The organism is Meridianimaribacter sp. CL38 (genome assembly GCF_004328055.1).
Lineage (GTDB): Bacteria > Bacteroidota > Bacteroidia > Flavobacteriales > Flavobacteriaceae > Gaetbulibacter_B > Gaetbulibacter_B jejuensis.
The window spans coordinates 173,015-230,685 of sequence record NZ_QKWS01000004.1 but is presented as its reverse complement, the minus strand read 5'-3'; the positions used below and the strand labels follow the sequence as shown (position 1 = coordinate 230,685).

55 protein-coding genes (2 of these 55 running past the window's edge) are annotated in these 57,671 nt (G+C 35.0%); 12 read left to right on the top strand and 43 right to left on the bottom strand.

Features of this window, described 5'->3' with window-relative positions; all coding sequences use genetic code 11:
* From DMZ43_RS11345 to DMZ43_RS15100, 3 genes are all read right to left on the bottom strand, one after another.
* Positions 1-613 carry the start of a cell surface protein gene (locus tag DMZ43_RS11345; RefSeq protein ID WP_131508336.1) on the bottom strand. It extends 677 nt beyond the left edge of the window, so 613 of the gene's 1,290 nt are visible here — the first part of the coding sequence; the start codon lies at positions 611-613; its stop codon lies off the left edge, out of view.
* Between the two features lie 81 nt (positions 614-694).
* A complete protein-coding gene (locus DMZ43_RS15105) occupies positions 695-1,255 on the bottom strand; it encodes a DUF4331 family protein (RefSeq protein ID WP_131508334.1) in 561 nt (186 codons plus the stop codon).
* Positions 1,256-1,275: 20 nt separating this feature from the next.
* Positions 1,276-1,926 carry a DUF4331 family protein gene (locus tag DMZ43_RS15100; RefSeq protein ID WP_131508332.1) on the bottom strand — a complete coding sequence of 217 codons (651 nt, stop codon included), beginning with the start codon at positions 1,924-1,926 and terminating at the stop codon, positions 1,276-1,278.
* Positions 1,927-2,072: 146 nt separating this feature from the next.
* Between DMZ43_RS15100 and DMZ43_RS11330 the strand changes: the two genes are divergently transcribed.
* Genes DMZ43_RS11330 through DMZ43_RS11320 form a run of 3 tightly spaced genes read left to right on the top strand, consistent with a single transcriptional unit; the run spans position 2,073 to position 4,753 of the window.
* Positions 2,073-3,248, top strand: a complete 1,176-nt coding sequence (locus tag DMZ43_RS11330; protein ID WP_131508330.1) for an LETM1-related biofilm-associated protein — start codon at positions 2,073-2,075, stop codon at positions 3,246-3,248.
* Positions 3,249-3,287: 39 nt separating this feature from the next.
* Positions 3,288-3,917, top strand: coding sequence for an HNH endonuclease (locus DMZ43_RS11325; RefSeq protein WP_131508328.1), 630 nt, complete (start codon positions 3,288-3,290; stop codon positions 3,915-3,917).
* Between the two features lie 20 nt (positions 3,918-3,937).
* On the top strand, positions 3,938-4,753 hold the full coding sequence (locus DMZ43_RS11320) for a hypothetical protein (RefSeq protein WP_131508326.1): 816 nt from the start codon (positions 3,938-3,940) through the stop codon (positions 4,751-4,753).
* 27 nt (positions 4,754-4,780) lie between these two features.
* On the opposite strand, the gene DMZ43_RS11315 is transcribed toward DMZ43_RS11320, so the two are convergent.
* The 5 genes from DMZ43_RS11315 to DMZ43_RS11295 form a co-directional block, all read right to left on the bottom strand.
* Positions 4,781-5,536, bottom strand: a complete 756-nt coding sequence (locus DMZ43_RS11315; protein WP_131508324.1) for a LytTR family DNA-binding domain-containing protein — start codon at positions 5,534-5,536, stop codon at positions 4,781-4,783.
* Positions 5,533-5,886: a 2TM domain-containing protein gene (locus DMZ43_RS11310; RefSeq protein WP_238155816.1), complete on the bottom strand. Its 354-nt coding sequence runs from the start codon at positions 5,884-5,886 to the stop codon at positions 5,533-5,535. The genes DMZ43_RS11315 and DMZ43_RS11310 overlap by 4 nt, the downstream gene beginning before the upstream one ends.
* Positions 5,877-7,223 (bottom strand): 2TM domain-containing protein, encoded by a 1,347-nt coding sequence (locus DMZ43_RS11305; RefSeq protein ID WP_131508322.1) that lies wholly within the window; start codon positions 7,221-7,223, stop codon positions 5,877-5,879. The genes DMZ43_RS11310 and DMZ43_RS11305 overlap by 10 nt, the downstream gene beginning before the upstream one ends.
* Before the next feature lie 27 nt (positions 7,224-7,250).
* Positions 7,251-7,874, bottom strand: coding sequence for a M48 family metallopeptidase (locus tag DMZ43_RS11300; protein WP_129761249.1), 624 nt, complete (start codon positions 7,872-7,874; stop codon positions 7,251-7,253).
* A 270-nt stretch (positions 7,875-8,144) separates the two neighbouring features.
* Positions 8,145-10,295 (bottom strand): TonB-dependent receptor, encoded by a 2,151-nt coding sequence (locus DMZ43_RS11295; protein WP_131508320.1) that lies wholly within the window; start codon positions 10,293-10,295, stop codon positions 8,145-8,147.
* A 193-nt stretch (positions 10,296-10,488) separates the two neighbouring features.
* On the opposite strand from DMZ43_RS11295, the gene DMZ43_RS11290 reads away from it, so the two are divergent.
* On the top strand, positions 10,489-12,285 hold the full coding sequence (locus tag DMZ43_RS11290) for a serine hydrolase (RefSeq protein ID WP_131508318.1): 1,797 nt from the start codon (positions 10,489-10,491) through the stop codon (positions 12,283-12,285).
* A 47-nt stretch (positions 12,286-12,332) separates the two neighbouring features.
* Here the strand turns inward: DMZ43_RS11290 and DMZ43_RS11285 are convergent, their stop codons facing one another.
* The 5 genes from DMZ43_RS11285 to DMZ43_RS11265 form a co-directional block, all read right to left on the bottom strand.
* Positions 12,333-12,761 carry a hypothetical protein gene (locus DMZ43_RS11285; protein WP_131508316.1) on the bottom strand — a complete coding sequence of 143 codons (429 nt, stop codon included), beginning with the start codon at positions 12,759-12,761 and terminating at the stop codon, positions 12,333-12,335.
* A gap of 142 nt (positions 12,762-12,903) precedes the next feature.
* The gene (locus DMZ43_RS11280) at positions 12,904-13,620 is read right to left on the bottom strand and encodes a tetratricopeptide repeat protein (protein WP_131508314.1); all 717 of its coding nucleotides are present in this window, start codon (positions 13,618-13,620) and stop codon (positions 12,904-12,906) included.
* Positions 13,621-13,734: 114 nt separating this feature from the next.
* A complete protein-coding gene (locus DMZ43_RS11275; RefSeq protein ID WP_131508312.1) occupies positions 13,735-14,667 on the bottom strand; it encodes a peptidylprolyl isomerase in 933 nt (310 codons plus the stop codon).
* Between the two features lie 116 nt (positions 14,668-14,783).
* Positions 14,784-15,725: a hypothetical protein gene (locus DMZ43_RS11270; protein ID WP_131508310.1), complete on the bottom strand. Its 942-nt coding sequence runs from the start codon at positions 15,723-15,725 to the stop codon at positions 14,784-14,786.
* A gap of 51 nt (positions 15,726-15,776) precedes the next feature.
* Entirely contained in the window at positions 15,777-17,978 is a 2,202-nt protein-coding gene (locus tag DMZ43_RS11265) for an ATP-dependent DNA helicase RecQ (protein WP_131508308.1), read from the bottom strand.
* An 87-nt stretch (positions 17,979-18,065) separates the two neighbouring features.
* Between DMZ43_RS11265 and DMZ43_RS11260 the strand changes: the two genes are divergently transcribed.
* From DMZ43_RS11260 to lptB, 5 genes are read left to right on the top strand one after another with little or no spacing between them, the layout of a single operon-like run.
* The gene (locus DMZ43_RS11260) at positions 18,066-19,031 is read left to right on the top strand and encodes an SIS domain-containing protein (protein WP_129761242.1); all 966 of its coding nucleotides are present in this window, start codon (positions 18,066-18,068) and stop codon (positions 19,029-19,031) included.
* Complete coding sequence (gene tatC, locus DMZ43_RS11255; RefSeq protein ID WP_131508306.1) at positions 19,031-19,852, top strand: twin-arginine translocase subunit TatC; 822 nt, start codon at positions 19,031-19,033, stop codon at positions 19,850-19,852. The genes DMZ43_RS11260 and tatC overlap by 1 nt, the downstream gene beginning before the upstream one ends.
* The gene (locus DMZ43_RS11250; protein WP_129761240.1) at positions 19,845-20,192 is read left to right on the top strand and encodes a carboxymuconolactone decarboxylase family protein; all 348 of its coding nucleotides are present in this window, start codon (positions 19,845-19,847) and stop codon (positions 20,190-20,192) included. Before tatC ends, DMZ43_RS11250 begins: the two co-directional genes overlap by 8 nt.
* 10 nt (positions 20,193-20,202) lie before the next feature.
* Positions 20,203-21,021, top strand: coding sequence for a glycosyltransferase (locus tag DMZ43_RS11245; protein WP_131508304.1), 819 nt, complete (start codon positions 20,203-20,205; stop codon positions 21,019-21,021).
* Between the two features lie 26 nt (positions 21,022-21,047).
* Complete coding sequence (gene lptB / locus DMZ43_RS11240) at positions 21,048-21,788, top strand: LPS export ABC transporter ATP-binding protein (protein ID WP_129761238.1); 741 nt, start codon at positions 21,048-21,050, stop codon at positions 21,786-21,788.
* A 292-nt stretch (positions 21,789-22,080) separates the two neighbouring features.
* On the opposite strand, the gene DMZ43_RS11235 is transcribed toward lptB, so the two are convergent.
* On the bottom strand, positions 22,081-22,911 hold the full coding sequence (locus DMZ43_RS11235; protein WP_131508302.1) for a TerC family protein: 831 nt from the start codon (positions 22,909-22,911) through the stop codon (positions 22,081-22,083).
* A gap of 11 nt (positions 22,912-22,922) precedes the next feature.
* Complete coding sequence (locus DMZ43_RS11230; protein ID WP_131508300.1) at positions 22,923-23,663, bottom strand: phosphatidylcholine/phosphatidylserine synthase; 741 nt, start codon at positions 23,661-23,663, stop codon at positions 22,923-22,925.
* Positions 23,664-23,803: 140 nt separating this feature from the next.
* Here DMZ43_RS11230 and DMZ43_RS11225 point away from each other — a divergent pair, with 140 nt between their 5' ends.
* Together DMZ43_RS11225 and DMZ43_RS11220 are read left to right on the top strand one after the other, a co-directional pair.
* The gene (locus DMZ43_RS11225) at positions 23,804-24,874 is read left to right on the top strand and encodes a PorV/PorQ family protein (protein WP_165353710.1); all 1,071 of its coding nucleotides are present in this window, start codon (positions 23,804-23,806) and stop codon (positions 24,872-24,874) included.
* Positions 24,875-24,887: 13 nt separating this feature from the next.
* Entirely contained in the window at positions 24,888-26,063 is a 1,176-nt protein-coding gene (locus tag DMZ43_RS11220) for a DUF4105 domain-containing protein (RefSeq protein ID WP_131508298.1), read from the top strand.
* A 9-nt stretch (positions 26,064-26,072) separates the two neighbouring features.
* Here the strand turns inward: DMZ43_RS11220 and DMZ43_RS11215 are convergent, their stop codons facing one another.
* From DMZ43_RS11215 to DMZ43_RS11110, 22 genes are all read right to left on the bottom strand, one after another.
* Positions 26,073-27,473: a sugar transferase gene (locus DMZ43_RS11215; protein WP_131508296.1), complete on the bottom strand. Its 1,401-nt coding sequence runs from the start codon at positions 27,471-27,473 to the stop codon at positions 26,073-26,075.
* Positions 27,474-27,543: 70 nt separating this feature from the next.
* On the bottom strand, positions 27,544-28,551 hold the full coding sequence (locus DMZ43_RS11210; RefSeq protein WP_131508294.1) for a glycosyltransferase family 4 protein: 1,008 nt from the start codon (positions 28,549-28,551) through the stop codon (positions 27,544-27,546).
* A complete protein-coding gene (locus tag DMZ43_RS11205) occupies positions 28,502-29,887 on the bottom strand; it encodes an O-antigen ligase (RefSeq protein ID WP_131508293.1) in 1,386 nt (461 codons plus the stop codon). Before DMZ43_RS11205 ends, DMZ43_RS11210 begins: the two co-directional genes overlap by 50 nt.
* Before the next feature lie 7 nt (positions 29,888-29,894).
* Positions 29,895-30,983 (bottom strand): glycosyltransferase, encoded by a 1,089-nt coding sequence (locus DMZ43_RS11200; protein ID WP_131508291.1) that lies wholly within the window; start codon positions 30,981-30,983, stop codon positions 29,895-29,897.
* A 105-nt stretch (positions 30,984-31,088) separates the two neighbouring features.
* Positions 31,089-32,213, bottom strand: coding sequence for a glycosyltransferase family 4 protein (locus tag DMZ43_RS11195; RefSeq protein WP_131508289.1), 1,125 nt, complete (start codon positions 32,211-32,213; stop codon positions 31,089-31,091).
* Between the two features lie 71 nt (positions 32,214-32,284).
* A complete protein-coding gene (locus DMZ43_RS11190) occupies positions 32,285-33,280 on the bottom strand; it encodes a glycosyltransferase family 2 protein (protein ID WP_131508287.1) in 996 nt (331 codons plus the stop codon).
* Between the two features lie 5 nt (positions 33,281-33,285).
* Positions 33,286-34,818: a glycosyltransferase family 2 protein gene (locus DMZ43_RS11185; protein WP_131508285.1), complete on the bottom strand. Its 1,533-nt coding sequence runs from the start codon at positions 34,816-34,818 to the stop codon at positions 33,286-33,288.
* A 17-nt stretch (positions 34,819-34,835) separates the two neighbouring features.
* The gene (locus tag DMZ43_RS11180; protein ID WP_131508283.1) at positions 34,836-35,636 is read right to left on the bottom strand and encodes a sulfotransferase; all 801 of its coding nucleotides are present in this window, start codon (positions 35,634-35,636) and stop codon (positions 34,836-34,838) included.
* On the bottom strand, positions 35,636-36,775 hold the full coding sequence (locus DMZ43_RS11175) for a glycosyltransferase family 4 protein (protein ID WP_131508281.1): 1,140 nt from the start codon (positions 36,773-36,775) through the stop codon (positions 35,636-35,638). Before DMZ43_RS11175 ends, DMZ43_RS11180 begins: the two co-directional genes overlap by 1 nt.
* Positions 36,776-36,777: 2 nt before the next feature.
* On the bottom strand, positions 36,778-38,121 hold the full coding sequence (locus DMZ43_RS11170; RefSeq protein WP_161566752.1) for an alpha-1,2-fucosyltransferase: 1,344 nt from the start codon (positions 38,119-38,121) through the stop codon (positions 36,778-36,780).
* A 6-nt stretch (positions 38,122-38,127) separates the two neighbouring features.
* Positions 38,128-39,225 carry a glycosyltransferase family 4 protein gene (locus DMZ43_RS11165; RefSeq protein WP_238155815.1) on the bottom strand — a complete coding sequence of 366 codons (1,098 nt, stop codon included), beginning with the start codon at positions 39,223-39,225 and terminating at the stop codon, positions 38,128-38,130.
* Positions 39,222-40,616, bottom strand: coding sequence for a hypothetical protein (locus DMZ43_RS11160; protein WP_131508277.1), 1,395 nt, complete (start codon positions 40,614-40,616; stop codon positions 39,222-39,224). Before DMZ43_RS11160 ends, DMZ43_RS11165 begins: the two co-directional genes overlap by 4 nt.
* The gene (gene neuC / locus DMZ43_RS11155; RefSeq protein WP_238155814.1) at positions 40,613-41,743 is read right to left on the bottom strand and encodes a UDP-N-acetylglucosamine 2-epimerase; all 1,131 of its coding nucleotides are present in this window, start codon (positions 41,741-41,743) and stop codon (positions 40,613-40,615) included. Before neuC ends, DMZ43_RS11160 begins: the two co-directional genes overlap by 4 nt.
* A complete protein-coding gene (locus DMZ43_RS11150) occupies positions 41,736-42,779 on the bottom strand; it encodes an N-acetylneuraminate synthase family protein (RefSeq protein ID WP_131508273.1) in 1,044 nt (347 codons plus the stop codon). Before DMZ43_RS11150 ends, neuC begins: the two co-directional genes overlap by 8 nt.
* 108 nt (positions 42,780-42,887) lie before the next feature.
* Positions 42,888-43,571 (bottom strand): cytidylyltransferase domain-containing protein, encoded by a 684-nt coding sequence (locus DMZ43_RS11145; RefSeq protein WP_131508271.1) that lies wholly within the window; start codon positions 43,569-43,571, stop codon positions 42,888-42,890.
* 68 nt (positions 43,572-43,639) lie between these two features.
* Positions 43,640-44,446 (bottom strand): hypothetical protein, encoded by an 807-nt coding sequence (locus DMZ43_RS11140; protein WP_131508269.1) that lies wholly within the window; start codon positions 44,444-44,446, stop codon positions 43,640-43,642.
* Positions 44,446-45,372 carry an FkbM family methyltransferase gene (locus DMZ43_RS11135; RefSeq protein ID WP_131508267.1) on the bottom strand — a complete coding sequence of 309 codons (927 nt, stop codon included), beginning with the start codon at positions 45,370-45,372 and terminating at the stop codon, positions 44,446-44,448. Before DMZ43_RS11135 ends, DMZ43_RS11140 begins: the two co-directional genes overlap by 1 nt.
* 10 nt (positions 45,373-45,382) lie before the next feature.
* The gene (locus tag DMZ43_RS11130) at positions 45,383-46,285 is read right to left on the bottom strand and encodes a glycosyltransferase family 2 protein (RefSeq protein ID WP_131508266.1); all 903 of its coding nucleotides are present in this window, start codon (positions 46,283-46,285) and stop codon (positions 45,383-45,385) included.
* A gap of 99 nt (positions 46,286-46,384) precedes the next feature.
* Complete coding sequence (locus tag DMZ43_RS11125; RefSeq protein WP_131508264.1) at positions 46,385-47,383, bottom strand: glycosyltransferase family A protein; 999 nt, start codon at positions 47,381-47,383, stop codon at positions 46,385-46,387.
* Between the two features lie 10 nt (positions 47,384-47,393).
* The gene (locus DMZ43_RS11120) at positions 47,394-48,542 is read right to left on the bottom strand and encodes a glycosyltransferase family 4 protein (RefSeq protein WP_131508262.1); all 1,149 of its coding nucleotides are present in this window, start codon (positions 48,540-48,542) and stop codon (positions 47,394-47,396) included.
* Positions 48,539-49,438, bottom strand: coding sequence for a glycosyltransferase family 2 protein (locus DMZ43_RS11115; RefSeq protein WP_131508260.1), 900 nt, complete (start codon positions 49,436-49,438; stop codon positions 48,539-48,541). Before DMZ43_RS11115 ends, DMZ43_RS11120 begins: the two co-directional genes overlap by 4 nt.
* Positions 49,435-50,289 (bottom strand): bifunctional 2-polyprenyl-6-hydroxyphenol methylase/3-demethylubiquinol 3-O-methyltransferase UbiG, encoded by an 855-nt coding sequence (locus tag DMZ43_RS11110; protein ID WP_131508258.1) that lies wholly within the window; start codon positions 50,287-50,289, stop codon positions 49,435-49,437. Before DMZ43_RS11110 ends, DMZ43_RS11115 begins: the two co-directional genes overlap by 4 nt.
* 1,408 nt (positions 50,290-51,697) lie before the next feature.
* Here DMZ43_RS11110 and DMZ43_RS11105 point away from each other — a divergent pair.
* Entirely contained in the window at positions 51,698-52,444 is a 747-nt protein-coding gene (locus DMZ43_RS11105; protein WP_131508256.1) for a hypothetical protein, read from the top strand.
* Between the two features lie 76 nt (positions 52,445-52,520).
* On the opposite strand, the gene DMZ43_RS11100 is transcribed toward DMZ43_RS11105, so the two are convergent.
* The 6 genes in view from DMZ43_RS11100 to DMZ43_RS11075 are tightly spaced (at most 7 nt apart) and all read right to left on the bottom strand, a layout consistent with a single transcriptional unit that may run on beyond the window.
* Entirely contained in the window at positions 52,521-53,441 is a 921-nt protein-coding gene (locus DMZ43_RS11100; RefSeq protein WP_131508255.1) for a glycosyltransferase family 2 protein, read from the bottom strand.
* Positions 53,438-54,529: a glycosyltransferase gene (locus DMZ43_RS11095; RefSeq protein ID WP_131508253.1), complete on the bottom strand. Its 1,092-nt coding sequence runs from the start codon at positions 54,527-54,529 to the stop codon at positions 53,438-53,440. The genes DMZ43_RS11100 and DMZ43_RS11095 overlap by 4 nt, the downstream gene beginning before the upstream one ends.
* Before the next feature lie 7 nt (positions 54,530-54,536).
* On the bottom strand, positions 54,537-55,316 hold the full coding sequence (locus tag DMZ43_RS11090; protein WP_131508251.1) for a glycosyltransferase family 2 protein: 780 nt from the start codon (positions 55,314-55,316) through the stop codon (positions 54,537-54,539).
* 3 nt (positions 55,317-55,319) lie between these two features.
* On the bottom strand, positions 55,320-56,288 hold the full coding sequence (locus DMZ43_RS11085) for a glycosyltransferase (protein WP_131508249.1): 969 nt from the start codon (positions 56,286-56,288) through the stop codon (positions 55,320-55,322).
* Between the two features lies 1 nt (position 56,289).
* Positions 56,290-56,955 (bottom strand): sulfotransferase family 2 domain-containing protein, encoded by a 666-nt coding sequence (locus tag DMZ43_RS11080; RefSeq protein WP_131508247.1) that lies wholly within the window; start codon positions 56,953-56,955, stop codon positions 56,290-56,292.
* Between the two features lie 6 nt (positions 56,956-56,961).
* On the bottom strand, positions 56,962-57,671 hold the 3' portion of the coding sequence (locus DMZ43_RS11075; RefSeq protein WP_131508245.1) for a sulfotransferase family 2 domain-containing protein. Its footprint extends 61 nt past the window's final position; 710 of the gene's 771 nt are visible here — the last part of the coding sequence; its start codon lies beyond the right edge, outside the window; its stop codon occupies positions 56,962-56,964.

The window sequence follows — 57,671 nt, the reverse complement described above, 5'->3', positions numbered from 1 at the left end:
AAGATTCAGCAATAGATTTTGCTTTTTCCATGTATTTAATGGCAGCATCCAGATTTCCTTTATGATCGCTCCATTTTGATAAACGAATGAGATAATCAAAATCACTAAAATCTTTAAACATCTCTAGATAGCCTTGTGCTAACTTATAGTTACCCAATTCTAAATGTGCATCAAAAAGCATTTTTTGAGTTGCCTCAAGGTTTTCTCCTATTAACTCAGCCTTGGTAAGCTGTTGTAAAGCTTCTTTAAATCTGTGTTGAGAAATATAATTTGAAGCTAGTGCTCTTAAGTAACCTGCATCTTTTTGCTCGGTTGCCTTATTGGCTTGTACCAAGTAGTTTTCAGCTTGTTTTAGGTATGAAATTTTGCCTGTAATTTCAAATAAATTAGAATATGACGTTGCAAGTTTTCCTAAATATGGAAACTGATTAGGTGTAGTTTCTAACTTTTGTTTCCAAAATTCATTATCGTTCTTAGCAGCTTGCAACGCCTTATTCTGGGCTAATTCAAGGTAAATATTATAATCATTAGTATCAGTAATTTTTTTTGGTGGTGTTGTGCAACTAGATACAATAATTGCACAGCACAACACTATTTTATATAGAGAGTTCATGAGTATTGAGAGTTTTTTGTTAGTTGTTAAATAACCCTGAAATACGACTAACTAAATATTTCAAGGTTATTTAAAATTGTATTACCATGGCGAAGCCAAGTATGGAAATGAGGTAAGGAATTCCTTATCATTTGCGTCAACGTTATCATTACTTAATGTTGGGTTTTCAGAAAAATCTTCACCTCCAAAAATCAATAGCAGTTCTACTGTAATAACATCATCAGCTAGTGCTCTACCAGTAAGCACATTGGTACCATCATAAAATGTAGTTGTTCCATCTAATGATACATTCAACACATCAGTAGCTAAAAGACCTGTAAATGTTGCAGAGTCTAAGCCTAGTGCATTAGTATCTCCAGGATTTGCATAAGCAGGACTTAAGGCTTCCAAGTTAGTTTGAAACATACTTTGAAACGCTGCTCCTTGATTTGAAGGTATTGTAGTATTAAAATCATCTTTACTAGATGAAGACACAAACACTGTGTTTACAGCTGGTCTACCCATTTGGTCTTCTTGTATATATGTACCCGAAAAATCAGGTCCAATTGGTTCGGTATTACTATCATCGTCATTATTACAGTTATATGCTGTTAAGGCTATAAGTGCTGCAATAGCATAAAGTTTTATAGTATTTAGTTTCATAATATTAATGTGTTTAAAGTTTATTGTTTTCTTTTAGTTTCAACCCAAGTATTAATTGTTCCTGTTCCTCCAATCATTGATTTTGGAACTTCAACAACAACAGACATTACATTGGTTCCAGCAAAGGTGTCGTCACCTGGATTGTTAAACGCTGTAGCTGTTCCACCAACAATTGCGCTATACTGAGCAAAGTCCATAAAGAAAGGGTCGTCACGTGGTCCTGCAAAAAAGCGCATTCCGCCATTTGTTGAAATAGTAGCAGGAGAACCATAGCTTGTAATGTCTACAACTCCTTGTTGGGAAGTTGTTAAAATAGAACTGCTTAATCCTGTTGAGCTAGGTGCTGCTGGTCCAAAAAAGTACATTTTACCATCTCTTGCAGTAGCTTGAATTACCAAGTCTTCAACATTATCACCTGTAGTGTCAATGTTAAACTCTATGAGTGTATTTTCATCAAACGAAGCACTTCCAGTGGCTGAAGGACTCAAAAGACCTTGCGTATTTGCTACAAATACCAGGTTGTTTGTGTCTTCTCCTTGAAAAGCATAAAAGTCAGTAATATCGCTTGTACCACCTTGAACCGCTGGCGCATCAATGTGGTCTGCTGCAATGGCAATGAAACCTGCAACTGCAACAATTGCGATCCCTAAAAAGATTTTTGATTTTTTCATAATAATGAGATTTTTGTTAATTAATTGTTTTGTCTCTGCTCTACCTACGGAAAAATCTAAAGTGTGGTTTTGTTAAATTTTTGTTAACAAAAAAATTATAGCGCTTTTAAAATTTAAAACTATCTTTACTCTATAATCTTAAGCCCATGAATCCTTCTGCCAATGGCTGGATAAAAAAATTACTCAAGGAGCTCAGTGCCAACACCTCTTTTTGTCAACTAAAATTGGACGACTTTTATGTAGCCTTAAAGCAAAGCGGATTTATCTACGGAAGTAATATTTCTATTGTAGATAATTGCATTGAAAACAGAGAGTTTCTTCATGAAGAGTTGACCAAAGTAAACCTTTTAGCCTCTTTTTATTACATCCACAACAAGGAAGGTGACAAAGCAGATTTTGTTGAAAGCGTTATTAACTTTTACAACACTATTGATGTTTACAAATCTTCTTTTTTTGAAGAGCTTTTAGGTGAAAAAAAATCTTCTGAGCTTTTGGAAGCTATGGTGAATAAACGTGTGCATATTGATGACAATATCCTCACTAAAAACTTTAATTACTTTATCACCAATGCACTGCTTTTTGTTGATGTTATTGCGTATCAAAAGTACCTTAGAACAGATGTAGTTTCTGAGACCTACTTAAAAAATCTCGAAGCAGCTATTGAAACCATTATTATTGAGGTTTTTGAAAACAAATCGGAAAAAACCAAATACGACAAAAGCCTTATTAAACTCATTGAAGCTTCATTGAGATACCAAGATAATAGAACGCATAGCTATAACGAAGTGATCACTTTTATAAACGGACGACTCAGCAAATACTACATTACTGATATTGTGTGTATGGCGTTTTGGAGTGATAAAACCATTGACCTTGAAGAGAAACAGTTTTTACAAAAACTAGGTAAAGACCTTGATGTAAAACAAGATATTATTGAGGCTTCCATTGAGCACATTAATGTGTTTTATGAAACCAATAAAGATAAAATTGCATTGCTGAACTCTAAAAACATGGTTCAGAGTTTTTATGACAACTCCAGTAAAATGGTACGAAAACTCATAAAACGCAATAGCAAACGCTTACTCAAAGAGCTTAAAGAAAGTAAAGAGCTCATGATATTGCTTACCAAATCAACCACAAGACCACTTAATGACGACGAACAAAAAAAAGTACAAGACCAATTACTAGATATTTTTAAATCCATACCTAGTTTAGCCATTTTTATGTTACCAGGTGGTATGCTTTTACTACCTATTTTTATAAAATTTATTCCTAAATTGTTACCATCGGCTTTTGATGACAACCGTATTGAAGAGGATTAAATACATGTTGTAATTATATAGTTATACATAATATAGAAAATGAGTACTTGGAAAGAAGACATAATTGAAGCTTTTAAACTAATTGGCGGTGAAGGACACTATACTGACATTTATGAATCAGTAGAGTCAGTAAGACCAAAAGAAAAAATGACTAAAACGTGGAAAGCTACTGTAAGAGGAACCGTAGAAAGATTTTCTTCAGACTCAGAAGCATTTAATGGAAAGGAAGACATATTCTATTCAGTTGAGGGATTAGGTAAAGGAATTTGGGGATTAAATGACTATAAAGAAGCAGAAGTAAGAATTGACTTGACTGAAGATGATATCGAATTTCCTGAAGGAAAGAAAGCTTTAAGAAAGCATATTGCTAGAGAAAGAAATCCAAAACTAATCAGGCTAGCCAAAGAAAAATTCATCAATGAAAATGGTCGATTGTTATGTGAGGTTTGCGATTTTGATTTTGAGAAAGAATATGGAGAATTAGGAAAAGGATTTATAGAAGGACATCATTCAAAGCCAGTTTCTGAATTAGAAGAAAACGAAAAAACTAAAATTGAGGATATTGTAATGGTTTGTTCTAATTGCCATAAAATGCTACACAGAAGACGTCCTTGGTTGAGCAAAACAGAATTGAAAAAATTAAAAAATACTATACACAACAATACATAACCGCAAGTTGAAAAAACCGGATGAAAAAAACAATCCTACTTATTTTATTGACAACCTCAATTGTTTCTTGTAAAAGTCAAGAAGAGATTGATTTTAAAGTTGGTTACTTACCAAATTACAATTACACGTTGACTCAAAAACAGATTTCTGAAAACAATGTAAAATATATTGCATCAGATAAAACACTTCAAAACTTAAAAAATAATGGAGTTGAAAATCCGACAATAACGAAAGATACAAGTCTTTTAAAAAGTGTTTCTAAAACAGGAAGTCTGAAAGGAAATGAATTTCCAATTGATATAGAATTGTTAGAATCCAATAATCCATCTTTAAAAAGCGGAAGTAAATTTTTCGGAAAATCAGTTGACGGAAAAACAAAAATTGACTCTATTTCTTCTTCAACAATGACTGAAGAAAAAAAGAGAACATTACTTCCTGCAATGGAATCAATGATGAATCAAATCAAATATCCGAACAGAAAAATTAAAGTTGGAGAAAGTTTTGAGCAAAAAAGTCCAATGTCAATCCCAATTGCAGATGTTACAATTGAAATAGAAATTAATTCAATTTACACTTTAAGAAAAGCAGAAAACGGAATTGGATATTTTGACCTTGACCAAGTTTACACTATAAAATCAGCAACTAAAGATTACGAAATGGAATTAGACGGAACTGGAAAAGGACAATTAGACTATGATATAGAAAAAGAATTCTTCACCAAATTCTATCTAGAAATGGAAATGGATTTAAAAACGGAATTGGAAGTATTCAGCATTGAATTGCAAACAAAAAGTATAACTGACCAAGCAACTAAAATAACAGAAACTAGTAGCTAACAATCTATTAATTTCAGTCTCAACCAACTACTCCAACCACAGTTTAAAATCTTTAACACGCTCTCTAGCTACAATAACGTCTTGTTCATTATAGGTGTTTAACTTTACCTGAAGTCTGGAGTTAGTATAGCTAATCATGTCTTTTATTGCATTGATATTGACAAAGAACTTTCGGCTTATTCTAAAAAAGGTTTGCGGTTCTAGTTCGTCTTCCAACTGTTCTAAGGTTAAATCTAACAAGTAGTTTCTACCTTCGACAGTATAGGCATAAGTGCCTTTGTTTTCGCTGTAAAAACATTCAATCTCATCAATATTAATAAGCTTAAGGTGTTGACCAACTTTTACCGAAAATCGTTTTTTATACTCTCGCTCTATTGGGTTTACCAACAGTTTTTTAATATCGTTAAAATCTAACGTTACAGCTTGTTGCTGAGGCAAACGCTCTTTGTATTTGCTTACTGCTTTAGCAAGATCGTCTTCGTCAATAGGCTTTAATAAATAGTCAATACTATTCAATTTAAAGGCTTGCAACGCATACTCATCGTAGGCTGTTGTAAAGATAACAGCAGACTTTATATCAATGTGTTCAAAAATTTCAAACGATAAACCATCGCTTAATTGTATGTCTAAAAAAATTAAATCAGGATGTTGGTTATTTTGAAACCAATCCAAGGCTTCTTCAACCGAGTGTAACATGGTTTCTACAGTAAGGTCTAACCTTTCAATCATTCTATGTAACCTACGTGCTGATGGTTTTTCGTCTTCAATAATGATAATTCTCATTGCCAATCTTGTTTATCTTTATCCATAAATTCTTTTATTTTTTTGGCTTCCCATTGCTTTCCAAATAAAAAGTCTGGTCCAAAAACGCCTAATCCATGAAAAAGCAGTCCTATTCCCCAAAAAAAGGCTGTTGAATAGGTAGCAAAGCTTTTTAAACTGCCACCACTATACACTATAATAAAAATAACAACAATATTTATAATAATGTATGATGCCAAATGCCAGTAGAAGCCTACTATTTTTTCTACTTTTTTCTTAGCTCTTAAATACGCTTCTTCATGACGTATTTTATCTTCGAGTTGATTATTCTCGGGATTGTAATTAAACTGTTCCATAGCTTTTAGTTCCATTTTTTCTGTTCTTCTTCTTTCATAAATTGCTCAATCTTACGCTTTTCCCAGGTTCTACCTAAAACGCCATCGTTAACAAATACTTTGTAAGCATGGAAACCTATTCCCATTCCCCAACCTAACATTGGAAACCAAAACCATTGAAATCCCCAATACGTTTTGTAATTGATGAAAATTAAAAAAGGAATGACTAAACAGTACGAAATTAAACCGTAGTAAAACTCTTTTAGGTTATCTACATGCTTTCTTGCACGTATGTAACTGTCGTCAAATTGCGATGGTAATTCAGACTTTCTCATGATTGATATTTGTTTTGTAAGCATTGGTATTGCAACTGCAAAACGGTTTGCTTGTTGATTGATGTATACTTTTTTAGTGGTAAGGAGCTGATAACGTTGTTTAATGTTTTCGAGACCTACTCCACTACTCTTTTTTACTATTTGTTTGGGTTGCAGATTATTTTCAACAACCAGGTTTTCATTTGCATCTTCATATATTTTAATATGCAGAGGCTTGGTAGATGTAACCATATTATGCTTTACAGCATTTTCTAACAGTAACTGTAACGATAATGGTACCACTTTACTTTCAGGGTTTGATGCCTTTTCAGGAATATCAAACGTTAAGCTATCTTCAAACCTCATCTTTAATAGCAGCATATAGGTTCGAGCAAAATCCAACTCTTCATCAACGGTTACTAAGTCTTTATTTTTTTGCTCAAGTACATATCTATACACTTTTGAAAGTGATGTTGTAAACCGTTGTGCGCTGTCAGGGTTTTCTTCAATTAAACTGGTTAACACATTTAAACTGTTGAACAAAAAATGTGGATCTAACTGATTTTTTAACGCATCAAACCTTGCTGTTGCTGTTCCTGCAATTACTTTTTGCTCCTTTACTTTATTCTGTTGATAGCGATTATAGAAATAGACTAGGTGAAAAATAACAACAATGGTCATTGTAATCCACAATCCAAAACTATATTGGTTCCAGCTTTGTAAGGCTATAAAATCTTCCCATGACACACCACGATAAACGATGTATTGAAAAGCATTCATAATAAACAAGCCTAACATGGTAATAGCAACCGAACCAACAAGACCTATAAGTATTCTTTGAAAACGTTGCTTTTTGGTCCAGTTGAATTTTTCAAGGAACGCAAAATAGTAGTAATTAGAATACCCAAGCAAGAAACTATACATTTGATAGAAGCAAAAGCTTATCAAAAAGTCATTGAAGTTCTCAAAATCAAACCCATCATAAAATAAATTACCTACTATAAAAACTGCACAGCCAATAAAGAACGTAAGCGCTGCATTTTTGAAGGATTTGATCATGATACTTTAGTTTTTTGTTTATTATAATTATTCTTTACAAGCAGCAACTGTTTGTTCTACTCGCTCTTTTCCCCAATTTGGGTGAAAAGGTGATTCTGGTTTAAAGTTAGCAAAAAGTTCTAATGCTCTTTCTAGATCTTTACAAAATGGTGCTGTATCTTGTCCAAAGTATTTAGCACTTCCCATATCCCATTCGGCTTTTCCTGATACTACTCTTGGATTATCTGGAGCAATTTTTAAGGCTTTACTGTACAATTCGCTAATTTTCCCTGAGTATTTCATTCCGTAGGTCATCCCATCAAAAGCAACCCAGTTTGTTAATACATGTGCTTGCATTACCAATAATTCAGGATTGTCTTTACTAATTGACATAGCAGTGTTTAAGTGTTCCTGAGCTTTGTCTAGTTGCGCTTTAAGAACGTTAGCGTCTTTTTCGCTCCAGCTTTTTAAGCTATTCATTTGAGCAATGTAATAATGTGGTAACCATTGGTCTGACTCAGCGTTTGCAATGCGTTCAAACATATTTTCGGCTTCGTCCCATTTGTTAGCTTCCCAAAGGCTAAATGCTTTTTGCATTCCTTTTTCAAAATTGGTTTGCGAATGTATAATTCCTGAAACCATTAGTGTTGCGATGATAATTAAATGTTTCATTTTTGTATTGATTTAGTGTTTGTGTTTTTAATTTGATTCAAATATCTTAAGTATGGTAACCGTTTGAAAATCTATAGTACCGAACTGTAAATTTTGGTTACTGAATTGTGGTTTTTATTGTTTGTAATTTATCATTACTTACGTCACCTCGAGCGCAGTCGAGAGGTCAATAAAACTCAATAAGTTGTTTAATAAGGTCTCGACTGCGCTCGACCTGACAACGAAAATTTATTATTGGTAATTACTATTCATTGTAATCTATTATGGTTTTTATAAATTATCTAACTGATTATCCTTTCCATCGTCGCTAATCGTCCAGAAAAATCCAACAAAGAAGAATTGATCTGCTGCTGGTAAAATGGCTTGTCTGTTAAAATTTCCGTTAGCATTTGCCGTATTAGAATATTGATACCCATTAATGTTATTAAATCCTAAGACGTTATTCACTGAAAAATAAAGTATCTTTTGTTGGCTTAATAAATAGGCCCAGTTAAAACTTAAACTGTTATAGCTTTTAGTGGTTTCATTTAAAAAACCATTTCTGTTTGGGTTAGTATATGGTCGTCCTGAAGCGTAGCTGTAACTTAACCCAAGTTGACTTTTCCAATCATCTACCCAATACTTTACTACTGCTGAAAAATTATGTGTATTCGCAAAACTTGGCTGCGCTTTTTCAGGGTAATTAAGGTATTGTCTTTCGGTATCTAAATAAGAATAACTTAACCAGTAATCTATGTTTTTTAAACTCTTATTATCTCTCCAAAAAACATCTAATCCTTGAGCATATCCAGAGCCTTCATTAGTATAGTCGCTATCAAAACTTGCCATATCAGTATCAAACAACACCAAGTTGTCATACTCTTTTCTATAAGCTTCAGCTCTAAACAATCTGCCATCACTTACATGCTGATAGTTTAAAATATAATGCTGTGTGTTTTGTGTTTTAAGATCATTATCAAACTTTAAATAATCTCCTGAAACAGTTTGAAAAAAGTTACCATAAGCTAATGATACCTGACCGTTTTTTGAAGTCTTGTAAGCTAAAGAAGCTCTAGGTGCAACATCAAAACGCTTAGTAGTGTTGTAATAATCACCTCGTAAACCAGCTTTTAATGCTAGTTTTTTACTGAATACAATATCAGTTTCAGCAAAAACTGCAGAGATATTGTTATTAAAGCCATAGCTAGCACTAATGCTCTCGTCAGTATACGTTTCATTAAAATCGGTTAAAAACTGTTCTGCACCAAAGCTTAGTTTAAAACGACTACTGAATCGTTTTTTAAGTTTTAATTTAAAATGAGCCGAATGTTCTTTATTATCAATATCGCTATCAATAATACCTACATCAGTATTGGCAACTGTATAACTTAAACCTGATTTTATAGACCAGTTATTGTTTAACACACCACTGTAGCTCGCGTTTGTGTAGAAATTGTTGTTTTTTAATTTAAAATCAATTCCCTCTTCATAATTAATATCTTCTTGATTCAATTCTAAATTAGAAGTATCAAAAGCAGCATAAAACTTTAATAAACCTGAGTCGAATTTTTGTCTAAAAACAGCTTCTCCTTGAGCTCCTCTATACGGCTTTTCCCAATCGTTTCTATCAGGAAACAAAGCAATGTAAGGTGCTAAATTTATGTAAGACGCATTAACACTCAATGAGGAATTGTTCCATTTTTCGGTGTGACCTAATCCTCCACCAACAGTCATTATACTAATATCTGTCTTTTCTTGGTCTGGTTCGTCAATAGTGTTCAACAGCAACACACTAGAAAGTGCTTGTCCGTATTCTGCGGAATATCCACCTGTTGAAAATGTAATTCCGTCAAATAAAAATGGAGAGTATCGGCCTCTAGTTGGCATATTGTTAGGTGTTGGGCTATAAGGTGTAAATACTCTAATACCATCAATAAAAATTTGAGTTTCGGCAGCATCACCACCTCTTACAAAAAGTCTACCATCTTCAGCAACTGTTGATGTTCCTGGTAATGTTTGTAAAGCACCAACAAAATCACCTAAAGCACTTGCAGTAGTTACCACATCTAAAGGTTTAAGTACCGAAACTTTACTGTTATCATTAGCTTCAAAAGTTCCTGCTGAAATAACGACAGCATCCAATACACTAACGTCTTCTCTTAACTTAATTTGAACATCAGTAAATGTTGTTACCTCATTGGTAATTGATTTTGTTTCATAAGATAAAAAGGACACTATTAAAGTTTGTTGCCCTGTTTCTTCTGTAGTAAAGCTAAAATTGCCTTGTTCATCAGTAGTAGCACCATCGTAAGTACCATCTAGATACACATTTGCTCCAAAAACTGGCTCACCAGAAGTATTAGTTACCTTACCACTAACTGTTGTTTGAGCTATAGTAAGTGTTGTAAAAAGCAATACTAAATACGTAATAAATTGTTTCATTGTAATAGTTGATTTAAACTGTTCGTTTTTTGATTGATGCCACAAAACTGCAACAGACCTATTAATACTGAAATTCAATGTCACCGAATTGTATGTTTTTTATGACGAATTGTAAAAAATTGAGAAAATGAGTAACTAAAAGCCTACATTTACTACTAATGAAGTAGCTATTACTTATCTAAAAACCAACACAATGAAAAAGTCAGTTTTATTCCTGTTCAGTATCTTGTTTTCAATAACCTTTAATGCCCAAGACAAACGGCTTAGAGGCATAGAAAAGGAACTCAATAAAATACTCGAAGTTACTAATGCACCTGGTTTTGCAGTTGCTGTTGTTGAAGGCGACAAAGTAGTTTATGCCAAAGGATTTGGATACAGAGACTACGAAAACAAAACACCTGTAGACATCAACACGCTTTTTGCAATTGGGTCTTCCTCAAAAGCATTTACTTCTGCTATTTTAGGAGTTTTAAGAGCTGACGAAAAACTCTCTTTTGATGATAACCCTAGACTTCATATACCTGAATTAGAGTTTTATAATAATGATATGAACAACAATATCATTATAAAAGACCTTATGAGACACAGCACAGGTCTTCCAAGGCACGATGGTTCATGGTATTTTTTCCCAACGCATGACAAAGACAGCTTATTGGCAAGAGTAAAATATCAAGAACCTTTTACAGGTATAAGACAACAATGGTATTACAATAATTTTGGCTTTTTAGCTCAAGGTGTAATCGCTGAAAAAATTACAGGTAAAACTTGGGAAGACAATATTAAAGAGTTGTTTTTTGAACCTCTTGGTATGAATCGTTCCAATGCATCTATTTCTGAAATGAAATCAGCCTCAAATGCTGCTTATGGCTATTTGTTAAAAGACGACAACACCATTAGTAAAATGAAATACTATGATATTGCTGGTATGTCTCCTGCAGGAGCTATAAACAGTAGTGTGTATGATATGACTAAATGGCTGATTACATGGATAAACAATGGAAAATTTAATGATAAAGAGATTATACCTGAAAGCTACATCACAGAAGCTATAGGGTCTCAAATGGTTATTAGTAGTAATATTCCTGATAAAGAATTTCCTGATATTTATTTAAACAACTATGGTTACGGTTGGTTCTTACAGTCTTATAAAGGACATTATAGAGTGGAACATGGTGGTAATATTGATGGGTTTTCGGCTAACGTAGCGTTTTTCCCTACTGATAAAATCGGAATTGTAGTACTTGCCAACCAAAATGGTTCAGCGGTTCCATCGTTGGTTAGAAATACAATTGCTGACAGAATGATTGGTGCAGAACAAACTGATTGGGCAGAACGCCATAAAGAAAATCTTGAAAAAAGCAAACAAGCACAAGCCGAAGCAAAAGAAGAGTCTTCAATTTCAAACGTAAAAAACACAAAACCTTCACATATTACTCTTGACTATACAGGAACTTACTCCAACAAAGGCTATGGCGATTTTAAAATTTATGTAGAAAACGACTCGTTATTTTCTGAAGCTAATGGAGAAAAAATTTATTTTAATCATTTTCATTATGATGTTTTTGAAATGGTTGATGTTACTGACAATAAAGTTGACACCACGCAGTATGGTAAAGCGCTTAAGATAAACTTTCAAACTAATGATGCTGGAGACATTTCCGGAGCAAAACTAAAGTTAGATCCAATGGTTAATGCTATTGAATTTAAACGTACTCCAAGTACTATTGACATAGACCTAAAAACGCTTGAGCAATATTCTGGTGAATATGAATTAGCAGGCACCACTTTAAAGGTGTATGTTAAAGAAGAAACACTGTATCTTTTTGTTCCTGGTCAACCAGAATATGAACTCATGGCTACTGATAAGCATAAGTTCTCTTTTAAAACTCTTGAAGGTTTTAAAGTAGAATTTGTTGAAGCAGAAGATGGTAGTATAATTGAACTAAAAGCGATACAACCTAACGGAACCTTTGTGGCAAAACGAAAGTAACTTCTTAATTATAGAGTATTAAAAGCACTTTTACCAAAGTGCTTTTTTTATGAGTCTGCGTTAGTCAATATATCATGAGTAGCCCATTGTACTGCAGCATCTAAATCGTTAAAACGTCTTATTTTTTGTGTGAAGAATAAGCTTTCAATTAAGGTATTAAGAAAGCTTTTACTAGAATAGCCAACTACTCCATAACCTTTTAGCGCATAATTTCCTTTAAAGAATTTCACCCAACCATTAGGTTTTACAGAATAAGAATGTATTCGGTGAGATAGATATACAATATCTGCACCATTGCCTCCAATGAATTTTGAAACGTCTTCTACAATTCGGTTACCATGATCTTCCCAAGTGAAATTAATACCTTCAGAAATTTCAGAAATCAAATACCCTTTAAACACAAAAACATCTCCAAATTCATAATTGAATTCTTTCAATACTTGTTCGTATAAAGGCGTATGTTTTACACTTATCATAGATTGAAATTAGTAATAAAACGAATACTATAAAAAGCATATAATAGTTTTTCGATGTAATGAACCAAAAACAAGTTAATCTATTGTATTTGAAATAGATAAGACCAAAAAAAAGCTTGCAAAACCTTGATAAAAAGTAGTTTTAGTCCTTAGTTTGTAAAGAATCTTGATACTTAATAAGTGTTTCGGCAATGTTTTGTGCTCTCGTGTTGCGAGGATTCATTTCAAACGCAATTTTGTAGTTTTTATAGGCTTGCGCACTATCACCTGCACTTAAATATGCTTCACCTAAACTATCATAGACATTAGAACTTTCAGGAAACATAGTCACATTCATTTTTAAAACTTCTATAGCATCGTCGTATTTTTTATCGTTAATTAAGCGATAACCAAGTTGATTAATTTCACCTTCGTTAACCACATCTATAGTGGAATCTTTTTTCTTTATTGCAAGAAAACCTTCAACCGCTTGCTTGTACTCTTTATCTTTTAAGTGCATACGTGGTGTTTTGTAGTCATCTGCAACTTTTATAAAATCATAAGTAATTAAATCTTCATTGTCCTTTGAAATTTCAGATAGGTAAAACACCTCGGTTTCTGGATGCTTTACAAATCTCAACTTAGCATACAAATCACTTACAAAAAACTCATTGCTATCCATTACGACAGGCTTTATAACACCTTCACGCCAATTAAAATATATGGCATTGTCTTTATAGAACACGTCAATAACATCATTATCATGATACAAATAACGTCCTGTAGTTTGCGCTTTAAATTCTGGAGAAAATTTGACGCTTTTAGAACACGCACTTAGAAAAATTACTGTAAGTAAAAGAAATAGTGTATTACGTTTCATAATAGTTGGTTGGATTGGTTATTAGTTGAGACCAGAGCAAAAAAAAAAGTCTCATTTATAAATGAGACGATTTTTTTAATGTATTGTTACGTGTTTACTGTAAAAAGTGGCAATCTACTTTACATCCATCAATTCTACATCAAACACTAAAGTAGCGTTTGGAGGTATAACTCCACCTGCTCCTCTACTACCATAACCAAGATCGCTAGGTATTACTAAACGTGCTTTATCACCAACGTTTAATAAGCAAATACCTTCATCCCAACCAGGAATAACTTGTCCTACTCCTACTTGAAAATCTAACGGTTGGTTACGCTTGTATGAAGAATCAAACACAGTACCATCGGCTAACTGACCTTTATAATGTACTGATACCATTTTACCAGCTTCAGCAGCTTTTCCGTTTCCTTTTTGAATGATTTGATATCTTAAACCGCTTTTAGTTTCATCAAAACCAGCAGCTAATTTATCTAGCTCAGCTTTTGCAGCTTCACGTTCAGCAGCTAAACGTTTTTCTCTTGCACCTTCAAATGTTCTAAACGCTTCAACAGCATTAAAGTTTTCAGCGTCAGCACCAACTCTTACAATCTCTACAGTATTAATTTCGTCACCTTGTGCAATAGCATCTACTACATCTTGTCCTTCTACCACTTTACCAAACACAGTGTGGTTGTTATCTAACCAAGGTGTTTCAACATGAGTGATAAAAAACTGACTTCCGTTTGTTCCTGGTCCTGCGTTTGCCATAGACAATACTCCTGGTCCATCGTGCTTTAAATCTGGGTGAAACTCGTCGTCAAACTGGTATCCAGGATTTCCTGAACCTGTACCTTGTGGGCAACCACCTTGAATCATAAAATCTGGAATCACTCTATGAAATTTTAATCCGTTATAATAAGGTGTTCCTTGTGGTTTTACTGAGTTTTCTAAGTTTCCTTCAGCTAATGCTACAAAATTACCAACTGTTCCTGGTGTTTTTTGATATTCTAATGCGACTACTATCTCGCCTTTTGAGGTATTAAATTTTGCGTATAAACCGTCTTGCATGCTATTTTATTTTAAATGAGGTGCAAAGATAAAAAAGTATGCGCGAAGTACGAAGCAAGAAGTGAGAAGATTAAAGTACAACTAATAGCGCAGGATTACTTTGATAGTACTGCTATTTATTCAAACTTAGAAATGACTTTATTCTTTTTAGTTAGAAAAATATTAATATTGCTGTAATTCCAAGGGCTTTGAAACAAAATTTTATCTCCAAAGTTCATAACTCTAATAGGAGCAAAAGTTCTCATTTCTAAAGCAACCTGCCTCTTTTCATTGGCTTTTTTCCCATCTAAATAATAAAAGGAATTTTTATCAGCAAAAACAACAATACTGTTTTGATTAACATACAAATGGTAATAATAATCTTCTAACTCAAAGACAAAATCTTTACTATTATCTAAAGTATTATTGTACTCAAAAATAAACTTACCATTTTGCCAATAAATTTCCAGACCATAAGGTTCTTGTCCATTGACTAAAATTCTTTCTTGAATTATTTCATTTACGATTTCTGAAGTAGAAGCAAATATCTTCTTTATTACTTTATCATCAGTAGCTTGAACAAATAAAGGACTTAGTAACGCTTTATCTTCTAAAACATTATATCCAATATTTTTTTGAGTTAAATAGGAATTAGTTTTTTCTTTATTAAGTATTGTAAACTCTACATGTTTCAAAACATCAACAATATTGATATTGTCAGCGTACATTCTAACCGACAACCCTTTACCATTTGATTTAATTGTATAGTTTGACTTTATGGAAGAATCCTCTAGTAATTTATAGTTGGAATTATTATATTCTAACAAATAGAGATCATCTGAATATTTATTGGTATAATCGTGAATGTATTCAATTAATATTGTATCTCTATATTTTAATCGATTGGAAAGTTCTTTCGTTAATTGCCCAATAATTTTTATTTTGTCAATATCTAAGTAATTAAACCCTGTCATTATAACAGTTTTCACATTTCCATAAGTCTCACTTACTAACTTATCTTTGTGGGCGAAAGCATTAATTGAGCTAAAAAACAATAAAACAATTATTATTGATTTCACACTGAGTTGTTTAGGATAACACACTAACATCTAAAAACTAGTAACTAAAAACTAATTAGCCACTTCGCTAATAAACTTAATTCGATAGAGACGTAATTCTTCATCATCATAATCACCATCAAACTCTTCTATAGCATCAGAAATCTTATCGGTTTCAGACTCCATAAAGTATTCATGGATTTCTTCTTGCTGGTCTTCATCTAAAATTTCATCAATCCAATAATTGATATTCAATTTTGTCCCTGAATACACAATAGCTTCCATTTCCTTTATAAAATCTGGCATATCCATACCTTTTGCTGAAGCAATATCATCTAAAGGTAATTTTCTGTCCACGTTTTGAATGATGTATAGTTTTATAGCAGAGTTAGTACCAGTACTTTTAACCACCATATCATCTGGTCTAATGATATCGTGTTCTTCAACATAATTTGAGATTAATTCTATAAAATCCTTTCCGTATTTTTTAGCTTTACCATCTCCAACACCATGCACATTACTCAATTCGTCTAAGGTAATAGGATATTTTAAAGCCATGTCTTCTAACGAAGGGTCTTGAAAAATCACAAAAGGTGGTACTCCAAGTTTTTTAGCATTGCGTTTTCTTAAATCCTTAAGTAAACCCATTAACTGTTCATCGGCTACTGCTCCTCCTCCTTTTGAGGCTGTAATAATACTATCATCGGTAGTTTCATCAAACACATGGTCTTCAGTCATCATAAAAGACACAGGAGAATTTATATAGTCCTTGCCTTCATTTGACAATCTTAAAACACCATAGGTTTCAATATCTTTTTTAAGATAACCAGCCACTAAAACTTGACGTATCAATGCCATCCAATAGCGCTTATCATGATGACTTCCAACACCAAAAAAGTCTTGCGCATCAGTTTTATGCGAAGCAATTAATGCGTTGGATTTTCCTGTAAGTACATGTACCAAATCCTTAGACTTGTACTTCTCGTTAGTTTTTGCAACAGTCTCTAAAAGCACTGCAACATCTTCTTTGGCTTCGTGTTGCTTTTTAGGATTACGCACATTATCATCCATATCACCTCCTTCACCAGTTTCATTGTCAAACTCTTCACCAAAATAATGCAGTATAAATTTTCGTCGAGATACTGAGCTTTCTGCAAAAGCAACAACTTCTTGCAATAAGGCTTGTCCAATTTCTTGTTCAGCAACAGGTTTACCTGACATGAATTTTTCGAGTTTCTCAATATCCTTATAAGCATAAAATGCCAAACAATGTCCTTCACCACCATCACGACCAGCTCTACCAGTTTCTTGATAATAACTCTCAATACTTTTTGGCATATCATGGTGAATAACAAAACGCACATCGGGTTTGTCAATTCCCATACCAAAAGCAATAGTAGCTACAACCACATCAGCATCTTCCATCAAAAACATATCTTGATGTTTAACTCTGGTTTTTGGGTCTAATCCAGCATGATAAGGTACAGCGTTTATGCCATTAACCTGGAGTACTTGTGCTAATTCTTCAACTCGCTTTCTACTTAAACAATATACAATACCCGATTTTCCTTCGTTTTGCTTTATAAATCGAATAATATCGGCATCGACGCTTTTAGTTTTAGGACGTACTTCGTAAAAAAGATTTGGTCTATTAAAGGATGCTTTAAAGGTATTGGCTTTGGTGATATCTAAACTCTTTAAGATGTCTTCTTGTACCTTAGGTGTAGCAGTTGCTGTTAAACCAATAATAGGTATGTTATCACCAATTCGCTTTATAATATGTCTTAAATTTCGGTATTCTGGTCTAAAATCGTGTCCCCATTCACTAATACAATGGGCTTCATCAACAGCCATAAATGATATTTGTACAGACCTTAAAAACTCAACATGTTCTTCTTTAGTTAAAGATTCTGGCGCTACATAAAGTAATTTTGTAACTCCATTTACAATATCTTCTTTTACTTTTCTAACTTCTGTTTTATTGAGAGAAGAATTTAAAACATGTGCAATTCCTTCTTCGTTCGACACACCTCTTATGGCATCTACTTGGTTTTTCATTAAGGCAATTAAAGGCGAAACAATAATTGCTGTTCCGTCTTTAATAAGTGCTGGCAACTGATAACACAGTGATTTTCCGCCACCTGTAGGCATAATCACAAAAGTATCGTTGTCTTGAACTATACTTTTTATTACAGGCTCTTGAAGCCCTTTAAATTTTGAAAAACCAAAGTATTGTTTGAGTGCTGAATGTAAGTCAATTTCTTTTATACTCATTAATCCCTATTAGTATTTTATATACATTTGCATAACAATAAAGATAACAATTTCTTTAGACGCATCAAACCCAAAAATTAATAAATTTTGAACATTAAAGATTCTATCCTTAATACTGCAAAAAAAACAATCGCTATTGAGCAAAATGCTATCGCTAATTTAAGTAATTTACTTGACGATGACTTTGCAAATGCAGTTGAACTTATATATAACTCCAAAGGACGTGTAATTATTACAGGTATTGGTAAAAGTGCCATTATCGCTAATAAAATTGTAGCCACATTAAATTCTACAGGAACTCCTGCAGTTTTTATGCATGCTGCTGATGCTATTCATGGTGATTTAGGTTTAATTCTTGAAGACGATGTAGTAATTTGTATTTCTAAAAGTGGAAACACACCAGAAATTAAGGTATTGGTACCACTTATTAAGAATGCAAAAAATAAAATGATTGCCATTACTGGTAATAACACCTCATTTTTAGCACAACAAGCCGATTATATTTTAAATGCTTATGTAGAGCAAGAAGCTTGCCCAAATAACCTAGCACCTACAACCAGTACCACTGCGCAATTAGTTATTGGTGATGCTTTAGCGATTTGCTTATTGGAATTACGAGGATTCTCAAGTAAAGATTTTGCAAAATACCATCCTGGAGGAGCTCTTGGTAAACGACTGTACTTAAGAGTAAGCGATTTATCTTCGGTTAATCAAAAACCTCAAGTAACACTCAATACTAATGTAAAAGAAGTTATTGTTGAAATTTCTGAAAAAATGCTTGGTGTAACTGCTGTGGTAGAAGACCACAAAATTGTAGGTATTATTACTGATGGTGACTTAAGACGTATGCTTACCAAAACCGATTCGTTTTCTGGGTTAACCGCAAAAGATATTATGAGCAGCAATCCAAAACGTATTGATGAAAACGCAATGGCTGTTGATGCTATGGAAGTTATGGAAGAACACGGTATTTCTCAACTTTTAGTAGAACATAAAGGTAAATATGCTGGAGTTGTACATCTACACGACCTCATCAAAGAAGGAATTATCTAATGGCAAAAAAGAACATCAATGAAATGTCATTTCTTGATCATCTTGAAGATTTAAGATGGCATATAATTAGAGCTATAGTAGCAATATTAATTGCTGGTGTGGTGGCTTTTGTTTTTAAAGGATTCATTTTTGAAACCATCATTTTTGGTCCTAAACAAATGAGCTTTCCTACCTATAGAATACTTTGTGACATTTCAACCTTTGTAGGTGTTGACACCACGTTTTGTGCTGATGAGTTTCCGTTTATTATTCAAAACAGAACCATGGGCGGACAATTCTCTGCTCACATTTGGACGTCTATTTATGCTGGTTTGGTTATTGCATTTCCGTTTGTAATCTATCAATTCTGGAAATTTATAAGTCCTGGACTTCATGAAAACGAACGTAAACATTCTAGAGGGTTTATAATTATTGCATCCTTACTATTCTTTATTGGTGTCCTTTTTGGATATTATATTGTAACACCTTTATCTATTAACTTTTTAGGAACCTATACAGTAAGTCAGCAAATTTCAAATGAGATAGATATTAGTTCTTACATCTCTTTGGTACGCTCATCCTCTTTGGCGTCTGGTTTTATTTTTGAATTACCTATTCTTATTTATTTCCTAACAAAAATAGGGTTGGTTACACCTGAGTTCCTTAAAAAATACCGCAAGTTTGCCTTAGTTATTGTATTAATCCTTTCGGCAATCATAACACCTCCTGATATTACAAGTCAGGTAATTGTGGCTATTCCTATATTAATACTGTACCAAGTAAGTATATACATTTCAAAATTTGTGGTAAAAAAACAAAATAAAAAAGCAAAACATGTCTGATATAATTAAAGAATTTAATGACTATCGTTCTAGGATGAACGATGCCATACTTGCTGACAATAACAAAATCATAAAACGTATTTTTAACCTAGATACCAATGCCTTTTCTGAAGGTGCTTTGGATGTAAAAACCAAAGAGCTTTTGGGCTTGGTAGCCTCTACTGTATTACGTTGTGACGATTGCATCAAATACCATTTACAATCCTGCCACGAAGCTGGTTTAAGCAAAGCTGAAGTAGTTGAAGCTTTAAGCATTTCTACACTTGTTGGTGGCACTATTGTTATTCCTCATTTGCGAAGAGCCTATGAATTTTGGGATGCTTTAGAAGCACAAAACTAATTAACAACCAATGTTTAAGCACTTTATCATCACACGTTTTAATTTAAGACTTAAAGAATGGTCTGTAACAAAACATGGTGATGATGTGCTTTCTGAAACTTGGTTAGCTAATCGATTTCAGCTTTTTGAAACCTATTGCTTACCTTCTGTACAACAGCAAACCAATCAAAACTTTGTTTGGTTACTGTGTTTCGATACAAAAACACCAAAGGCTTACAAGCGAAAGATAGAGGCTATTGCTAATACATATAGTAATATTCAGCTGCTCTACATTGATGGTCAAGAACAATTTTCTGAAACTATTTCTAACGCTATAAATCAGTCGTTACTTGAAACGGACACACACCTTATCACAACACGTTTAGATAATGATGATGCGATCCATAACACCTTTGTAGATACTATTCAATCACATTTTAAACCTCAAGAACAGTTAACTATCGACTGCACTGAGGGTTATCAACTTATCCTAAAGCAAAATAAAAAACCTACTCTTCGAAAGATGCATTATGTAGGTAATGCTTTTATAAGTTTAATTGAAGCTAAAGCTAATTTTAAAACGGTATTAAGCAGGCGTCATAATTTGTGGAGTGAGGTACCATCTGTTCAAATCAATACTAAACGCCTTTGGATTCAACTGGTGCATCAAGAAAACATTTCAAATGCTGAAAAACTACAGTATCCTGAAACCAATACATTTACACGTTCTGATTTTGCAATAGACCCTAAAATTGAGTTAAAATCAAACCTTCAAATACGTTTTGGTAACTTTTGGAGTTTAGTACAACGTGTACTAATCAAATTAAAAATCGTAAGTTTGCCGTCATAGTAAACAGTGTTCAAAATGTTAAGCCTGTGAAATTAAGAGCCGAAAATTTAATGAAGTCCTATAATGGACGTCGCGTGGTAAAAGATGTGTCCCTTGAAGTTAATCAAGGTGAAATCGTAGGTCTTTTAGGTCCTAATGGTGCTGGTAAAACCACATCCTTTTATATGATTGTTGGGTTGATAAAACCTAATGGTGGAACTATTTATTTAGAAAACACTGACATCACCAAATACCCAATGTACAAAAGGGCTCAAAACGGAATTGGATATCTAGCACAAGAAGCTTCAGTATTTAGAAAATTGAGTATTGAAGATAATATTTTAAGCGTGTTACAACTCACCAAGCTTAGCAAAAAAGAGCAACATCTTAAAATGGAATCCTTAATTGAAGAGTTTGGTTTAGGACATATTAGAAAAAACCGAGGCGACTTACTCTCTGGTGGTGAGCGTCGTAGAACCGAAATTGCAAGAGCCTTGGCAACCGACCCAAATTTCATTTTATTAGATGAACCTTTTGCAGGTGTTGACCCTGTTGCGGTTGAGGACATACAACGTATTGTAGCCCAATTAACCAAAAAAAATATTGGTATCCTTATTACCGACCATAACGTACAAGAAACTTTAGCAATTACTGACAGAACCTATTTAATGTTTGAAGGTAGTATTCTTAAAGCTGGTATCCCTGAAGATTTAGCTGCAGACGAAATGGTACGTAAAGTGTATCTAGGGCAAAACTTTGAGCTTCGTAAAAAACGATTGGAGTTTTAATTATTTCCCTTTCTTAAACACTGTCTTTAATAACACGTACAAAAGCGTAGTTTGTAATAGTAGATTGATAAGCACTAGCAATAAAACCTTCCATAAACTTCCCATAGCATAAAACGGGTAGCTTCTATCTATCAAGCTCAATGGCAAACTCGTTATTGTAACAAGATAACCCAAGAGAGTTTCTATAAAACTTCCTGCTAGAGCACTACTATTAGATGTTAATAAGTGAAGGACTTGTATAACAACCACTGTTAAAACTACAATTAAAAATAGCTTAACAAAGTACTTAATGCTAATGCGACCCTTCACCTTGTTTCATTTTAGCATGTTGGCTTTCTGCTAATAACTTCTTTTGATAACGACCTTGAACCACATCTACAATAACCAAAACAGCCAATACAAAATAGAAAGTTGTTTTACTCATTGGCACTATTTCGTTTCCAAACAATTTAATGTGTGCCAAATGACCACCTTCGGTAACTAGCATGATACCAACTATGAATAGTATGAACAATCCAAGTACTTCGTACATTCTGTTTTTTGCCAAAAACGCCGAAATCTTATCCGCTAAAATAAGCATTAGCAATCCGCTTATCACTATAGCAATAGCCATGATAATAAAGGCTGTGGTAGGATTTTCAATATCACTAGTTAAACCAATAGCCGCTAAAATAGAATCAAAAGAAAACACTAAGTTCATTAACACAATACTCACTATGGCAGCATTGGCAGACTTACTCCGTTTGGAATTAGCAGCATCAACATCTTGTGTTAAGTCGTGTTTAGAAATCATATGCCATATTTCTTTAATAGCAGTGTAGATGATAAACCCACCTCCTATTAAGACAATTAAACTATGACCATTAAATGCAAACTCTGCAACATCTTTAAAGTCTCCTGTTAAAAACGAAAATGGTTCTTGAAAATAATCAATAAGCGACACCAACAAAAACAACAGCACAATACGTAACCCTATAGCTATTAAAATCCCTACTTTTCTTACGCGCTTTCGATCTTGTTCTGGTGCTTTTTTAGATTCTAGTGAAATGTATAACAAGTTATCAAATCCAAGAACAGCTTGCAACATCACAAGCATTAAAAGGGTAAAAATATTTTCAAGCATAGTAAATGAGGTTATTTAGTGAACAGAGAAACTAAAATATATAAAGCTATAATTAGTGGTATTGCTGCAAACTGCAAAGCAATTAACAACACAGCGCTTAAAATAATAAAGACATAGCGTACACTATTATTTTTAAAACTCCAATCCTTAAATTTTAGCGCAAAGAGTTTTAGGTTACATACAAGCAAGTAGCTACTTACAACTGTCAGCACCAATAAAAACCAAGGATTAAGAATCACAGCGTTTAAAAACGAATGATTTTGAAACTCCATTATTAATGGCAATGAAATAATCAATAACGCATTGGCAGGTGTTGGTAAACCTTTAAAATAGGTTTGCTGGTCTTCATCCACATTAAATTTCGCCAAGCGATACCCAGAAGCCAAAGTAATCAACAACCCAAAAAACGCAAAAGGCGACACATTTAAGTCATACCAATGCATTGCAGAAGTCCAATCTCTTGTAGGCTCATAAAAACCAGAACCATTCATACTTAAAGCCAATAACTTAAACATGATAATCCCAGGTACCAATCCGCTAGTTACCATATCAGCCAAAGAGTCTAGCTGAAGTCCTATTTCACTTTGCACATTGAGTTTTCGAGCTAAAAGCCCATCAAAAAAGTCAAAGAAAATTCCTAAGAAAACAAATACTGCAGCAGTTACAAAATTGTTATGCACTGCAAAAATTACAGCAACAGCGCCACAAAATAAATTCAGAAGCGTAACAAGGTTAGGAATGTGTCGTTTCAAAAGTTGTCTATTAGTTTTGTGTAAAAATAGAAAACTATTTTGAAAATAGTGAGGCAACTTGCACTTCCTATACAATATCTCCTCTAATTTCTAGTTTAATAGATGAAAAATATTGTGCATATTTGTAAAAATTTTTGCTATTGAAAAAGTACATACTCCTTACGCTTACCTTAGTTTCATTGTTAAGTAACGCGCAAACCACCCGAAAGTACTCTAACGAATTTATGAATATTGGTGTGGATGCTGCTGCATTAGGGATGAGCAACGCAGTGGTGTCGCACACAAGCGATGTCAATTCAGGTTACTGGAATCCTGCTGGTTTAATAGCACTCGAAGACAACCAACTGGCATTAATGCACTCTAGTTATTTTGCTAATATTGCCAACTACAACTATGCAGCTTTTGCAATGCCTTTAGACGACAGAAGCGCAGTAGGTATCTCGTTAATACGTTTTGGAGTCGATGATATTTTAGACACTACTCAGCTTATTGACGACCAAGGAAATATTAATTACGACAGAGTTAAACTCTTTTCAACTGCCGATTATGGCCTTACCTTTTCCTATGCTAGAGACCTACCTGTTCCTGGACTAAGTTATGGTGTTAATGCTAAAGTTATTAGAAGGATTATTGGTGATTTTGCCTCATCTTGGGGATTTGGTTTAGACTTAGGTGTACAATTTCAATCGGAAAACGACTGGAAATTTGGGATTATGGCAAGAGATATTACCACAACGTTTAATGCGTGGTCTATAGACGAAGAAAAGTTTGAACAAATAAGTGGTGCGGTTGAAGGACAAAACCAGGAACTCCCTGAAAGTTCAGAAATCACGATCCCTAAGCTACAAATAGGGATGTCTAAGCAATGGATATTTCACTATGACTATTCACTCTTAGCAGCTTTAGACCTAAATGTGCGTTTTGAACAAAACAACGACATCATCTCTACCTCCTTTGCTAGTGTCAATCCTGCGCTTGGTTTTGAGTTTGGGTATACCGACTTGGTGTTTTTACGTTTAGGCGCTGGGAATTTCCAAAACGAATTACAGTTTGATGATTCTGAAGATTTAACCTTCCAACCTAATTTTGGTGTAGGCTTCAAATACAAAGGCATTCAGCTAGATTATGCGTTTACCGACATAGGAGACCAAAGCGCTGCCTTATACTCTAACGTGTTTTCCCTAAAACTCGATTTTAGTATCTTTAGATAAATAATAGCTACTTATGAGATGTCTTTTTAGCCTTATTGTTTTATTATTAGCAATAAACACAGCAAGCGCACAACAGGTACTATCACCTAATGCCGAAATAAGTGTTCTTACAATAGGACCAGGAGCGTCTTTAAACGATGCTTTTGGACATAGCGGATTTAGAATCAAAGATAGAACACAAGGTCTAGATGTAGTTTACGGCTACGGACAATACGATTTTGATGCGCCTAATTTCTATTTAAAATTCGCACAAGGAAAACTCAACTACCTTATTAGCAAACATAATTTTGAAGACTTTTACAGAGCCTATGTGTACTACAACAGAACCGTAAAAGAACAGGTTTTAAATATCACTACAGAAGAACAACAAGCACTTTTCAATTATTTACAGAACAATTACAAACCTGAAAACAGAGCTTACCTTTACGATTTTTTTTATGACAATTGCGCGACTAGAATAAGAGATGTAGCCAACACTGCTTTAGACCAAAATATTACCTATAACACACCTGAAGATTACCAAGAGCAAACCTTTAGAACGCTCATTCAAAACAACCTCAACAAAAACAGTTGGGGAAGTTTAGGGATTGATATTGCCTTAGGGTCTGTTATAGATAAAACAGCAACACCTAACGAACAACTTTTTCTTCCTGAAAATATCTATAGGTTTTTTAGTACTGCTACATTACAAAACGGACAACCTCTAGTCAAACAATCTCAAGTACTCTATACAAAAAAAGAACAACTAGGGTCTTCTAACTTCTTACTTAGCCCTTTGTTTATACTTAGTATTTTAGCATTACTTATTATACTAATCACTTACAAAGATTATAAGAAAAAGAAACGCAGCAAGTTGCTAGACGGTATTATCTTTTCTGTTACAGGCTGTATTGGAATAGTACTTTTACTGCTTTGGTTTGCTACCGACCATAGTGCCACAGCAAACAACTATAATCTGTTATGGGCATTTGCACTTAACGTATTTGTAATACAACAAGTATTAAAACCAACACCTTCTAAATGGTTTTTAAGATACCTCTTTTTTTTAATAACTATGCTCTGCCTATTGGTATTTCATTGGCTAACAGGAGTACAAGTATTCGCCATCACCTTAACACCTTTACTAATCGCCTTAGCGATAAGGTATATATTCTTGTTACGTTACTTTAAAAACAGCACAACAAACTAAACCCACTACTTACTGCCCTCTATAATACAACACAGCACTCAAGGTTTTCACTAGGATATTAACGTCCATAAAAAAGCTACAATGCTTAATGTAGTAAAGGTCGTATTGTAACTTCGTTAAACTATCATCAACCGAACTTCCATACCTCGACTTTATTTGTGCCCAACCTGTTAGTCCAGGCTTTATCACGTGGCGCATTTCATAAAAAGGAATAATCTGAGACAGCTCGTTAACAAAATAAGGACGCTCTGGTCGAGGTCCTATCACACTCATTTCGCCTTTAAGCACATTAACAAACTGCGGAATTTCATCAATTCTCGAACGTCTTAAAAAACGCCCAAACGGAGTCACTCTACTGTCATTTTTTTGAGCCCATTTGGCCTCTCCTGACGATTCTGCATTAACAATCATACTTCTAAGCTTCACAATGTTAAAAACAGCTCCGTTTTTTCCAACACGTTCTTGAACATAAAACAAAGGGCCTCTGTTCGCGATAAGATTCCCTATAAGAATGATAGGCAGCATAGCTACTCCAAAAAGCAATCCTACAGTAGAAAAAATAAGATCAAATGAACGATGAAAAAGTTGATAGAGTTTATTTTGATGACTTCTACTAAACGGGAAGTATTTATAAAAATCCTTACCTACAAATTGAATTGGCACTCTATGGGTAATCTCTTCATAAACTTGAGTGTATTCACGAATGGTAAAACCGCTTTCTAAAAGCATCATAAGACTACCATATATCTCATTAGTAATAGTCTCAGAGTTATAAGCTGCCACTAGAATCTCCGAAATATTCTGCTCATTAATAACTGACAATAACTCGTGAGGCTGAAACTCTTTAAGCCCTCTAAACTTAATAGGTGCTTCGTGCTCTTGTTCACAGTTAATAAACCCAACTATTTTGTAATTAGGATCGGCTTGTTTTAAAGGTTTAATAATGCTTTCAATATTTGAAATCTCGCCTACCAGTAGTACTTTTTTATAAAACCTAGGCTTAGTAATAAACGTCACATATACCACACGCCATAAAAACACCATAACAATAATTGACGAATAGAAATATACTATTTCAATACGTTTATCAGGTAAAAAAGGCGTAAAGAAAGGAGTTAACATGTATATCAATACAACTGTTGAGGCAGTAAGCACTACATTCCTAAACGTAACATCTAGGGTACTGGACTTTTGTAAATCATAAATTTCAAAAACGGTCCCTAAAATAGTAAGATAAAAGGCTAAAACCAATAAAGCGACTCCATGTTCTTGATGAAGTGTAAGGTAATTAAAATCAAAAAACTGCTCAAGAAGATACAGTCCCAAAAACACCATTACAATATCCAGTATACGCAGCAACACCTTTCGTTCGGAAATCTCAAAATGGATGTCAGTCTTGAGTTTACTCATCTAAGCCTCTGATTTGAGTATAAATATAAAAAGAAGTTTAACATATCAAATAATGAAGCAAGTTTTTTGGTTACAATACATCTTTCCATAGTTGTTTAACACAATTCCAGTCAAAAGACTCGGCAACTGCTCTAGCATTAGCTATCATGTGATCGCGTTCAGTAGCGTGTTCAAACAGATAAAGGATAGCCTCTACCATAGCTTCTACCGATTCAGGAGCTACAAGCAACCCTTCTTGTTGATGTTGTATTAAATAAGGCATTCCACCCACATTGGTAGACACTATAGGCAAACCTAAAGCCATAGCCTCAATCACACTTACTGGCGTGTTGTCAAAATTAGTGGTGTTAATAAAACAATTATAGTCTTGAGACAGTTGGGTCCATGCCGCTTTACTCAACTTTCCAGTAAAGGTCACTTCAACCCCTAAGATAGAAGCCAAGGCTTTTACATTGGCTAAGGTACCATCACTATCAGGTCCCACCATACAAAGGGTGGTTTTATAACCTTTATTCAATAGTGTTTTTAAGACCTTAACTGCTAGTTCTGGGTTATAAAGCACCGAAAATGAACGTACCCATAATAATTTTATAGTGGTATAAGAGCGTTCTTTAAACGGATAATCGTCAATCGAAATAGCATTAGGTATAAACGTCACGTTAGCCATTCCATGAACTTTAAAACGTTCATAGAGATAATGCGATGGAGACACATTTTGTTTAGCATGATTAAAAATCATACCGCTTAGCTTGGGTGTTCTATGGAGTCTTTTGGGTAAATTCCCACCATGCAATATAGGCACGTAGTCTAATTTAAGCAGTCTACACAACTGGCTTACCGCAAAAGCATAATAAAAGTTTAGCGTACTATAGGTATCAATCAACACACAATTCGTAGTTTTTCTATGCTTAATAACAGCGTAAAGCATTTCTAAAAGCCGCAGTACAATGTTAGCTTTTGAAGACGCATACCAAACACTATATCCTTCACGTTCTAGCAAAGGCCCTAATACCGAAATATATGAAGGATTACGATGGTTTCCTCTTAAGTTGTTGCCTATGTACAGGACGTTTTTCATGTGTTATATGTAATAAAGCTAAGGCATATATAAATCCGGGTGCTGCAATACGCATTGCTGAGTGATTAATAGTAGCAAACCAAAAAGCCAAAAAGGCATAGAAAAGTACATTTCCCTTATGCTGAGAACGAAACACCAAGGGTCTAAAAACCAATAACAATAACATGATAATTCCTAAAATCCCATGCTCAGAAAGCAATCTACTTATTTCATTATGAGAGGCTACAATTTTCCCTCCCTCTTCAAGACGCTCCTGTTTCATTCCACTAGCACCTACTCCTAAAAAGGGATGCTCAAGAAACCCTTGTATTTCATGCACAAACAATTCTAAGCGTCCTGTCGAAACGTCTTCTTTCTCTCGTCCCGTTGCATCCTTATTAGTATAGCGATTATCTATTAATCCCTCTGTTTGACTAGAGCTGATCGCCCAAGTAATAACACCACCTAAAACTAAAAGCACAAACATGCCTATAATCTGCTGCTTTCTTTTGAAGCCTGATTGCCAATACAACAACCATAAAAAAGCACCTACAACAATAATAGCAGCAAAAACACCTCCTCTGCTAAAGGTAACTAAAGCCCTAAAACTAACTGCACATAATAGACCCAAGTTAAGAAGTTTTAAAAACAAAGATGGAGATTTTAAAAAAACACGTACCACCAAAGCAACCATTCCCAAACCGAGTAATGTAGACACCTGATTAGGTCCAAAACCTCCGGAAGTAGCAAAACTGGAACCTGTTCCGGTTAAAACCTCTTTTACGCTAGGGTTATAAAGGTACAAATGTGTAGTCATTGTAATAATTGGAAAGCTCATACAAGCAACGACCTGTAAAAGTTGTTCATTGGTAATTCGCTTTTTATAACAATACAATGCCGAGATACCTAAACACACCGGACCACTGAGTACAAAAGCAACACTAGTTCTAAAATTCAAATCATACCCCAAGTTAATGGACGCTACCAATACCGCAGGCACCATTAAAATTAAATACATAAAATAAGGATAAGCGCCTCCTGAAATACCATTATAAAACATCCCCATCAATGTCAAGAGAATGACAAAATATTTAGAAAACTCATAAAAAAGCCCACCTCCAGTCATACGAAACAAGGACTCTGCTGCGGCTATATAAGCACAACCAAAAAGCACCCACATGGTTTTGTCTTTAGGTAAGGCGATAATGATGTTAATTATAAAAAAAGCACAAACTAGTGCAAAGTAAAGTTTTGAAAACCCTGGTATTTGGTTAATAAACACTCCTAAAACAATATGAACAACCACCAAAAACACATAAAGGTCATTGGTAAAACGGTATTTTTTTTTGGTTCTCATTCTTGTCCTACTCATAAGCCACCACTCCTTTCTGATAATCTTCACATACTCGCGCTATAACAGCTGATTTAGAATAGTGTTGCTTTACAAAAGCATGTAATACTCTAGCACTTTCAGCCCTAAACTCAAAGTCATTGATAAATACTTGTATAGCCTCCGATAAAGCCTCAGCATCTTCAGCCTGAACCAACTGTCCATGTTGCGCATCTACAATCACTTTTTTACAATCTCCCACATTAGTAGCTACTACAGCCAATGCCCCCAAACCGTATTCCAGTAAAGCAAGAGGCAACCCTTCAGAGCACGAAGACAAAACGCCTATTGTACACTGCTTTAAAATATAACCTACATCCTTACAGCTCCCATATAAAAACACATGTTCAATCAAGCCTTCTGCTACAATAAACGTACGCAAGTTTTGTGCATAATCATCATCAAAATCTTTACCTACCAAATGTAAGCTCCAATCTGGATGCATGTGTTTAATCTGCTTAAAAGCTCTTAACAAGGTAATGTGGTCTTTTTGAGGCCTTAAATTTGCTAAACACACTATACGTTTACCATCTTGCCCTTTTAATCGTGTCTCTTCATCCTTCACATCTAAAACATCTACAAAGTTTGACAAATAAAATACGTGCTTACATTTTAAATGAGTTTTAACCCAATTTTGTAAATTTTCATTCACGCAATACACCCAGTCAAAATAACCTGAACACCATTGCAGTACTTTATGTGGACGCTTCGAAAGCATTTCACTGTTACCATAATGATCATGCCATACCAGTGTCAACTTAGGAGAAACTAGTTTTGCTAAAGTGCCTAAAAAAAAGGAGGTTGAATGGGCATGCACAATATCTATCTGTTCGGTTTTAATAAACTTAATAAATCTCCTGTAAGCTTTTATATCGTATGTAGAACATTTATTTAAAAACATGTAGCCCACATTAGGAACGATAGCATCCTTAAGCAATCCTTCAGCGCGTGTGGTGCATAAATAGGAACTGTCAATACGTTCTGATAGCGCATTGGCTAAATTCACTGCCATGCGTTCAGCTCCTCCAGCATCCAAACTATCTATTAACTGTAACACCCGCATATCCTTTTTTTGCTAAAATAAAAAAACTATAGTATACACTCTCGTTTTAAGACAGGAACAACACCTATTAAGTTAAAAACAACAAAAGGCAAAGCAAACTACCTACTAAAAACTTTCCTCCAAAACGGCTTTAATATCAGCTTCCAAACGGTCAAAAGTGTACTGCTGCGACCAATCCATTGCTGCTTTAGCCATGGCATCTAAATTGCTATGAGTTAAGGTGTTCATAATTTTCGAAACTGCCTGTTCTAAATCTGGTTCAATTAAGATGCCTCGAGCACCTTCTCTTAACATCCATGACACACAAGACACTGGTGTTGCCACAGGAATACAGCCAAAAAACATACCTTCAGCTACCGCTTTGGGCCACCCTTCACTCTTTGACGGTAAAATATTAAAATGAGACTGTATCAATTGTTTTTTGACTTCTTCCTTATCCCGGTTACCATACAGCACAACCTGCCTCTCTAGTCTACGCTCACTCACATAGGCTTTTAACTCAGACATTAAAGGACCATCTCCAAACATATGCAGTTTAGAGACAATTCCCTTTGCGTTTAAAGCTTCAATAATTTTGATGGTTAATAAAGGGCGTTTACCCACTACCAAAGCACCTGCAAAGACAAACTCTAAAGTGTTAGTATAATCACGTTTTACAAAAGGCATCTTTTCAGCCTCGGTATATGTAGCCGAAATAAAAGGATAAATATTTCGCGTTTCATTGGGCCATTCACCATAAACCAACACTTTCATATGACGTGTTAAAAAAGTATTTCGTAAAATGGCTTGCTGCAAACGGTAGCTCCAAGGTTGCTTACTATTAGGATCCCAATTACCTGCATATTTTGTAGATTTTGATTTAAAAGGAAACAACAACTGCGCAAAACAGGCTATTAAACTAATGTTCCCTGGGCAACGTAAATGAATATGATCTGCCTTAGACATCACATAGCAGCATCTAATAAAAATGAAAGGCACTACAAATACAGCTTTAAGGGCTTGCCAAAGAGTTAAAATATTAAAATTGGGCACACCAAAAAAACGCACAGCATCATGCTGATAAAAGGTATCTATAGCATCTATAGCGTTGTTAGTCTGTCTTGGCCCTAACACCAATAATTCATCAGCATACTTACCCCAAAGGTTCATCTCGCGTACATAAGGCGCATACCCATAATACTTATCATTGTGATAACTATGCCGAACAATAGTAATTATTGCTAATTTCATCTCTTATTCATTTTTACTGTTGCAAATGGTTAAAAATAACCCAATCATTTAGCGCCTTATAGTGTTAAACGTCATAACTGTTCGCTTGGTGGATAAAACAAAACTGTCCACCACCCCACAAAACGTCCTAACCCTTCACTAAGGGCTGCTTTTTTTCGTGAGGACATTACAACTCCCAACACTGTTAACTTCATAAGCAACACTGCTGTAAGATGCCATTTCAATCGTGCTTTAAGGCTTGGATTAGGGTATTTTACGCGCCAGATGTACCAACCATTTCTCAAAACCATTTTACCATATTTATAAGCATTTGGGCGTCCTGCTGCTTCATGATGATGTTCTAGTTGTGCATTTGTATTCACATACAAAGTCCCTAGTTTAGACAACCGTAAACAAAAATCAGCATCCTCATACAACCCATAGCCTTCAAAATAAGAAGAGAAGCGCAAATGCTCAAAAGCGCTATTCTTAAAAGACATCGCACACCCCATAAGTTGTTCTGCTGGATAGGTGTGTCCCGAAGGTGGTAAAAAACCCACCGAACGTCCGTGAGAAAATGAGGGTAATATACAAGGAGGTGTATCAGGCTGTAAACCAAAAGCACGCCTTACCTTAAACCGTAATGGCTCTTTCCGTTGCCAACCATCATAATAAAAATAATGGTGCGTTCTAACACCGTTTTCGGGCTCCCATTGGACTTCATTACTAATATAACCACCTACACCCAATGCATCTGGATAGTCTTTATAAGTAACCAGTAATTGCTGAAAATAATGAGGATCTAAAATGGTATCATCATCTAAAAAACACACAACATCAGTGGTTTTAGACACCTTTGTAATACCAAAGTTACGCTGCTTGGTTAATCCTCTATTCTCTGCTGTCACCTTATAGTACACCAAATTAGCAAACTCATGCGCTTCTAGAGCCACTTGCGTTGCTGTATTCAATGAACCATCTATTATCACTATCTCATTAGGATATAACGTTTGCTGCTCTACAGAGTAAAGGAGATTCAATAACGCTTTTGGGCGCATATAGGTACAAACAACTAAAGAAAAATCCATCTGTTTTAAGAATTTCGTTGACCTAACTTAAGCAGCTTTCTGGCATAAAACAGCGACGTATTAAACTGTATCTGCTTATACAACAGCTTTACCAATTTTAGAGGGATCATTAATTTAGAGCCTCTAGAAACATATAAAAAAAAGTGCTTTATCCGCCATTCCTTTACTTGCTTAGGGTTATAATGCTTTAAAATACCATAAGTAACTGTTGGGCTAGGTACTGGTCTAATCCACTTTACAGGCGTATCTAGCTCCCAAGGTTGCGCTTTGCGCTGCTTACCTAATATCCTAGACTCTTTCCCCCAAAAACGATAACCGCCTTCAGGTGGCTTCAGGTGCAGGTTTGCCGAAAAGGGGTTATGTAATAACACCTCTCCTGACTTTAAGATACGAACACCAAAATCAGAATCCTCACCATAACCACCATCAAAATTGATATCATTACCTTGCAACTTCATCACTACATCACGTCTCACACACGAATTAGCATTACTAAATATAGGGGAAGTTCCAACGCGCCACCTTGACGAACCTAATTGATCCAAACGCAATTTCAAATCATTTAAATCCTGTTGGGTATGCTCAGCCATAACATCAAGTCCATTGCAAGCACTAGCATTATAGGTTTGTAACAATTTAACATGATGCTCTACAAAATCAGGTAACACACGCACATCATCATCAGCAAAAATAATATAATCGCCTGTACATAAGTCTATGGCTTCATTTCGAGCACGACAACTTCCTTTGGTGGTCTGCCATTTTAGTTTAATATCAAAGTTAAAATGTTCAGGACGATAATATTGAGCATCACGCTCTGCTTCTGGAGTCGCGTCTACAATAACCGCTTCTTTTATAGGGTAGGTTTGCGCATTATAATCCTTCAATAACAACTCCGTAAATGCTTGTCGTTTCATAGTTGGAATCACCAAACTCACAGTTGGAGAACCTTCTATAGGTTTTAAATCTCTAACCTTTATAGGAGTATCAAAAAAGAATGTTCTGTTTTTTGTTTTTAAATAGGCACGCAATTCGTTTGGAAACTTAAACACTCCTTGCCTCAGCATCATATAAAATCGATGGCGCTTCTTAAAATGCTTAGCAAAAAAATAGTACCTATCTACTGTTGGAATTTTAATTTCTTGTGTTTGGGGCTCAAACAATCCTTTCACAAACAAAGGAATACCAAAATAAGTTCTAATTAATCCAAAACCTAAATCCAATCCTTTCATTAGCGGATGGCTATAGTTGGAATCAACCCCTTCAATCTGTTCCCAAACAGATGCTCTTATAACAAACGCTTCTACATTTACTCTCCAGTTAACTGATAGATAATCTGTCTCAAAATCATTCAAAAAGCACCAGTATGCTGAAGTTTGATAAACCAATTCCGGAAAACAGTTCTTAAAACCTTGTTGCATACTACTATGCCATAAGTCTCCAGGTCCTGCAGCTAAGGCATCCAAAAGTTCAAAATTTGGAGTACCAACGTACAAAAGTGTCTCGTTTGATGATGTTGTATAAATTTTAAAATCCAATGGTTCTATTATTTTTTTTAAACATAACCCATTTTGCGTCGTAAACGCAATGAGCCCATTTTAATACCCAATAATTGTAAGGCATTAAAACCATAAGTCCTGTTTATGGGGTTAAATCGTTCTGTTTTCTTAGTGGCCTTCCACATATCATCCGAATGGGTTTCTTCTTTAAAAAAAGAAGTATTAATAACATCAATGCTATCTATACTCATAGACAATGTCTTAACATCCATAGAAACTTCAAACAAGTTCATTAAACGTTTTAATGTGGTTTCATCACGCCTTACTAAATCTTCATACTTAACCACAAAACAATCATCCAGATTCGGGAAATAAGCCTCAATACGTTTAGCGTATTTTCTAGCATATGAATAATGATATATACCAAAGGGTAATACTATTTTTTTTATAAGGGATTTAATATCTTTTGTGTTGTACTTCAAAATTTTAAAATAAGATATCAAGCAATCCTTGGGGTCTCTAAAAGAAACAATATGAAGTTCCTCAGGAAAATAATGTAACGCTTCACGAGTTCCCGTAAAAGAAGTATATTTAATAAGGTAGTTGTCCTTTGTAGTCATAATAGTGGACTTAAGAGGCTTAATAAACAATTTATCCAAATAATCTGCTCCTCCTTTACTTTTATAAAAACCGCACTTAGTCTTATGATAAGCATGTAAAACTGGTGTTATAGGCAATTCACTTCTTACATCTATTGGGGTTTTACAATCTACTATTGTTCTAATTACATCAGCCACAAAGTTATGTCCTGACCTAGGAGATTGCGAATGTAAAAAAATCAGTTTCTCTTTTACCATTAGCCTTGTATTAACGAGTGATAATAATCAATGTTTTGTTTGGTGATGATTGCAGTGGAAAAATGACGCTTAACATGTGCTCGAGCATAACTCCCCATATTCACGCGTAACCCTTCATCCTCTAAAAGCGCTATAACCTTTTCAGCAAAGACATTATGGTCATCGGGAGTCACCATATACCCTGTTTTACCATCTATCATTAACTCTTTAGCCCAACCAATATTTGAACTCACCAAAGGCTTCTCCATAGCCAAAGTCTCTAACCAAGTCATTGGGAAAGCCTCTGCATAACTAGGCAATACAACAACTGCAGCTTTAGCTATATAGTGTTTAATCTCTGTATAAGGTACTCCAGGAATATGCTTAACCCTAGCTCGTGCTTCATCGGTTAAAATACTGTAAAACAATGCTAAGGTTGAAGACTTAGTAAAAACATCCATGGTATCATTCCCTATTAAAAGTAAAGTAGTTTCTGGTCGATCTTCTACAAGAGTATTAAAAACGTGAGCCAAATCTAAAACTCCTTTTTTTCTAATAATAGCTCCAAAATATAGTATTTCGTTTGTATCAACCTCAACCGCTATGGGTCTAAATTCATCAACATCTACACTGTTAAATAAAGTAACAATATCTTTCTTAATATTAAATATCGCTTTGGTTTGTTCAGCTGTAAATGTACTAACCGATATAATGGCATCTGCCTGTTGTAATGCGTTTTGTTCTAAAAAACCATTAAACCATTTTTGGGTTCTGTTTTCTAGGTGACAAAAATAACCGTCACTTCCATTAAGTCTAATCACTAAGGGCACACTAAAGCGCATAAACGCCGATATCCCTGTCCAATCCGGTGCCTCAATAATATCAATTTGCGCTTCTAAGATAACCTGCTGTACTAAACGTTCTATTTTCTTTCTTGTAAAGTACCAAGACAATCCTTTTACCTTTTTGTTCTTAATGGTATAAATTTTAACACCTTCTTCTTGAAAAATAGCATCTTGCGATTGACCATAAACAAACACTGTAGCATGATGACCTTGAGCTATCAGTGCCTTACTTAAGTTTTTAATACTAGTTCCTATACCACCCACTCTAGTGGAGAGAGAAAAAGGATAATGAGAACTAATAAAGCCGATATGCATAGTTATGATCTTCTTATGTTTAATACTGTTTTCACCATTTTTTTAACAGCTCTAATCGTCGTATGACGCTGAACCGCAAGATAGTATTTAAATTGGAAAATAGTCCCCATAGTACCAGCATAAGAATAATACTGTGTGGTAGTTCCTCGTGTTGAAGTACCAATCACATCTAACGCATCTGTGGTATTACCATTAAAACCCCTAGGAATCGCTTTACATATAACCTTTGATCTTCGTACATTATAATTGGGCTCAAAAATCCTTGAAAAAATACCATAATCAAATTGCCTTTTTAAAACCCCATAATCCAATCGCTTTGAGGTCTTCAATAATCGACCTTTAAGTAAAACAGATAATGGTTCTTGGGTATCAATAATATGTTTAGCCACAACACTCAAGGTTAAAGGAGGCAATAAATACCGCCCAACATCTACTAGAGCCTTATCTCGTTCAATACTATCATCTGGTGTATGGGTTTTAATATACAATTCTCCATAATTAAAATTAGATCGCATATACTCCACAAGAACCGCATCATCATGCGCTATCATAAGATTGATGTTACCTAAATCTATTTTAGTAGCTAAATGATCATAAACCAACCAACGTTTAGGAAAGTAATCCTTGTCATTATCAACAGCATTTTTCGCCGCTGTAAAATTATAAAGCGGTCTAACAATTTTACTGTCCGTCTGTTCTCCTAACCATGCACACCACCACGAAAACGTTGAGTTACTAATGATAAAATGCTGACACAAACTTGCAAAGCACAACTGTTCTATACCACTTAAGTCCTCTAAGAAATAAACATTAGGTAATACCGAAAAATGAAACTTACAATAAGCAATATCGTCACTTGCCACAACAATATGATGTGCTTCCCAGTCCTCAAAATGATAAAAAAGCGCATTGAGATAATAACTAATAGGCAGCTGAAAATAATCTGGATGGTCAACAAAATCTCCTCTCCGAATAGAGATTAAAATGGTTGGTTTTAAAAAAACCTCAGGATATACGTGCTTAACCTTATGTATAATAGCGTCATTAAAAGCAAAGTATTTTTTAGTAAGCTTGGTATCAAAATAATACTCTGATTGAAACCAACCATCCAAGTCATAATGTTTAGCTTCAAGTTCTATAGCCTCATAATGGAAAGCCTGCTCTTCAAACACCTCATAATCTAAGGTTTCTGCTAAGGGAAGTGGGTGTTTAAAAAACGATTGGTAACTCCAAGGTTTAAACCCATAAGCCTGCTTATTTTTAACAGCAATGCCTATTGTTGAAGCAATTTGAAACAATTGATTCCCTAAATGCCCTTTACGTTCTAATTTTGAAAAAGTCAGCAAAATACTCTATGATTTGGTTACACACGTTTGTATTAAATCAAAATGATGCGCCACCATACGCTCAATCGAAAACGAATTACGTATCAACGGTCTCGTATCTGCACTAATACTATAAGTACCTTCATACAAATGTATTAATAGCGCTTTAAGTCTGTAAATATCTTTGGCTGGATATATATATCCATTACCATGGGAGCTTATCACTTCCTCATTACCACCAACATTCGTCGTCACAACAGGTACATTAGCTGCTAAACTTTCTAAAATTGACAAGCTAAAACATTCCATATGGGTAGGCTGCAACATATAGTCATATTTAGAATACAACCTATGGAGTTCACTACTACTACCCTTAAATGTAAAAACAGCACCCAACTTATAAGCAGTCACCATATCTTGCAAAGTAGCTCTATAAGGACCATCGCCATAAACATCTATCCTTATATGCTGCTGTATCTCTTCTGGTATCTTGTGCACTGCATGTATCAAATCTTGTATGCCTTTAGAGGGTCTTAAATGAGACACAACTAAATAACTTGGGTTATGCAACCGTCTAGGTTGAGTATTAGGTACAATCTCATCTATTAAAACACCATTATAAATAGTCTTAGTTTTTGAAGCAATAATGCCTCCATAGTCTTCTACAAGCTCTGCAACTGTACTATTGGAAACACCTATAAAAACATCAATATACCTTGAGTAAAGCAACCCTTTTAATCGTTTCTTTAAACGTTTTTTAAACGAATAACCTCCCATAGGCCTCGGGTTATGCTCAACACCTATTAATACCGAATTACAAATAGCTTTCACGCGCTTATAAAATGCAGTATTCAACTCAAGAAAATGAGTTACAATCACATCATAATGCTGTTCTGGTTGCGAAGCTACTTCTATAAAACAAGACTCTACATTAGGGCTTCCACTTGCATAGATGTTAAAAGTATCATAAGCGCCATGAGTCGCAGTATTAGGAAAAAACCAATCAACAGTTATACCTTCTGCTAAACACTTGGCATTAAAACTCCAAAAAAAGTGATCCATACCACCAACTCTATTGGGCAGTAACTCATAATTACATAATAAAGCTATACGTTTCCTGCTCATTTTAAACAGGTATTTATGCAACCTACTATTCGTTGTGAGGTATGTTCCAATTCACAACTAACCTGCATAGCTAGTAAATCACGTTGTGCATCAAGTCTTATACTTGGCATATTCAAGCTTTCTTTTATAGCAGTTACTAAAGCGTCCGAGGTAGTTACAATAGCAACCGCTCCACTTTCAACAACGCGTTTATAATGGGCGTACTTTAAAAAACGTTGGTCATCATACAGTCCGTTTGCTGCAGTTCCAAACACAGGGTTAATGACTGGCTTATCAAAGCACATAGCATCTAAACTCATCGTAGAACACATATTCACAAACACATCACTATACTGCAACACACTTCGTAAATCTTTCATATCTTCTACATTAGGCACACGTTGCGACCAAGTTTCTTGGTGGCCTTGTCTTACCAAATCCCACTTAGGGTAATTCCATATTATAAAGGGATAGCGTTCTTTAAGAAAATGAAAGCGCTCAGGAGATTCAGCTGGCGAAGTGCGTACAATAAAGTTAACAGCTCCCAACACTCCATTTTGTATAGCCTCAGCAATAACCTCTATATACAAAGGATCATTTTTACTGGTAGCAACATCTCCGCAACTAAAACAAATGGTTTTACACTCCGCTTTTAGCTTAAACTTCTCGTAAAAATCTTGCTCTAAAGTCTTATAACGCTCTAATACATAGGGTTCAAATTGTGGTGTACCCACCACACGCACTTGAGAGGCGTTAACCGAAGTATAAAACTCCAATAACTCTGCCTTCATAAGATGACTCCACACAAAATAATGGTTAAAATGTCCTGCCATTCTACCCTTAGAAGCTAAATTATCCCAACTAAAAATAAAACTACCGTTTGGAATACCTAACTGCTCCGAAGCATATAATAATGGTGCTATATAAGGTGGACGCTGATGGGTAAAAAACAAAAAATCCACACCCTCAGCTTGTAAAATCGTTTTGTAGTCTTTGGTAATCTTATCGGTTTTAAAAGTCTGTTGCTGTAACCTATTAAACCGATGAATCCAGGATTCTGATTTTAAAAACTTAGTGATAAAAAAAATAAATCGTTTAGCATAACCACGTATGCTCTTACTTTTAGTTTTATTAATACGGTAAGAATCTTGTATTCCAAAATTGCCTCGTTTGTGCAATTGTAAATGGGCAACTTCCTTTAGCTTCATAAAAAACCATGTAGAAAAACGCTCTTCAAACACTTCTAGCTCTACAACCTTACAGCCCTTTGTAAACCCTTCATATACCGAAATTGGTAAACAAGACAACACCACCACCTTATCAAACGAAGCCTCTGCTTCACTTAAAAAGTCACTTAATATAAAGTTTCTAAAACCTACACCGTCTGTAATAACAACTCCTAGTGTTTTCATGTAATATCCTTAAATTGTTTTTGATGGTTAATCTCCCAAAAAGCAACATCTTCTAAACTCTTTAAAAACAACTGAGCGCTTTTTCCTGTTCCAAAATGGGCTTCTGTTGTTGCAGTCACAGGTTCAAGATGCGCTATAGCAGTTACAATTGCTGCTGTAGTATAGTCCGTATTAACCAACGTACTATGCAACACTCTGTTCTGTTGTCGCGTACCAATATTTATAGTAGGAATTTGATAATATGGAGCTTCACGTACGCCTGCGCTACTGTTTCCTATAATAAACGACGCGTGCTTTAAAAGGGTTAAGAAATATTCAAACCGCAATGAAGGGAACACCTTAAAATTAGGATGTCCGTCTAAAACACTGTAAGCTTCAAGGATATATTGACTCCCCAAATCATTATTAGGGTAAATAACAACATACTGCTTACCACTGTCTAATAAGGCAGTCACAAACTGCGCAGCATAGCTTTTAATATCGTCTATTTCGGTGGTTACCGGATGAAACATAGCTACAGCATACGTTTCAAAAGGAATAGTATAATACTCCTTTACGGTTGCTATACTTGGTAAGCGGTTGGAAAACATCACATCCACATCTGGCGAACCTATGGTAAAAATAGCAGCTTCCAGCTCTCCCATCTGCAACAACCGCTTCTTTGCAGCAGCATTTGCCACAAAATGAATATGGCTCAACTTACTCACCGAATGTCGTATCAACTCATCTATGGTTCCTGAGAGTTCGCCGCCTTCTATATGGGCTACTAATATATTATTCAAACTCCCTACAATAGCACCTGCTAAAGCTTCTACACGGTCACCATGCACCACAATCAAGTCGGGTTTCAACCCATTAACATAAGCTGAAAAACCTTCAATGGTTTTTGCTAAAGTCAAATCCATTGTAGCCTCATCAGTATGATTTGCGTAGGTATGTATGTTTTTAAAGCCTGTGTTTTGTACTTCTATAAGGGTATAACCATACAAGGGCTGCAAATGCATTCCTGTAACAAAAATATGCGGCTCAAAAGCACTACTATCTTGTAAAATAGCAAGTAATGACTTTAATTTCCCAAAGTCGGCACGTGTGCCTGTTAAAAAAACAATCTTCTTTTTCTTACTCAATGGCATCCCAACTTAATTGTTCATCATTAGCAATAGCTCGTGTGGCAGTTTTCCCTAAAATACTATTAAAATGCTCCGCTAGTATAGGACCTGTACCTGGACGTTTCACCCAAATATTGGCTTTTGTAAACACCTCTCCTTTCGCTATAGGCGCAATACTACAAACGGTAGCAAAGGCAAAATCTATAGTCACTTGCTCTTCTGCTGCTGGTCCTTTGGTACCGCCACGCATTAAGGCCATGGCTTTACTTTCTGTGATCAAAGCACGACAAGCAGCTTCATCCATACTACACACAATATCCGGACCTGTTCGCTGCATATGGTCGGTAAAATGACGCTCTAAAATACTTGCTCCCAATGCCACAGCTCCTAAACAAGCAGTATTAGTCAATGTATGGTCACTAAGCCCAAAGATCTTATCAGGAAAAGCCTCGTGCAATTCTAGCATAGCACCAAAACGCACCAAATGGGCTGGCGTAGGATACAAATTGGTAGTGTGTAACAAAGCTACAGGTACCTTATGGGCATCAAATATAGCAACTGCCTTTTGCACACTCGCTATAGTATTCATTCCTGTACTTAAAATCACTGGCTTACCAAATTGGGCAATATGTTCTAACAAAGGGTAATTATTACACTCTCCCGAACCTATTTTATAAGCGGCAACATCCATTTCTTCCAATCGGTCTGCGGCTGCTCTCGAAAAAGGCGTCGATATAAAAATCATTCCTTTCGATTCCACATAATGCTTTAACTCCAATTCATCAGCAGCATTCAACGCACAACGTTCCATAATCTCATAAATAGACACATCGGCATTTCCTGGAATCACCTGTTTAGCTGCTCCACTCATTTCATCGGCTACAATATGGGTTTGGTGTTTTACCACCTCAACACCTGCTCGTGCTGCTGCATCTACCATAGCTTTAGCGACAGCCAATGAGCCTTCATGGTTAATGCCTATTTCAGCAATGACCAATGGCGGAAAATCCAATCCTATTTTACGTCCTACTATTTCAATAAAGGGATTGTGCATTTATATAATTATTACGTTATTCTTGTTACAAATTAAACTATAGCTGTCACCCTGAGCTTGTCGAAGGGTCAATTACTATAAGGCTTCGACAGGCTCAGCCTGACAAAACTATTTTTTTTTACTATTTTTCAGTACATATTCTGCATACCTAAAATCCTCCTCCGTATCAATATCTACAGTAGCATACGGATGGTTCACAATATAAGGAAGATTATGCGTTCCTAAAATGGTATCGTTTAAAATTAATGAGGCTTTACATATATATAACAGTCCGTTTTCATAATACAACGGCTCTAGGTCTTGGCTACGTTGACCCATAGTATAGTTAAAGGGCTCAAATCGTTCATTAACAATCTTACCCAGTTTTTGATGGGTTCTACTCACCGTCATTAAGCTGTCACAACCACGTTCAAAAAAAACGTCTAAAGCATCTGCTAACAAGGCTTTAGGACGCAACGGATTGGTAGGCTGCAACAATACCACATACTCACAAGCACAATCAATGGTTTCTAACACATGTTTTAAAGCCGAAACAGTAGTAGCAGTATCACCACACAACTCTTCAGGTCGATCCACAACTTGTGCTGCATGAGCAACTGCAATAGCTTTGACCTCAGAATCATTAGTAGTAACATAAACAGCATCTGCTAAATCAGGATGGCTCTGGGCATACGCTATACTATGCGCCACCAAAGGCACATCGCCTAAAACGCTTACATTTTTTTTAGGCAACCGCTTAGAGTCCCTTCTAGCTGGTATAATAACTATTATTTTTTTACTTTTTAAAGTCATATCACTCTAATTCAAAAACAAACTTACATCATATAATTAATAACTAAGAAAAAACAAAAAACACCTCATTACACCCTGAGCCTATTAATAAGTCGTCGCTGTAATTTCAATAGCTTTTGTCGTTTAGCAAAAAAACGGTCTTTAAACAATTTATAGCCATCAGTACTATTTTCCTCATCATCTAAACTTTTCCTATCATCACAAATAGCTAAAACAGCATTTATACGCTTAGTATGTTTCTCATTTATATTATAGGCTCTGGCATACCATGTATGGTAAAAAAGGGGATCACCTTCAAAAAAACCAACATTGGTAATGTCATCATGCATTTTACTATCCAAGTAATATAGCTTCTTACCTTTTCTCAAAAGCCACAAAAAGAAACAATAATAAGGTTCATACAAACTCATCTCATCATAATCGTAAGCTAAAAGATCTGTTTTTAAATCAAATTCCCCCTCAGTAATATACTGATGTCGTTTCACCTCCTTTTCATCATATATTTGTAGTATTTCTTTAAAATTCAAAACAGTAAAAAAGGTATTTATTACATGAGGATTATAGGTTCGATGTTTTACCACTCCTCCATCTCTTACTCCACAAACACTTATAGCATTACTTGCCATAGTCTCTATTAAATTAAAAACCCTATTAGCATCAACAAACACCAAATCCTCATCTGCAAGAATCAACCAATCAATAGGTGCCTTGCTTAGCCTCTTAAACATATAGTAAATACTATGTATCCCATGCATGCCATTTGTACCATCTATAACATATTTTGTAATGCCTTTAGGAAACAACTTAGAGTTCCTGTGGTACAGATCAAAGTTTGCTACAGTAGTTAAAATCGCTATTTTAGATGTATCCAACATTATTGAGCTATTTTAATTGCCCTTATTAAACCTCTTCTCAAATAAGGTGGTTTTATTTTTTTGTCATAAAAAAATATCATGTACCCATCCGATAACTCTATACTAAAACCTAATGACCTTAACATTTCAGTAAACTGTACTTCATCATTTTGTTTATGATATGTGCAAATTGCAATTTTAACATTTACATTAGCCTTAAAAATAGAACTGGCAGCATTTAAAAAATTATACTCCTCACCTTCTATATCTACTTTAAAAAAACTGATGTCATCGTGCTTTTGATAAAATGATGATATGTTTAATGATGTATCACTATCACAGTTTGTAACAAACTTATTAATGATCTCAACTTTTTCTTTCCATGGACTAAAAGTAGCCTCTAAAGCCTCAACCCACTCAATATCTGACTCAAATATATAAGCCTTCTTTATAGTTTCAATATTTGATAATGTAAAATTTCCTTCAGCAGCTCCAATATCAGCTACTACGTCATTCTCAGTTAACCTAAAAGTACTTGTTAAGTACAAATGTGGCGATTTCTTATCTTGGTCTATTAGTAACCCTCTATACAAGTTTTTTATACCGTTTGAGCTCATCGATCTTTTAAAATACAATCGTTTATGTTGATGCCATACGTACTTTAAACCCAATTCTTCATCATCAATAACTTGTATTTCCAATGCTTTATATGTATTTATAAAACTATAAGGAAAAACGTTTATTTCATTATTTCTTAAAAAATCTAGTACTTCTAAAACCTCCTTATCATTACTTTTTTTATGATAAGCAATAATTTTTTTGGTCAACTTTTTTAAATATCGACTTTGAAGTTGATGGTTCCTTTTAACCTTTAAACTATTAAAACTAGTTTTAGGCATAATAAACTTTAACACAGCAACACCAATGTTTTTTAAGATTTTAACCATAGCCTCAATTTTATTTAGGAAACCAATAAATTACTTCTTTAGGTACTTTGTTATACTTTAGGTATTCAGGGTAAGTCAACCTGTATTTATCAGTAAAAAAATATGGCAAATGAAAAACTACATCAAAAAGTGCTAACAAAATAGCCTTTGTGGCACTTATATTTCCTTTCAAGGTTTTTCGCTTTAATTGACTCCATAAGCTAGACAAAAACTTCTTAAACATAATACGCTTTGGATAACACAAAAAATACAAGTACCAACCTGAGCGTAATGAACGTCGCTGTCGTTGCAAATAATCTTTATGTACTTTTCGAGCAGTCATGTCAACTCTATGGTGTACTAGCACTTCAGGCGTATATAATATAGCCTTTTTCTTTTTAAACAATTGTAAGGCAGCAAACTGTTCTTCTCCATAAAACAAAAACCATTCAGGGTAATTAGGTATGGCTTTCCAAGCCTCCATACACCAAGCATGGGCTCCGCCTAAAAAACCACTTACAATATGTGCTGGCTCAGTTTCTTTATATGATTTTGGAGGTGTTATACCCCAAAACACCCTAAAAGTAAGCAACCCTACATTATCATGAGCTTCAAAATAAGCTCCTAGGTGTTGTAAAACATTATCTGTTAAAAAATGGGCATCATCATCTAAAGAAATTGCATACTTCCCTTTAGCCTTCTCCAACAACCTATTCCTACTATAAATAAGTCCTTTAGACCTCTCATTGCTATACAGTCGTATTTCAGGAAATTCAGTTTTTACATAAGCATAAGTACCATCATTTGAACCATCATCCCATACTATACATTCCACATCATTTCTTTCTATTAAAAAAGCTATTGACTTAAGAGTTACTCCCAACTCAGCAACTCTATTTTTTGTGGTAATCAATATTGAAAAAGTAGTATGCATTATATAATCTTAAAGTTACCCATTTTATGTGACTTCACCTTCACGCTCAAACATATTTAAATTACCTTTAAATGAACCCAAAACCTAACCATCTTTATCTTATCGCTTATAAAAGGTTAAAAAAATGGTCTTATAAAGCAAGCGCTTTCCAGTATACCACTTACGCTTAATTGACTTTAAAAACGATGTCTTTTTCAAAAGGCTTTCGTTAAAATCCATAATAGGCGCTACACTTTTCGTTTGATTATCTTCCAAAATAGCTGTCATCCAATCTTCAACTGTATTTCCCATATGGTAAGCATAATTATGATAAGTAGACAAACGTAATCTCCCCGACTTATCTATGGGCTCATCAACATACTTATACTCAGAGTGGTTTCCAACCAATATCAAAGACGGCTCAAAGGGAACGGTTTCAAACAACACTTGCCTATTTATAGTTAATACTTGATGTCCACTACCCACCAAAGCCTTAACTGCATTAGCTTCCACTACTGGCCATTTCAATTGGGCATCAGTCTCATGATCCCAATTAATACTATCCATATATTTATTGTAATCATCAAAATTTTCTGGTATAGCTTCATACCTAAATTTCAATCGCTTTAACCATATACGTTTTAGTGTCGCACTTGTACAATACAATTCAGATGCCCTTACTGAAATAGGTGAAACCGAACCCACGTCCTTAAAGTTTAAAAACACTTCCTCAACAGCTTCTTGCCACCCTTTTTTAAAGAGAATATCAGAATCGGCAAGAGTCAACAAAGGCTCTCTAGCACCTCTTGCTGCTCCTATTAAAGCATCTATCTTACCTATATTAGTGCTATGATTTATTAAAGTATCTATTACTTTGAGTGCATAACATTCATTTAAGTAACTAGTAACTTCTGTATTACTTCCATTGTTAACTATAGTTATCTTAGCCTTTTCGTTTATTGAAGTTTTAATTGAAGTTAGCGAAGCTTTAAACACCTCAAAACTATGCTTATAAAAGGCACTATCACTCTCAGGGACATACACAACTACAATAATTCTATGGTGGCAATCCAGGTCCAATGGCTTGTCCTGTTTTTGGGGGTTCATTCCTATTCTCATTTACCGCTTCTTAATTTAAAAATTCACTAACAAGTTTTACATACTGCTTTGCAATATAATCTGCTTTGTAATGTTCTACATAAATACGTCTCAATTGATGTCGTAATTCTATAACCGACTCGTGTTGCATGGCTTTTAACTGTGACATACACAAATCTAAGGTCTTTAAATTATCGATAGAAAACCAAAAAGGAGAACTCACACTTGTTAATCGTTCCTCCATTGCTCCTACCTTTGTCGAAAAAATCACTTTTCCTGCTGCCATTGCCTCTAAACCCACTAAAGGACCCGCTTCCTCTAAAGAGGGGATAATAAGCACATCTATTTTTGCATAAAAATCATCCAATTCGCTAGCTTCTAGCTGGCCTAAAAAATGAAAAGTCGCTGCCTCATTTGCCAATTCAACAAGCGCTTGCTTTTGAGGACCGTCTCCCGCTATATACAACTCTACAGCACTATCGCTTAAATAATTAGCTAATTTCAATATCCCTTTTTCTTCACTAAAACGTCCTAACACACCAAAACTAACACCTTCCTCTGAAACTGTTATAGGGAGATTTAACAAATGGTTTTCGTTGTTAGCAAACTGATCAATAATAGTATATCTATAAGTACTCTCTTGAGGTATTGCACGAGCATTTTTTAAAGAATGGTGTATAAAACAATCCACATCTGTTATAAAATCATAAGCAGAATCCTTAATTAACCCCGTAGTCCTAAAAAACACCTTAAGCTTATGTTTTTTGGCATAAAAAATACTCTTTTCAACATAACCCGAACACAGTTGAGCACAAACAAATATTGCATCATAGCCCTTAACTAAGGACTCTAAAACCACTGCGATTTCTTCATCATAGTTAAAGTACTTTTTCAATAGGGCATTATTCACATAATCATGTTTTGCACCTACCTTTTTATTTTTCAAATAACTTAGATAGGAGAGCATTTTAAACATTCTTTTTTTGTGATACAACAAACTGTTTAAACTAAAAACATTCAGGCTTGTATTAAATTCAAAAACCTGTGACTTATTAGAAAAAGAACTTGTACTACATACATCAACCAAATACTTTTGACTTAAGGCATCAGCTATAAAACCAACTTCTAGTTCTCTGCCTCCAAAATCTCCTATGGGTCCAAACAACAATATCTTTTTCAAAATAGCTTGCGTTTTAAACGGTTTAAAAAAGAATAAAACTTAAATTGTTCCTTAAAAAAAAGCGTTTCTCCTATTAAAAGCATATTAAACCCATCTTTTAGCCTCAAAAAACAATAATCCTTACCATTTTTTATATAAGCCTTAAAATACTCTGTATCAATAAGAGTCAAGTAACTCTCAATCAACTTCCAACTTACAATTAAATGTTTAGCCTTTAAAACACTTGAAACCTTACTAATATTATCATCAATATGACTGCGATACAAAATATACGTATTAGCTGAAAAAACAATCGTTTTACTAGCAATCAATACCCTACAAAAAAATTCACCATCTTGATTGATTTGAAGGTGTTCATTCCATAACCCTGAATGAGCTATAACACCTCGTTTTACTAAAAAAGTATGTGAAGGAAAGTAATGAGTCGATTCTCCATATGCTCTAATCAATGCTTTTCCTGTAGCATAGTTTTGGTAAATATCAAGTTTATCTTTTAGTCTAAAGTCATTAAGTATTTCAAATCGTCCCCATTTACAAGTAGCAATTGCTGCATTATGCTGTAACAACAAAGTCAATTGAGTTTCAATTTTATTAGGGGCAAAAACATCATCACTGTCCAACCAATTCACATAATCCCCTGTACTCACTTCAAACCCATAATTCCTACAGGCATTAGCTCCTTTAGGTCTATCTTCAGGTCGTTGGTAGTATTGAATACGTGGGTCCTTGGCACAATAAGTATCTAGTAAAGCTGCTGTACCATCAGTACTACCATCATCTACAACAATACACTCCCAATGACTATAAGTTTGCGCCAACACACTATCAAGCGTTTCTCCTATCAAATGCGCTCGATTATAGGTGGGTATAATTATAGATACTAGAGGACTAGTCATAACTGAGATTTAGGATAACGATAAACAATAGTTTGTGTTCTAGCCCAACGGTAACGTAAAAACGAGGGTAAAAATCGCTCCCAGTGGTAAGCCTTACGCCTAAAAGCACGATTCCACTTAGCCTTTGGAAACAATCTATTAAAACGCTCCAAAGCACCTATTGGCACTATCAACACGTCCTTAAAGTACTGTTGACCAACACGCTTGTAATGTGCACCACTATTATCCCTGTCTGGGTGTGGATCCAAGGCTTTCCAGGCTCTAAAACGCGACACCTGTAAACTCGACGGACGCCCTGGTACAGGCACCATCCAGCGCAAAGCATCTAAAAACGCACTGTTAATCGCAGGCTCCACATACCTCACCTCGCCTTCAGGGTGTAACAACCTTACAATCTTATCTAAAAAAGCAAGCTCCTGCTCATGGGTAAGATGGTGTACAAACGCTTTGCCTATCACAAAATCAAAATCTGTCTCGTCAATAGTTAAATTCAAAAAATCACCTTGATAATACTGTATAGGGTAATCAAAATCAGCTTGGGCATTTAACGCTTTAATAAGCACACCACTTTGGTCTGATATGTCATTGGCATACACTTGGGCACCCAAGGCAGCCATTACAGCAGCATTGGTGCAATCACCACAACCCAACTCCAGTACCTTGGCACCTTGCAACCGATCCTTAAAATGGTCTTGGTACATACACACCCACGACGTATCAGTAGCTGTAGCATCTGCCAAAAAAGCATCCAAACGCTCTAGCTTACGCAATAAGCCATCTATAGATAATTTAGAATACAAGGCATCATAATGAGCTCTGTTTTGTATGGTGTTGTGTTCTGATGATACCATGAATGTCAACGCATTGGGCTTTGGCGAATATACAGCAACTACAAACAATACACAACAAAAACCAACTTATCCCTCACTCCCAACCCCCTCACTACTCACTAATCACTATTCGCCAAACACCAAACACCACACACCATACACCACTCACTACTATCATGCTGAGCGCAGTCAAAGCATCGAAGCATACAACCCAATTCCTGCATCGCAGGAAAACGCTGTCGTAAGCATAACACACAAAAGCTTCGACTCTAGGAGCTTTGCGACGCGAAGTTTTGGGTGTGGTTCGCTGCAAGCGAAATGCCTACCGACAGTAAAGGACTTTTTGGTTCGTTTTTGGTCCCTCAAAAATGAACATATAACCAAGCACCAACAACTCATCCCTCACAACTAATCCCTACCACTCACTCCTCACGTCTCACTCCTCACTACCCACACTATCATGCTGAGCGCAGTCAAAGCATCGAAGCACACAACCCCATTCCTGCATCGCAGGAAAACGCTGTCGTAAGCATAACACACAAAAGCTTCGACTCTAGGAGCTTTGCGACGCGAAGTTTTGGGTGTGGTTCGCTGCAAGCGAAATGCCTACTGACAGTAAAGGACTTTTTGGTTCGTTTTTGGTCCCTCAAAAATGAACATATAACCAAGCACCACCATGTCATACACAACCTATCAAACCCTACTCCTCACCACTCACTACTCACTACTACTTCCCCTTCAACACAGCAAGTAACGTATCACTATCCATCATAAAATACGTACAGAAAGCAGTAGTACTAACAAAATGATTAGGTTGTAAATTAAAATGAGAGTTAATGTCCTTAATCGTTTGTCGAGCAGTTTTATCACAAACATTCATTAAGAGCATCACATCGGCAGTGTGTAAAAATAGCGGTACCATACTAAATAAATTAACAGTTCATAGTAAAACCTGTCAATCTTTTTTAGAAAACAATATCACAATTCAATATATGTCAGTTAGTTACCTCATAAATGTATAATTTTTTTCAATACTAAGCAACAATAAATCAACCAGATACCATTCTTACAAAAACAAAATAGCTAAGCCATACCTAAGCCATACCTAAGCCATGGGAAAGCCATGGGAAAGTCATACCACAAAAGCACCAAATTCATGGAAAAAAAGACCAATAACCTGAAAAAAACACCCCAATAAACCAACAAATACCAAAAATCAGAAAAGAAAAACAAAAAGCACCACAATAGCGAAAAATAAAACAGGCATTAAAAACCTTCACCTAAATTAGCCCACAGGCCAATGTGAAATCAATCATATTGCCTCTTGCAGGAGCTCATGCAATAAGCAGTACTGAAAGAAGTCTCAAGCCTACAAATCTATAAATTTAACAGATGTGGAGTACAACGACACATCACAATACTTAAAATTATGGCTAAAGTAAGAAGCCTTATTAAATTTGAAGGTACACTAGATGATTTAACATTTTACAAAGGCGAAGATGGATATCTAGTAAAAACCAAAAGTGCAATTAGCAAAAACCGCATTCACAACGACCCTGCGTTCATTCGTACTCGCGAAAACAATGCCGAATTTGCTAACGCCGCAACTAGCGGCAAATTCCTTAGAAGAGCTATAACAGCGTTAATGTACGACGCAAAAGACCAAAGGGTTACCTCTAGGTTAACCCAAGTCATGAGTCGAGTCAACAAAGAAGACCAAACCTCACCTCGTGGCGAACGTACAGTCGCAGATGGTATACAAACTCCACAAGGAAAAGCATGGTTAAAAAACTTCAATTTCAATAAACATGCAGTTTTAGAAAGTGTACTACTCACCAACTTTCAACTCAACACCACAAGTGGCGAAATTGTAATTACCAATTTGGTACCAAGACAGCAACTTGGGGTGCCCGAAGGTGCAACACACGTGTCCTTCAGCAGTGCCTTTTTAAACCTAGACATGGCAACAGATGACAAGGATCTAGAACTTAGTAACGAGGTCAACCTACCTATCGACCTAACACCAACTACAGTTACCCTGTCACCTGCAACGCCTACAGGTACTGGAGAAGCTTATTTTTTCTTAAAAATTGCATTCTTTCAGGAAATCAATGGCGTGCAATACGCCCTTAACAATGGAGCGTTCAATGCACTACAACTATTGGAAGTAGTGTAACACACTAACAATCAATTGTAGTCCTAAAAAGCGAATACTTCGGTGTTCGCTTTTTTTTAATTAAAAAATAGAAAATCTACTTAGTAAGTTGCTGTAAAAACCAATAGCCCTTATTAAACAGCTTAAGACTGAATACCATCAATACAAAATAAAAACCTTTAAGACCATACACCTTAAATACTTCACGTACAAACGCTAATCGCTCAGGAATTAAAATTGACCGACTTGAATACACCAACCGCATACAGCGAACCATAAAAACACGTAAAGTTTTTGGTTCTGCTACAGGCAATAAATCCATATAAGTATACCAATTAACCCTAAAAAAACTAGTTGACAAAGCCCTATCAGTCTTAAGTTTCGACCTAATAGAATCTTCATGATGGCGGCGCAAAGTCACTACCTTATCTATAAACCTAGCATTACAAGACAAATGAACCAATTTACTAAAATAATTATACTCCTGTCCCGATTGTAATTGCTCATTAAAACAAATAGATGTAGCTAAAGAAGCCTTAACACAAATATCATAAGTCAACCAATTAATATGCTGTGCAACATAATTATAAGGCGTAATAGGGAATTCATCAAATCGGTAGTAGGCGTTTAAGCGATCTGTTGCTAAATTAAAGTAGTCGGTTCTAGTAATCACATAATCACATTGGCAGCGCTCTATAGCCTCTACTTTTGTAGACAAATGGTCAACAGTCATTAAATCATCACTATCAAAAAAAACAATATACTCACCTACAGCCTCTTCTAGTCCAATGTTCCTACATGCATTGGCGCCTTTAAGCCTTGCATCTGGTCGTACAAATAATTTAATACGTGCATCTGTTTCAGCATAAGCACTTACCACTGCTACAGTAGGGTCACTACTACCATCGTCTACAACAATACACTCCCAATCAACAAAACGTTGCTTTATAACACTATCAAGGGTTTCTGCTATTAGCTGTGCCCTGTTAAAAACTGGAATAATTACCGATACCTTCATACAGTCTGTGCAACAACACGTTCAATAATCCTTTGTAAACCGTACAAATGGCGCGATAATGTATAGTGCGCTTTAATACGTGCCTTTCCTTTCGCTCCCATCTCTTTAGCCGCTTCTTTATGCGCAATCAACCACAGCATATGTTTACACATGCTTTCAATATCTCGTTCTTTTGAAAGTAAACCTGTTTCGTTATGTATAATAACATCAGGTATCCCTGCATGTAATGTACTCACTATGGGCAAACCAGCTGCACTAGCCTCTAAAATAGAAACAGGAGTCCCTTCCATATCACCATCTTGTGCCTCTATAGAATGCTGTACATACCCGAGAGATTCTTCTAAATAACCTTGGTAGTCTAAAGGAGTAATACGCCCAGGAAACGTAACATTTTTCTCTATACCTAAAGCCACTACCAAATCTTTACAACTATCAAGTAAAACACCATCACCCGCATAAACCAATTGCGCATCTGGTTTGTGCTTCACAACCTCGTTAAAAGCAAGCAGGGTCAAATGCGGTGCTTTCTTTTCAACAAACCTACCTATACTAATAAACTGAAGCTTACACTGCTTTCCCTCAAGTTCTAAAAACGCATCATTAGGACCATACACATTGTAATGGATCTTGTCTTTAGGGCAACCTATGTTCAACAACCGTTTTGTCATTTCATGACTTACTGAAACAACCGCCAACCTAGGGTAAGAAAACAACCTGCTATAATTGGAATAAGTGTCCAATACCGATTTACGAACGGCATCATGCCCATGAAAATGAACCACCAATGGCAAGTCCAATCGATCACATGCTTGCAAAACTGCATCTCCAATCATTCCATAATGGGCAAAAACCAAGTCAATCTTATTAATGATTAAATCTTTAACAAATAAGTTTAAGTCCGCTTCTCGATTATAAAAACCAAGCGCTTGTAACCCTTTACCCATTAAAGTAGTTCTAGGTCTTGCAACATCAAAGGGTAATTTCAAACCCCAATAATGCTTAATACTATAAGGCAAACAATCTATTTGATGCTTTATAAAAGTTTCACACTCTTCGTAAGGTTTATTCGTTACTATCGCTAATCTCATCGGTTGTTCAATAACAATTTAATTTTCTTAATATACGTTTTAAATATACAGCTTGTTTTGATTTATTCCTTGGATGTGACAACAGCTTCCAATAAACATATATAAAACGATAAGGTGTATAGCGTAAAGCAAACCTTAAAGCATGAGGTTTTTGAACATGAAAACCATCCACAATAACACTTGTTTTATTATGACCATCATATACAAAACACCCCATAAAATCACTTATTTTAATTGGCTTAAAAAAATAAAAAGCATGTAACAAAAACCAATAGTCCATAGTGTAATGTTCATCTAATGGAAACTCCCCAACCTTTTCCTGAACCTTACGTTTATAAGCATAACTCACAGGATTCAATGGGAAACGCCCCTTTATAATCGACAAATCCTTCCATGATACAGTAGCATTTGTACTAGCTTCTATAATACCTTGCTTATCTTTATGTAAATTACCTACAACTATATCGCAATTAGGATTATTTTTAAATGACGCTACAAAAACCTCAAAAGCTTCAGGATAAAAGTAGTCATCAGCGTTTAAATAGATTATGATATCTCCTGTAGCCATGTTAAAGGCTTTATTCATAGCATCAGATTGCCCTTCATCAGGCTCTGACACCCATATAAGATGTTTATATGATTTTAATATATCCAATGATTGATCCGTAGAACCACCATCAACCACAATATGCTCCCAGTTGCTATACGTTTGCGTTAAAACACTTTCTATGCTCTTTTTTAAATATACTCCTGAATTATAGGTAGGTGTTAAGACACTAATCTTCATAACTTACATCATCTTTTTTAACTGTACATAAGTATTTATAATCGTATATAGTTTTGGATACGTTGGACAATAATGCATTAAGGCTATCTGTAAATGGGGTTTCCACATTACATGATTATTTATTTTTTTAGATATCGCCGATTTAAAATAAAAAAGACGCTTTCGTATCGAGATGGCATCAACCTCTTTACTTATACCTTGTTTTATAAACCAGTTATACAAACCAAGAACATCTTGAGAAGCCTTATGACCTGCCATAAGTTTCTCTAAATAAGTATCTGTAAGTCGCTTTTTTGTAATATAATGTTTAAAAGTAAGCGTATCTAAATACCATAATTTATACCCCATAATAATAAACCATTTACACAGCTCACTATCTCCTCCAGAACTTAACAGTTCACCTTTTCTATCTGATAGCATAGACACAAACCCAGCATCATACAATCTCATAAACAGTGCTTTTCTGAATACCATACCTGCGCCCCACACATAACCTCTACGTGTTATATCACCACTGCTTAAGGCTTGTTCACCTACAGCATAGTTCCTTTTCATGTCATCCCACCATAACGGTGTTTCGCCTTCTAAAACTCCTTCTGATGCACCTCCTAATACAGCCACATCAGGGTTTACTACCATAAAACTATAAGCCGTTTGTATATAATCTTTACACAACCAATTATCATCATCACAAAATATAACAAGATCTCCTTTACTCTGTTTTACACCTGTTTCTCTAGCATAAGCCAAACCTGCTTTAGGTTCAGCAACTATGTGTAATGGCACGATTGTTTCTAATGTACTCCATATAGTTCTTGCTATTGTTGCTGTGTTATCCGTTGAGTTGTTATCTACCAAAACCACCTCATAATTAAGAGACTCTGTAACATGCTGATTAGCTAAATGTGTAAGTGTATCATCAAGCAAATGCGCGCTATTGTAACAGCATACAATTATAGAAAGGTGTATCATATTAAAAATCGTAGTTAAAGGTTTCTAAATCCTCTTTATAATATGTTTCTAAAATAGTTCGTGTTTCATTACTTAATAGTGTTCTATAATTCAGTGGCTCCTTGCTTGATGTATTTATTTTAGACAGTCTACTTGCTAAAGGCTTTCCTAATAACTGTGTTAAATTTCTTAAATGAAAGTCTACATCCTCAAACCTTCCTAAATACTTGACATTTATGTTATCCTGTTGGTCTTTAAGCCAAAAACATTGCGAATTCCATTGCCTATGTGGCGGATTATGAACTAGCTTCCCATCTGCTAGTAACTGGGCTGCTTCATCTAAACTCGCATGTTTTAATATATCATAATCCATATGCTTACCATATATGGCGCTTTCAGGATTAATTGCAGAATGGTAATAAGATTCTTCCATTCTTGCATAATTATATAGAGATACAAACCTACTAAATGGGTTTCTAACAAAAGCAAAGGTTAAAAAGCTATCATACTTCTTACCTCCTAAAACATTAATATATTCCTTTACGGTATTATGTTTTGAAGTTTCTAATCCAAATGCTTTACTTACTGCTGTTCCTGCATTTTTAGGTATATGAATAAAAATAAAGTTCTCTTTATAAGAGATGTTATCCGAATTAAAATACTGCTTATTGGAAAAGTTTTTGAACATTAATACCTATAGTTTATCTATTTCAAGATAGAATTTTTCTTTTACATACGCATATACTATAACATCGGCATGTATAAACCGTTGCATCTCTGTATTATTAGTAAAAAATATGTTTAAATCCTGATATGTCGTTGTTTTATTAGAAGTCACATTGTCCTTGTTATAGTTTGGTACAGAATGCCATCCTAATTTGGCTTTAAAAAGCTTTAATGAATCATCAAATTCCTCTGTAATACCTATTGCTTTAAAAGAATTTTCTAAATTCTCAATGGCCTCATATGCCAACTCAACAGGAACTTTCCCGTTTGGGATTTCATCAAAGTCATTATTAGTAAGCATTCTCGTCATACCATTATCAGCCGCCATTGCCAAACCACTTTCTAAAAATGCTTTAAAACCCATCTCTTGTGCATTTATTTCTTTGTATAGGTCTATAGACTTTAAATAATTATACAAAGAGTTTAATCTAGCTATTGGCTCCCTCAACATTGTAAAGTACAAAGCATTATTTCTTAAGTATTTATGAGCTCCATAAAAATGATGACCACGTAATAAATCTATCTTATGCCTAAATGGTTTTGAACTATTTTTAAAATCAAGATAGGAGTTTCTATAATCGGTTCCTTTTATAACATAGACTCTTTTCCCTTTGTAGTTAGTGTCTATACAATTCATTAAAGAAGTACCACCACATTTATGTAAATGGAGAAAAATAT

Bases quoted from the DNA above. Each gene is read 5' to 3' on its own strand.
- DMZ43_RS15105 (WP_131508334.1), bottom strand. From the start codon at position 1,255: ATGAAACTAAATACTATAAAACTTTATGCTATTGCAGCACTTATAGCC.
- DMZ43_RS15100 (WP_131508332.1), bottom strand. From the start codon at position 1,926: ATGAAAAAATCAAAAATCTTTTTAGGGATCGCAATTGTTGCAGTTGCA.
- DMZ43_RS11330 (WP_131508330.1), top strand. From the start codon at position 2,073: ATGAATCCTTCTGCCAATGGCTGGATAAAAAAATTACTCAAGGAGCTC.
- DMZ43_RS11325 (WP_131508328.1), top strand. From the start codon at position 3,288: ATGAGTACTTGGAAAGAAGACATAATTGAAGCTTTTAAACTAATTGGC.
- DMZ43_RS11320 (WP_131508326.1), top strand. From the start codon at position 3,938: ATGAAAAAAACAATCCTACTTATTTTATTGACAACCTCAATTGTTTCT.
- DMZ43_RS11315 (WP_131508324.1), bottom strand. From the start codon at position 5,536: ATGAGAATTATCATTATTGAAGACGAAAAACCATCAGCACGTAGGTTA.
- DMZ43_RS11310 (WP_238155816.1), bottom strand. From the start codon at position 5,886: ATGGAACTAAAAGCTATGGAACAGTTTAATTACAATCCCGAGAATAAT.
- DMZ43_RS11305 (WP_131508322.1), bottom strand. From the start codon at position 7,223: ATGATCAAATCCTTCAAAAATGCAGCGCTTACGTTCTTTATTGGCTGT.
- DMZ43_RS11300 (WP_129761249.1), bottom strand. From the start codon at position 7,874: ATGAAACATTTAATTATCATCGCAACACTAATGGTTTCAGGAATTATA.
- DMZ43_RS11295 (WP_131508320.1), bottom strand. From the start codon at position 10,295: ATGAAACAATTTATTACGTATTTAGTATTGCTTTTTACAACACTTACT.
- DMZ43_RS11290 (WP_131508318.1), top strand. From the start codon at position 10,489: ATGAAAAAGTCAGTTTTATTCCTGTTCAGTATCTTGTTTTCAATAACC.
- DMZ43_RS11285 (WP_131508316.1), bottom strand. From the start codon at position 12,761: ATGATAAGTGTAAAACATACGCCTTTATACGAACAAGTATTGAAAGAA.
- DMZ43_RS11280 (WP_131508314.1), bottom strand. From the start codon at position 13,620: ATGAAACGTAATACACTATTTCTTTTACTTACAGTAATTTTTCTAAGT.
- DMZ43_RS11275 (WP_131508312.1), bottom strand. From the start codon at position 14,667: ATGCAAGACGGTTTATACGCAAAATTTAATACCTCAAAAGGCGAGATA.
- DMZ43_RS11265 (WP_131508308.1), bottom strand. From the start codon at position 17,978: ATGAGTATAAAAGAAATTGACTTACATTCAGCACTCAAACAATACTTT.
- tatC (WP_131508306.1), top strand. From the start codon at position 19,031: ATGGCAAAAAAGAACATCAATGAAATGTCATTTCTTGATCATCTTGAA.
- DMZ43_RS11250 (WP_129761240.1), top strand. From the start codon at position 19,845: ATGTCTGATATAATTAAAGAATTTAATGACTATCGTTCTAGGATGAAC.
- DMZ43_RS11245 (WP_131508304.1), top strand. From the start codon at position 20,203: ATGTTTAAGCACTTTATCATCACACGTTTTAATTTAAGACTTAAAGAA.
- DMZ43_RS11235 (WP_131508302.1), bottom strand. From the start codon at position 22,911: ATGCTTGAAAATATTTTTACCCTTTTAATGCTTGTGATGTTGCAAGCT.
- DMZ43_RS11220 (WP_131508298.1), top strand. From the start codon at position 24,888: ATGAGATGTCTTTTTAGCCTTATTGTTTTATTATTAGCAATAAACACA.
- DMZ43_RS11215 (WP_131508296.1), bottom strand. From the start codon at position 27,473: ATGAGTAAACTCAAGACTGACATCCATTTTGAGATTTCCGAACGAAAG.
- DMZ43_RS11210 (WP_131508294.1), bottom strand. From the start codon at position 28,551: ATGAAAAACGTCCTGTACATAGGCAACAACTTAAGAGGAAACCATCGT.
- DMZ43_RS11205 (WP_131508293.1), bottom strand. From the start codon at position 29,887: ATGAGAACCAAAAAAAAATACCGTTTTACCAATGACCTTTATGTGTTT.
- DMZ43_RS11200 (WP_131508291.1), bottom strand. From the start codon at position 30,983: ATGCGGGTGTTACAGTTAATAGATAGTTTGGATGCTGGAGGAGCTGAA.
- DMZ43_RS11195 (WP_131508289.1), bottom strand. From the start codon at position 32,213: ATGAAATTAGCAATAATTACTATTGTTCGGCATAGTTATCACAATGAT.
- DMZ43_RS11190 (WP_131508287.1), bottom strand. From the start codon at position 33,280: ATGGATTTTTCTTTAGTTGTTTGTACCTATATGCGCCCAAAAGCGTTA.
- DMZ43_RS11180 (WP_131508283.1), bottom strand. From the start codon at position 35,636: ATGGTAAAAGAGAAACTGATTTTTTTACATTCGCAATCTCCTAGGTCA.
- DMZ43_RS11175 (WP_131508281.1), bottom strand. From the start codon at position 36,775: ATGCATATCGGCTTTATTAGTTCTCATTATCCTTTTTCTCTCTCCACT.
- DMZ43_RS11165 (WP_238155815.1), bottom strand. From the start codon at position 39,225: ATGAGCAGGAAACGTATAGCTTTATTATGTAATTATGAGTTACTGCCC.
- DMZ43_RS11160 (WP_131508277.1), bottom strand. From the start codon at position 40,616: ATGAAAACACTAGGAGTTGTTATTACAGACGGTGTAGGTTTTAGAAAC.
- DMZ43_RS11150 (WP_131508273.1), bottom strand. From the start codon at position 42,779: ATGCACAATCCCTTTATTGAAATAGTAGGACGTAAAATAGGATTGGAT.
- DMZ43_RS11145 (WP_131508271.1), bottom strand. From the start codon at position 43,571: ATGACTTTAAAAAGTAAAAAAATAATAGTTATTATACCAGCTAGAAGG.
- DMZ43_RS11140 (WP_131508269.1), bottom strand. From the start codon at position 44,446: ATGTTGGATACATCTAAAATAGCGATTTTAACTACTGTAGCAAACTTT.
- DMZ43_RS11135 (WP_131508267.1), bottom strand. From the start codon at position 45,372: ATGGTTAAAATCTTAAAAAACATTGGTGTTGCTGTGTTAAAGTTTATT.
- DMZ43_RS11130 (WP_131508266.1), bottom strand. From the start codon at position 46,285: ATGCATACTACTTTTTCAATATTGATTACCACAAAAAATAGAGTTGCT.
- DMZ43_RS11125 (WP_131508264.1), bottom strand. From the start codon at position 47,383: ATGAGAATAGGAATGAACCCCCAAAAACAGGACAAGCCATTGGACCTG.
- DMZ43_RS11115 (WP_131508260.1), bottom strand. From the start codon at position 49,438: ATGACTAGTCCTCTAGTATCTATAATTATACCCACCTATAATCGAGCG.
- DMZ43_RS11110 (WP_131508258.1), bottom strand. From the start codon at position 50,289: ATGGTATCATCAGAACACAACACCATACAAAACAGAGCTCATTATGAT.
- DMZ43_RS11105 (WP_131508256.1), top strand. From the start codon at position 51,698: ATGGCTAAAGTAAGAAGCCTTATTAAATTTGAAGGTACACTAGATGAT.
- DMZ43_RS11100 (WP_131508255.1), bottom strand. From the start codon at position 53,441: ATGAAGGTATCGGTAATTATTCCAGTTTTTAACAGGGCACAGCTAATA.
- DMZ43_RS11095 (WP_131508253.1), bottom strand. From the start codon at position 54,529: ATGAGATTAGCGATAGTAACGAATAAACCTTACGAAGAGTGTGAAACT.
- DMZ43_RS11090 (WP_131508251.1), bottom strand. From the start codon at position 55,316: ATGAAGATTAGTGTCTTAACACCTACCTATAATTCAGGAGTATATTTA.
- DMZ43_RS11085 (WP_131508249.1), bottom strand. From the start codon at position 56,288: ATGATACACCTTTCTATAATTGTATGCTGTTACAATAGCGCGCATTTG.
- DMZ43_RS11080 (WP_131508247.1), bottom strand. From the start codon at position 56,955: ATGTTCAAAAACTTTTCCAATAAGCAGTATTTTAATTCGGATAACATC.